The 53,348-nt window shown below is 30.1% G+C and carries 38 protein-coding genes and 1 rRNA gene (1 of these 39 cut by a window edge); 10 read left to right on the top strand and 29 right to left on the bottom strand.

Translation table 11 applies throughout. From position 1 onward, the window contains the following. The 22 genes from lon to I4U89_RS10040 all read right to left on the bottom strand — a co-directional run. Positions 1 to 954: the 5' end (the start) of an endopeptidase La gene (lon, locus tag I4U89_RS09935; RefSeq protein WP_195940217.1), read on the bottom strand. It extends 1,395 nt beyond the left edge of the window; the window shows 954 of its 2,349 coding nt (coding positions 1-954); it begins with the start codon at positions 952 to 954; its stop codon lies off the left edge, out of view. 465 nt (positions 955 to 1,419) lie between these two features. Further along, entirely contained in the window at positions 1,420 to 2,667 is a 1,248-nt protein-coding gene (clpX, locus tag I4U89_RS09940) for an ATP-dependent Clp protease ATP-binding subunit ClpX (protein ID WP_195940218.1), read from the bottom strand. 15 nt (positions 2,668 to 2,682) lie between these two features. Further along, positions 2,683 to 3,273: an ATP-dependent Clp endopeptidase proteolytic subunit ClpP gene (gene clpP, locus I4U89_RS09945; protein ID WP_092922368.1), complete on the bottom strand. Its 591-nt coding sequence runs from the start codon at positions 3,271 to 3,273 to the stop codon at positions 2,683 to 2,685. A gap of 79 nt (positions 3,274 to 3,352) precedes the next feature. Beyond that, complete coding sequence (tig, locus tag I4U89_RS09950; RefSeq protein WP_195940219.1) at positions 3,353 to 4,639, bottom strand: trigger factor; 1,287 nt, start codon at positions 4,637 to 4,639, stop codon at positions 3,353 to 3,355. A gap of 144 nt (positions 4,640 to 4,783) precedes the next feature. Beyond that, positions 4,784 to 5,254, bottom strand: a complete 471-nt coding sequence (locus tag I4U89_RS09955; RefSeq protein ID WP_195940220.1) for a metallophosphoesterase family protein — start codon at positions 5,252 to 5,254, stop codon at positions 4,784 to 4,786. After that, positions 5,254 to 6,603 (bottom strand): ribonuclease PH, encoded by a 1,350-nt coding sequence (gene rph / locus I4U89_RS09960; protein ID WP_195940221.1) that lies wholly within the window; start codon positions 6,601 to 6,603, stop codon positions 5,254 to 5,256. Before rph ends, I4U89_RS09955 begins: the two co-directional genes overlap by 1 nt. Positions 6,604 to 6,734: 131 nt before the next feature. Further along, complete coding sequence (gene ligA, locus I4U89_RS09965; protein ID WP_195940222.1) at positions 6,735 to 8,756, bottom strand: NAD-dependent DNA ligase LigA; 2,022 nt, start codon at positions 8,754 to 8,756, stop codon at positions 6,735 to 6,737. A 321-nt stretch (positions 8,757 to 9,077) separates the two neighbouring features. Beyond that, on the bottom strand, positions 9,078 to 9,236 hold the full coding sequence (locus I4U89_RS09970) for a hypothetical protein (protein ID WP_195940259.1): 159 nt from the start codon (positions 9,234 to 9,236) through the stop codon (positions 9,078 to 9,080). Positions 9,237 to 9,942: 706 nt separating this feature from the next. Beyond that, the gene (locus I4U89_RS09975; RefSeq protein ID WP_195940223.1) at positions 9,943 to 10,794 is read right to left on the bottom strand and encodes a 2-oxo acid dehydrogenase subunit E2; all 852 of its coding nucleotides are present in this window, start codon (positions 10,792 to 10,794) and stop codon (positions 9,943 to 9,945) included. Positions 10,795 to 11,875: 1,081 nt separating this feature from the next. Further along, positions 11,876 to 13,234, bottom strand: coding sequence for a 23S rRNA (uracil(1939)-C(5))-methyltransferase RlmD (gene rlmD / locus I4U89_RS09980; protein ID WP_195940224.1), 1,359 nt, complete (start codon positions 13,232 to 13,234; stop codon positions 11,876 to 11,878). A gap of 75 nt (positions 13,235 to 13,309) precedes the next feature. Beyond that, positions 13,310 to 14,002 carry a hypothetical protein gene (locus tag I4U89_RS09985; protein WP_195940225.1) on the bottom strand — a complete coding sequence of 231 codons (693 nt, stop codon included), beginning with the start codon at positions 14,000 to 14,002 and terminating at the stop codon, positions 13,310 to 13,312. A 232-nt stretch (positions 14,003 to 14,234) separates the two neighbouring features. Next, positions 14,235 to 15,800 (bottom strand): sodium-dependent transporter, encoded by a 1,566-nt coding sequence (locus I4U89_RS09990; RefSeq protein WP_195940226.1) that lies wholly within the window; start codon positions 15,798 to 15,800, stop codon positions 14,235 to 14,237. A gap of 224 nt (positions 15,801 to 16,024) precedes the next feature. Next, entirely contained in the window at positions 16,025 to 17,785 is a 1,761-nt protein-coding gene (gene pyk, locus I4U89_RS09995; protein ID WP_195940227.1) for a pyruvate kinase, read from the bottom strand. An 18-nt stretch (positions 17,786 to 17,803) separates the two neighbouring features. Further along, complete coding sequence (gene pfkA, locus I4U89_RS10000; RefSeq protein WP_195940228.1) at positions 17,804 to 18,763, bottom strand: 6-phosphofructokinase; 960 nt, start codon at positions 18,761 to 18,763, stop codon at positions 17,804 to 17,806. A gap of 295 nt (positions 18,764 to 19,058) precedes the next feature. After that, positions 19,059 to 22,607 (bottom strand): DNA polymerase III subunit alpha, encoded by a 3,549-nt coding sequence (locus tag I4U89_RS10005; protein WP_195940229.1) that lies wholly within the window; start codon positions 22,605 to 22,607, stop codon positions 19,059 to 19,061. Positions 22,608 to 22,797: 190 nt separating this feature from the next. Further along, positions 22,798 to 23,742 carry a DNA-binding protein WhiA gene (gene whiA / locus I4U89_RS10010; RefSeq protein WP_195940230.1) on the bottom strand — a complete coding sequence of 315 codons (945 nt, stop codon included), beginning with the start codon at positions 23,740 to 23,742 and terminating at the stop codon, positions 22,798 to 22,800. A gap of 12 nt (positions 23,743 to 23,754) precedes the next feature. Continuing rightward, positions 23,755 to 24,183, bottom strand: a complete 429-nt coding sequence (locus I4U89_RS10015; RefSeq protein ID WP_092922332.1) for an NUDIX hydrolase — start codon at positions 24,181 to 24,183, stop codon at positions 23,755 to 23,757. Positions 24,184 to 24,248: 65 nt separating this feature from the next. Further along, positions 24,249 to 25,358 (bottom strand): gluconeogenesis factor YvcK family protein, encoded by a 1,110-nt coding sequence (locus I4U89_RS10020; protein WP_195940231.1) that lies wholly within the window; start codon positions 25,356 to 25,358, stop codon positions 24,249 to 24,251. Between the two features lie 13 nt (positions 25,359 to 25,371). After that, a complete protein-coding gene (rapZ, locus tag I4U89_RS10025) occupies positions 25,372 to 26,229 on the bottom strand; it encodes an RNase adapter RapZ (RefSeq protein WP_195940232.1) in 858 nt (285 codons plus the stop codon). Positions 26,230 to 26,250: 21 nt separating this feature from the next. Further along, complete coding sequence (locus I4U89_RS10030) at positions 26,251 to 26,964, bottom strand: PHP domain-containing protein (protein ID WP_195940233.1); 714 nt, start codon at positions 26,962 to 26,964, stop codon at positions 26,251 to 26,253. 3 nt (positions 26,965 to 26,967) lie between these two features. Beyond that, on the bottom strand, positions 26,968 to 27,891 hold the full coding sequence (murB, locus tag I4U89_RS10035; protein ID WP_195940234.1) for a UDP-N-acetylmuramate dehydrogenase: 924 nt from the start codon (positions 27,889 to 27,891) through the stop codon (positions 26,968 to 26,970). Positions 27,892 to 28,076: 185 nt separating this feature from the next. Beyond that, complete coding sequence (locus I4U89_RS10040) at positions 28,077 to 28,865, bottom strand: formate/nitrite transporter family protein (RefSeq protein ID WP_195940235.1); 789 nt, start codon at positions 28,863 to 28,865, stop codon at positions 28,077 to 28,079. Positions 28,866 to 29,168: 303 nt separating this feature from the next. Here I4U89_RS10040 and I4U89_RS10045 point away from each other — a divergent pair, with 303 nt between their 5' ends. The 5 genes from I4U89_RS10045 to I4U89_RS10065 all read left to right on the top strand — a co-directional run bounded on the left by I4U89_RS10045 (position 29,169) and on the right by I4U89_RS10065 (position 36,412). Next, positions 29,169 to 30,035, top strand: a complete 867-nt coding sequence (locus tag I4U89_RS10045; RefSeq protein ID WP_195940236.1) for a formate/nitrite transporter family protein — start codon at positions 29,169 to 29,171, stop codon at positions 30,033 to 30,035. Between the two features lie 201 nt (positions 30,036 to 30,236). Further along, positions 30,237 to 31,721, top strand: a complete 1,485-nt coding sequence (gene cls, locus I4U89_RS10050) for a cardiolipin synthase (protein WP_207744165.1) — start codon at positions 30,237 to 30,239, stop codon at positions 31,719 to 31,721. A 481-nt stretch (positions 31,722 to 32,202) separates the two neighbouring features. Beyond that, positions 32,203 to 32,700 carry an NADH-quinone oxidoreductase subunit NuoE family protein gene (locus I4U89_RS10055; protein WP_195940238.1) on the top strand — a complete coding sequence of 166 codons (498 nt, stop codon included), beginning with the start codon at positions 32,203 to 32,205 and terminating at the stop codon, positions 32,698 to 32,700. 12 nt (positions 32,701 to 32,712) lie between these two features. Next, on the top strand, positions 32,713 to 34,593 hold the full coding sequence (locus I4U89_RS10060) for an NADH-quinone oxidoreductase subunit NuoF (RefSeq protein ID WP_195940239.1): 1,881 nt from the start codon (positions 32,713 to 32,715) through the stop codon (positions 34,591 to 34,593). A gap of 25 nt (positions 34,594 to 34,618) precedes the next feature. Then, positions 34,619 to 36,412, top strand: coding sequence for an NADH-dependent [FeFe] hydrogenase, group A6 (locus I4U89_RS10065; protein ID WP_195940240.1), 1,794 nt, complete (start codon positions 34,619 to 34,621; stop codon positions 36,410 to 36,412). Between the two features lie 157 nt (positions 36,413 to 36,569). On the opposite strand, the gene hprK is transcribed toward I4U89_RS10065, so the two are convergent. The 3 genes from hprK to I4U89_RS10080 form a co-directional block, all read right to left on the bottom strand. After that, complete coding sequence (gene hprK, locus I4U89_RS10070) at positions 36,570 to 37,505, bottom strand: HPr(Ser) kinase/phosphatase (RefSeq protein WP_207744166.1); 936 nt, start codon at positions 37,503 to 37,505, stop codon at positions 36,570 to 36,572. A 4-nt stretch (positions 37,506 to 37,509) separates the two neighbouring features. After that, on the bottom strand, positions 37,510 to 39,321 hold the full coding sequence (gene uvrC / locus I4U89_RS10075; protein WP_195940241.1) for an excinuclease ABC subunit UvrC: 1,812 nt from the start codon (positions 39,319 to 39,321) through the stop codon (positions 37,510 to 37,512). A 218-nt stretch (positions 39,322 to 39,539) separates the two neighbouring features. After that, positions 39,540 to 41,192 (bottom strand): ABC transporter substrate-binding protein, encoded by a 1,653-nt coding sequence (locus tag I4U89_RS10080; RefSeq protein ID WP_195940242.1) that lies wholly within the window; start codon positions 41,190 to 41,192, stop codon positions 39,540 to 39,542. A 215-nt stretch (positions 41,193 to 41,407) separates the two neighbouring features. On the opposite strand from I4U89_RS10080, the gene I4U89_RS10085 reads away from it, so the two are divergent. The 5 genes from I4U89_RS10085 to I4U89_RS10105 all read left to right on the top strand — a co-directional run bounded on the left by I4U89_RS10085 (position 41,408) and on the right by I4U89_RS10105 (position 45,835). After that, a complete protein-coding gene (locus I4U89_RS10085; RefSeq protein WP_195940243.1) occupies positions 41,408 to 41,770 on the top strand; it encodes a DUF3899 domain-containing protein in 363 nt (120 codons plus the stop codon). Between the two features lie 94 nt (positions 41,771 to 41,864). Then, complete coding sequence (locus I4U89_RS10090) at positions 41,865 to 42,806, top strand: ABC transporter permease (protein WP_195940244.1); 942 nt, start codon at positions 41,865 to 41,867, stop codon at positions 42,804 to 42,806. A 1-nt stretch (position 42,807) separates the two neighbouring features. Next, positions 42,808 to 43,839, top strand: a complete 1,032-nt coding sequence (opp3C, locus tag I4U89_RS10095; protein ID WP_195238098.1) for an oligopeptide ABC transporter permease — start codon at positions 42,808 to 42,810, stop codon at positions 43,837 to 43,839. Between the two features lie 21 nt (positions 43,840 to 43,860). Beyond that, complete coding sequence (locus tag I4U89_RS10100) at positions 43,861 to 44,886, top strand: ABC transporter ATP-binding protein (RefSeq protein WP_195940245.1); 1,026 nt, start codon at positions 43,861 to 43,863, stop codon at positions 44,884 to 44,886. Next, positions 44,879 to 45,835 carry an ABC transporter ATP-binding protein gene (locus tag I4U89_RS10105; protein WP_195940246.1) on the top strand — a complete coding sequence of 319 codons (957 nt, stop codon included), beginning with the start codon at positions 44,879 to 44,881 and terminating at the stop codon, positions 45,833 to 45,835. The genes I4U89_RS10100 and I4U89_RS10105 overlap by 8 nt, the downstream gene beginning before the upstream one ends. Positions 45,836 to 46,016: 181 nt before the next feature. On the opposite strand, the gene I4U89_RS10110 is transcribed toward I4U89_RS10105, so the two are convergent. The 4 genes from I4U89_RS10110 to rrf form a co-directional block, all read right to left on the bottom strand. After that, entirely contained in the window at positions 46,017 to 47,546 is a 1,530-nt protein-coding gene (locus I4U89_RS10110; RefSeq protein ID WP_195940247.1) for a YfcC family protein, read from the bottom strand. A gap of 234 nt (positions 47,547 to 47,780) precedes the next feature. Continuing rightward, on the bottom strand, positions 47,781 to 50,606 hold the full coding sequence (uvrA, locus tag I4U89_RS10115; protein ID WP_195940248.1) for an excinuclease ABC subunit UvrA: 2,826 nt from the start codon (positions 50,604 to 50,606) through the stop codon (positions 47,781 to 47,783). After that, entirely contained in the window at positions 50,596 to 52,575 is a 1,980-nt protein-coding gene (gene uvrB, locus I4U89_RS10120) for an excinuclease ABC subunit UvrB (protein WP_207744167.1), read from the bottom strand. The genes uvrA and uvrB overlap by 11 nt, the downstream gene beginning before the upstream one ends. Positions 52,576 to 53,239: 664 nt before the next feature. Further along, a 5S ribosomal RNA gene (rrf, locus tag I4U89_RS10125) occupies positions 53,240 to 53,348 on the bottom strand; the annotation flags it as partial.

The raw sequence follows: 53,348 nt of genomic DNA on the forward strand, positions 1-53,348 counted from the left end.
TTCTATATCAAGCTTGTCTCTAGTTTCATTGTTCCAAGGTAATGAGAATATATTATCTAAATACCCTCTTAAAACCGATACATCTGGAGACATTGGTGATATTCTAGAAAATTTATCTATTTCTTTAGATATCTTTTCCTTTGTTTCTTTGGGAGCTTTTATTTTCTTAAGCTTTGCTCTATACTCGTCAGCTTCAGAATTTATGTCTTCTTCTTCTCCTAATTCTTTTTGTATAGCTTTTAGTTGTTCTCTTAGGTAATATTCCTTTTGAACCTTATTCATTTGCTTTTTAACTCTTAGAGTTATTTTCTTTTCTATTTTAAGTATATCTATCTCTTCTAAAAGAATTTTATATATTAATTCTAACCTTTTCTTAATATCAAACTCTTCTAAAACTTCTTGCTTTTGTTCTGGTTTTAGATAGATATTAGCAGCTATAGTGTCTATAAAACGATCTACATTTTCTATTTCACCTAAAGATATTAATATTTCTGGTGATACTCTATTTCCTATATTTATGTACTCTTCAAATGCATCAAACACATTTCTTACAAATGCTTCTACTTCAATATCTTCTTCTGCATTTTCATCATCGTATTCTATTTCCTCTATTATTGCTTTAAAATACCCTTCTTCATTGCTTACTTCTTTTATCTTACCTCTTGAAATTCCCTCTACTAATACACGTACTGTATCCCCAGGAAGTTTTATCATTTGTTTAACTTTACATATAGTTCCTACATGATAAAAATCATCTTCTGTTGGCTCATCAACTTCTGCTGCTTTCTGAGACGTTAAGAATACTAACTCATCAGCTAACATAGCTTGATCTAAAGCTTTTAAAGATATCTCTCTTCCTATGTCAAAGTTTAGTATCATATATGGGAATATCGCTAATCCCCTTAGTGGAATTAGCGGTAATTCATGTTCTATCTTCGTATAATTTTGTTCCACTAATATCACTCCTTAAAGTGCTAGATTTTATTGCTTTTTATATTATATATTTACAATCCCTAATTTTCAACATTTATAGAAAAATTCACCTTGCTTAAAGAATGTATAAACAAATTTGTTGATTTGGTAAAATCTTTTATCATTTTTCTCTTATTTTATTATGTTGTAATATTGAATGTAATATACTAATGAATAAACTTTATATTTTATATTTTAGGATAATATATATTTATTTATAAATATATATTATATAATTTTTGTGATAAACTTTAAATAAGTTTTATATGAATAGTTTATATGATATTTTAATAATAAACAAGTTTTGACTATTATATGTAGTAATACTCTTTTATCTAATTAATGATATTTTATACTTTTTAAAGTTTATTAGTCTATTAATACCCATTAATTAAAATTATAAAATTCTTACATTTAAAAAGGAGCTTTTAAGGCTCCTCTTTTTTATTATGCACTTTCTTCTTGATCTTTTAATATAAATGTTGGTTGTTCTCCTTTAGTTACACATTCCTTTGTAACTACAATTTTTTTGACGTCATCTCTTGATGGAACTTCAAACATGCTCTCCATCATGATTCCTTCAACTATACTTCTAAGACCTCTTGCACCTGTGTTTCTTTCTATAGCTTTATTAGCTATTGCACGAAGCGCTTCATCTTCAAATTCTAGTTCAACGTCATCTATTTCTAAAAGCTTTTTGTATTGTTTTACTAAAGCATTTTTAGGTTCTTTTAATATTTGAACTAAAGCATTTTCATCTAATAATTCTAGAGTTGCAACAACAGGAATTCTTCCTATAAACTCTGGTATTAAACCAAATTTAAGTAAATCTTCTGGAAGTACTTTGGCATATACCTTTCCTAAATCCATTTCTTTTTTACTTTCAATTTTAGCTCCAAATCCTAAAGTCTTTTCTTTGCCACGGCCTTGTATTATTTTTTCAATGCCATCAAAAGCTCCACCTAATATAAATAATATATTAGTTGTATCTATTTTTAAGAATTCTTGATGTGGATGCTTTCTACCACCTTGTGGTGGAACGTTAGCTGTTGTTCCTTCTAATATTTTTAAAAGAGCTTGTTGAACACCTTCTCCACTAACATCTCTAGTTATAGATGGATTTTCTGATTTTCTAGCTATCTTATCTATCTCATCTATATATATTATTCCTCTCTCAGCCTTTTCTACGTCAAAATCAGCTGCTTGGATAAGCTTTAGTAGTATGTTTTCTACGTCTTCTCCAACGTATCCAGCTTCTGTTAAAGATGTTGCATCAGCCATTGCAAAAGGAACATTTAGAGTTTTTGCTAGTGTTTGAGCTAATAATGTCTTCCCTGAACCTGTAGGCCCAAGTAAAAGTATATTACTCTTTTGTATTTCTACATCTTTATTGCTTGCCTTTTTACTATATATTCTCTTATAATGATTATAAACTGCTACTGATAAAGCTTTTTTAGCTGTTTCTTGACCAATTACATAACCATTTAAGATATCCATCATTTCTTTTGGCTTAGGTAGAGATGTTGTATCCTCTTCAACAGTGTCTTCTATTTCCTCTTGGATTATTTCATCACAAAGTTCAACACACTCATCACATATATAAACACTTGGACCTGCAATTAACCTTCTTACTTGTTCTTGGTTTTTGCCGCAGAATGAACATTTTAACTGTCTTTTGTCTTCATTTTTTGACATATTAAGCACCTCTTCCTATCTACGGTCTTTTTGTGTGATTACTTCATCTATTAAACCATATTCCTTAGCTTCTTGTGCACTCATGAAGTTATCACGTTCAGTATCCATTTGAATAGTTTCTAATGGCTGACCTGTTCTTTCAGATAATATTTTATTTAAAGTGTCTTTCATTTTTAATATTCTTTTTGCGTGTATTTCTATATCAGTTGCTTGCCCTCTAGTCCCACCTAATGGTTGATGTATCATTATCTCACTATTTGGTAATGCAAATCTCTTTCCTTTTTCTCCTGCTGCTAATAAGAATGCTCCCATAGACGCTGCCATACCTATACAGATAGTGCTTACATCTGGTTTGATATATTGCATTGTATCATATATTGCCATTCCAGCAGTTATACTTCCACCTGGTGAATTTATATATAAATGTATATCTTTATCTGGGTCATCTGCTTCTAGGAAAAGTAATTGAGCCACTACAAGTCCTGCTGTAGCATCATTTACTTCGTCTCCTAAGAATATTATTCTATCTTTTAGTAATCTAGAATATATATCGTAAGATCTTTCTCCTCTTCCTGTTTGTTCAACAACTACAGGTACTAATGCCATAGATCATACCCCCTCTATATGTTTATATTTATTTTGTTTATATATAATTTACAGTAGCCTAAAAGGCTACTGTAAAAAATTAAGCTATTACTGCATTATCAACTAATAAATCTATAGTTTTTCTTATCTTTATTTGACCTTTTATATCTTCTATATCAGTTTCTCTTAAAGATGCTTTTATTTTATCAGATTCCATGTTGTACATTTTAGCCATTTTTTCTAATTCTTCGTTCATTTCTTCTTCTGAAACTTCTATAGCTTCAGCTTTAGCTATTGCTTCTAATACTAATGAAGATTTTACTAATCTAGCAGCATCTTCTCTTCTTTCTTCTCTTAACTCTTCTATGCTTCTTCCAGTCATTTGTAATAACTGTTGTAAGTTTAATCCTTGGTATTGTAATTGCATGTTAAGTTCCATTAACATATTGTCTATTTGATGTTGTATCATAGCTTCTGGTATTTCTACTTCTGTGTTTGCAGAAACTTTTTCAACTATAGCATTTCTCATTTCAGCTTCAGCTGAAGCTTTTGCATTTTCTTCTAATTTAGTTCTTAAGTCAGCTTTTAATTCAGCTAATGTATCAAACTCACTTGAGTCTTTAGCAAATTCATCATCTAATTCTGGTAATTCTTTTACCTTAACGTCATTTATTTTAACTTTGAATACTGCAGGCTTTCCAGCTAAGTTTTCAGCATGGTATTCTGCTGGGAACTCAACGTTTACTTCTACTTCTTCTCCAGCTTTCTTTCCTACTAATTGATCTTCAAATCCTGGTATGAAAGTGTTTGATCCTATAACTAAGCTATAGTTTTCACCTTTTCCACCTTCAAATGCTACACCATCAACGAATCCTTCGAAGTCTATTATAGCTGTGAATCCATTTTCTAATGCTTTATCTTCTGCACTTATTAATCTAGCGTGCTTGTTTTGCATTTCTTGTAAGCTTACTTCAACTTCTGCTTCAGTTACATTATTATCAACTTTAGCTATTTCTATACCTTTGTAAGCTCCTAATTCAAACTCTGGTTTAACCTCAACAGTAACAACCATAACTAATCCGTTATCTTTGCTTATTTCTTCTACATCTAAGTCTGGTCTGTCTATTGGATCTATATCTAATTCTTTTATAGCTTCTGGATAAACGTCAGGGAATAATAATTCTATAGCATCGTTGTAGAATACACCCTTACCGTATTGAGATTCTATTACAACTCTTGGAGCTTTACCTTTTCTGAATCCTGGTATATTGAACTTTCCTTTATTTTTATTGTATGCTTTTGTTACTGCTGCTTCAAATTTATCATTATCTACAGTTATTTTTAAAGATACTTTAGTACCTTCTTTTTTTAATAATTCTGCTTTCATTAACTTAATCCTCCTAGTTATTGTTATGTAATTAATTTATATTGATTTTAATTTACAATATTATAGTTTAACTCTTTAATTATATCACATAAGTTTTTTTATTTACAAGTATTCACTTAGTTTATAAAACTTTTGAATACTTGTTTATATCTTAATTTCTGTCATATTTATTTTTCCATTATCTATATCTAATATTACAAAACTTTTATATGCGACTCCCCTTGGAAATGATACACTTCCAGGATTAATATATAAAATTTTACCTTTTTCTTTACATAAAGGTGTATGAGTATGACCAAATACAACTATATCTGCATTTACAGACTTTGCTTTACTTTCTAGTTCATCTAATCCATACTTTACTCCATACTTATCCCCATGACACAAGAATATAGTTTTATCCTCTATATCAAATACCAATTCATCTTCTACATTATCAAAATCACAATTTCCTTTTACAGCCATAATAGGAACATTAGTCATATTATGTATATACTTAGAATCAGAAAAATTATCTCCTGCATGAATTAGTAAATCACAATCTTTTAAGTAGGGTATAGCTTTATCTATAAACTTAGTTATCATGTGTGTATCACTTAATATACCTATTTTCATTATCTCACTACCCTTTTAGAAAACTCACTTTTCATTAATTTTAATGCATTAGCTCTATGGCTTATACTATTCTTTACAGAACTTGGCATTTCTGCAAATGTCTTATTATATCCACTTACTATAAATAATGGGTCATACCCAAATCCATTTTTACCTTTTTCTTCAAATCCTATAGCACCTTCACAAGTTCCTCTAACTACAAATTCTTTTCCATCTGGGAATACTACAGCTATAGCTGATACAAATCTTGCAGTTCTTTGACTTGCAGCTACATTATTTAAAGATTTCATTAACTTTTGTCTATTTTCTTCATCAGTTGCATTTTCTCCTGCGAATCTAGCAGAATAAATTCCTGGTTTTTTTCCTATAGCATCTACCTCTAATCCTGAATCATCAGCTATTGTTATCATCTTTGTTTTCTTTGCTATAGTTCTTGCCTTGATAAGTGCATTATGTTCAAATGTCTTTCCATCTTCAACTATTTCTATTCCGTCTAAATCTACATCTTTTAATGAATATACATTGTATTCAAAGTCTTCTAATATAGCCCCTATTTCTTCTAATTTATGAGCATTATTTGTTGCTATAACAACTTCATTTCCATACTCCATACCTAATATTTCATCTGCTATTTCACCTAAAGCAGCTCTTTGTGCCTTTATTAATTCTTTATTTCCTTTTTCCCCAAGTTCTAATAATTTATTTAAATCATTTCTTGAGAAAGGTCTTTCCTCTCCAGTTCCTTGAACCTCAACAAATTCACCTTTATCAGTCATTATTACATTCATATCTACATGTGCATTTGAGTCTTCTTCATAACATAAGTCAAGCATGTGTTCTTGACCAACTATACCAACACTTATTGCAGATACAAAGTTTGTTATTGGCATTTCTTTTATTGCCTTTGATTTATGTAATTTGTTTAAAGCATCTACCACTGCTACAAATGCCCCTGTTATTGATGCTGTTCTAGTTCCACCATCAGCTTGGATAACATCACAGTCTACCCATATAGTTCTTTCACCTATTTTAGATAAATCTACAACAGATCTTATAGCTCTTCCTATTAATCTTTGTATTTCTTGAGTTCTCCCATCTAGCTTTCCTCTTGATGCTTCTCTTATTTTTCTTTGATGAGTAGATCTTGGTAACATAGAATATTCAGCATTTATCCATCCTGTTCCTGTGTGTCTTAAAAATGGTGGTACTTTATCTTCTATTGAAGCTGTACATATTACTTTTGTTTCTCCCATTTCTATAAGCACAGAACCTTCTGCATATTTAGTATAATTCCTAGTTATTTTTATATCTCTTATTTCATCATTTTTTCTATTATTAATTCTCGCCATATAAATACCTCTCTTAACCTTGTATGCTTAGCTTTCACATATACTAATAATATTAGCATATATTGTTAATAGCTTTCTACATTCGTAATATTGTAGATGAAATATTCTTTCTACAATAATTTATTTATTTATTACTTTAATTCATTTTCTACTTCTTCTTTAGACTGTAAGCCTGTTAGTTGCATAAATTTAGCTTCATCAATTACTTTTACACCTAAATCATTGGCTTTAGTTAATTTTGAGCCTGCCTCTTCTCCAGCTAATACAAATGTTGTAGACTTACTTACACTTGAAGTGGCCTTTCCTCCCCTAGACTCTATCATCTCTTTTGCATCATTTCTTTTAAGAGTTGGTAATGTACCTGTAAGTACGATTTTCATCCCATCAAATATTTTAGCAATATCAGAGCTTTCATCTTGTATTGACTTTGTATTTACACCACAGCTCTTTAATTTTTCTATTAATTTTATATTCTTTTCTTCTTTGAAGAATTTCACAACACTATTTGCCATTATGCCCCCAAATTCTTCTAAGTTAACTAAATCTTCATTTGATGCAGACATTATTAAATCTAAATCCTTAAAGTTGTTAGCTAGTATTTTAGCTCCCTTAGTCCCAACAAATTTTATTCCCAATCCATTTATAAGTCTCCATAAATCATTTGATTTAGACTTTTCTATTGAGTTTAATAAGTTATTTGCTGATTTTTCTCCCATTCTATCTAGTTTTACAACTTCATCTTTATTTAATGTATATAAATCAGCTATATCTTTAATTAATCCTTTATCTAATAAAAGTGTTATTATAGATTCTCCCAATCCATCAATATTCATAGCATCTCTAGATACAAAGTGAATTATCCCTCTTCTAATTTGAGCTGGGCAAGATATATTAATACACTTAACAGCAGACTCCCCTTCTAATCTTACTGTTGGTTCAGAACATACAGGACATTTTTTCGGCATCTCAAAATCTATTTCATCTCCAGTACGCTCTTTTTTTATAACTTCTACAACTTGAGGAATTATATCACCAGCCTTTTGAACCAATACTGTATCATTTATTTTTATATCTTTTTCTCTTATATAATCTTCATTATGAAGCGTAGCTCTGCTTACACTAGTTCCTGCTAGCCTTACAGGCTCTAATACTGCTGTAGGGGTTATTGTTCCAGTTCTACCTACTTCAACTATTATATCTAATATTTTGGTTTTCTTTTGTTCTGCCGGGAATTTATATGCTATTGCCCATCTTGGACTTTTAGCAGTATATCCCATAGCTTCTCTTTGAGCTAAATTATTTACTTTTATAACCATACCATCTATTTCAAATCCTAGCTCACCCCTATTATCTGTCCAATATCTTATATGATCAATTACATCTTGTATATTATTATATACTTTATAATTTGGACTTACCTTAAATCCTAACTCCTTAAGATAATCTAAGGCTTCGCTATGATTCTTAAAATCTGTGTTTTGTACATACTCTAGATTAAATATAAATATATCTAAAGGTCTTTTTGCTGTTAGCTTAGGATCTAATTGTCTTAATGAGCCTGCAGCTAAGTTTCTAGGATTAGCAAATAATTGTAATCCTTGTTTTTCTTGTTGTTCATTAACTTTTTTAAAATCATCTTTAGATATGAATACTTCGCCTCTTACAACAACTTCTTCTACGTCTTTTATTCTTAAAGGTATACTTTTTACTGTTTTAAGATTTTGAGAAATATCTTCTCCTACAATACCATTCCCTCTGGTTGCTCCCTTTTCAAATAATCCATTATTGTATGTAAGTCCTACAGATAAACCATCTATTTTAAACTCTACAACATATTCTACTTCACCTTCTACCATGTCTCTTACTCTTTTGTCAAAATCTCTTAAATCTTGTGCAGAGTATGCATTTGCTAAGCTTAACATTGGTATTTTATGAACCACTTGTTCAAACTTATCTAATGGTTTTCCTCCCACTCTACTCGATGGAGAATCTACTCTTTTTAGCTTAGGGTTTTCTTCTTCTAACTTTATTAGCTCCTTCATTAGATTATCATATTCATAATCAGATATTTCAGGAGTATCTTCATTATAGTATTTATCATTGTGATAATTTATTAAGTCTATTAATTCACTTATTCTATTCTCTACATTCACTATTATCACCTCTTATGTAAAATCTTATTTTTTATTATTGCCATTTTATAACTTTAATATATTTTAGTATATCACTATAACCTCATGATTTGTTTAATTATTTCATATTATAATTTCTCTATAATAAAAAAATAAAAGTCCTTCAATTGCTTGAAGGACCAATCTATTTAAAAATAAATGTATATATGACTGCGATGATAAATTCTGAGGTGCTATATACATTTATTTAATACTATTCTAACCAAATTCCACTATATTTATTTGCATTATTATTTCTTTTCTAATTTTGCTACACATTTTACGTATCTCATTCTTAGTGTGCTAACACTGATCTTTATTACCGTTGTTATCTTTTGAATATGCTTCTAATGGATTCTTATTTATAAATTTATTTCCATCTTGTTTATCATCAAATCCAGTTAATAAAGTTGTTGTTACTGCCGTTGTAATTAAAACCTTTCTTTTTAAATTAAATTTCATTTCAAAATCCTTCCTAAAAAGTCAAACTAAAAAAATAAAATAAATTTATGCTATTTATATATATTGCCTAAAAAGTAACAGTATAGTTATTAAATTCAATAAAATAGTAAAATTTTATGATAATCTTTTTAATTAATGCATTCATATTTAGCAAAATATTAAATATACTTCATTTGTAAAAATTATTGCCTGCTTAAATGTATTCAAATGATATAAGAATTTAAATACTTATTAATATGTTTATTTAGTATGCTTGCTACATAATGAAATAGTGAATACATATAAAAATATAAAAACAAATATAAATACAAAAGAAACTTCATTAATAAATAATTTATTCAAAAGAGATATTACTATATTCGGTGGATTAGCAGGGTTAGTTGAAACAATAAATTAAACAATAGAGGCTGTTGTAGGAATAATAGGATTTATTATATGTTTATGCAATAGCAAATTGTTAAAATTGGATAGCAAGCGGAAAAGGAGTGAGAGTAATTGGCTGTGATAAACCATCTACAGAATGTATTATAGGAGTACAATCTAGATATTAATATATTATATAAAAATAGTAGCTAAATTTTAAAGTTTAACTACTATTTTTATTTTTAGGAGTAAATTATAAAGTCCATAACTTATACTCTTTCTTTAATTCAATTTTATTTTTCTCTAAATATCTTATTACTATGAAAATATCATAATAAGATATTTAAAAACTTTTTAGTATATTTGGATTTTCAAATATACTATCTAATTTTTTTATAAAAGGTATAATTTCTCCAAAATCTAGTGCACGATGGTCAAAAGCTAAACATATTGGTAATACTTTACGAATACCAATAGCCTTTTCTCCATTTTCGTCAATATATACACCTGGTTTTTCTAAAATTGCACCAAAACCTATTACACAAACTTGCGGAGGTATGATATCTAACAAAGCAATAGCACCTCTTTGTTCTCTATATGTAGAGCCAATATTTGATATAGTTATAGTCCCTATTTCTAAAGGTATTTTTGATTTATCTTCATTATTATCTTCAGACATTTTATGTTCTCCACTTATTATACTGTTTATAATATTATAGTTTATTTTATCTGAAAATGATTTAGATAAACACTCTGAATCTATACTTGAAATTTTCTTACCTAAATCTTTAATATATTTATTAATTTCATATAAAGACATTTCTTCAATATTATTTATACTTATTGTCATCATTTTTCCACTTGGCAAAATCCAAGGCATATTTACATTAATATCTTTAATTGTACGAATTTCTCCTTCACCAGTACTTTGATTATACGATATGTGAGCATTTAGCTTTGGTGCAAATTTCAAACCTTCAGAAAATACTTTTAACATTAATGAATTAATTGAAACATTTTTTAATGATTCATCTTCTGCTTTTAATCTTTTAAATTCATCAATAAAATTTGTAATATCAGGTTCATACATATAAGATACATGCGGTATCATTTGCCAAGATTTTGTTGTCATATAAGATATAATTTTTCTTTCAGTTGAAAACTTTTCTATATTAATGGTTGTTAATTTACTCATAATAGACCTCCTATATGTTAAAATATGTATTATTCTTACTATATAAAAATTGCGAACTTTAATTATATTATGCATAATATTTAATTATTTTTTAATATTCTACTAATTTGAAGTAAAATATCCTATTTTAGATAATGCTCCTATATCTGGTTTATTAAACATAGTTAATAATTCATTTGCAAACTTTGATTCAACCATTGAGTGAACTAAATCTATAGCTCAGGATATAATTCCTACCAGTTATTTTTATTGTAAGTATTTTTCATATTTTGTTCCTTATTGTCCTTACAATGCTATTTTATCATTTTTAAGAGAAATCACATATTTATTTATCTTTCATATACATTACAATTTTGTAAGAAAAGCTCTTGACTAGTTATTTTTTATTTAAGATTATTTTTAATTTTTAATATTCTGCTTTATTTAATCCTGTCGATCAAATTATAATATTTATTCCTACATTGGTAATTAAAGTTTTTGATATTTCTAATTTTCCTTCTAAATCACCTTAGATTTCACCTACAATTTTCCCTTTAACTTCAAAATTTTCTAGTGCTTATATTCTGTCATCGATATCCTTTTATCTTAATTAATACTTTTTCATCAAAATATGTTTTTTCATTTTATTTATATTCTATAACCATAATTCAACTTCTTTACTTTTACGAGATGATAATTCAAATAATAAAAATATTGGTATTTATCTAATTTAATTATTAATTTTTTTATTATTTATTACTTTAAGCTATTCTGTAACTGACTTTTAAAAAGTCAGTCACACTAATAAATTTTTATATTACTTTACAATTATTGTACTCCACCCAAAAAGTCACACAAAAATATCCTCTTTAAACTCCGCTTGCCTTGGTACACTCCTCAAATTATTGAACTACTTTTCTCCCTTTTATAAAATAAAAAACCCTCTAAAAGCTCTTTTTCTGCCTTCAAAGGGTTATTCTCTAATATGTTTTATTCTTTTTATTTCCTTTTAATCAATCCTTTGTGAACCTATTTTAGTTAGACTTTCTTTGTTTCGATTGAGCTTTCAAGGTGTTTTTTCGAGTTTAATGCAACTTTACAATTATTTTCTTATTAACTTTGCTACACATTCTACGTGCATAGTATGAGGGAACATATCTACTGGTTGTATTTCAGTACATCTATATCCTCTTTCATCTAGGTAATTTAAATCTCTTGCTAATGTAGATGGATTACAAGATACATATACCACTCTATCCGGTTGCATTGATATTATTGTATCTAATACTTTCTCGTCACATCCTTTTCTAGGAGGGTCTACTACAACTACATCGGCCGTTTTTCCTTCGCTATACATCTTAGGAACAACTTCTTCAGCCTTACCTACATAGAATTCAACATTGTCTAATTTATTTATATGAGCATTTATTTTAGCATCTTTTATAGCATCTTCCACTATTTCTATTCCATAAACCTTTTTTGCCTTTTGAGCTAGGAATAATGAGATAGTCCCTATTCCACAGTATATATCAAATACAGTATCATTTTCTTTTAAATCCGCATATTCTAAAGCTTTATTGTATAAAACCTCTGTTTGAACTGGATTTACTTGGAAGAATGATAATGGAGATATTTCAAATACTAAATTTCCTATATAATCATTTATTTTTCCATTTCCATATATAACTCTATTTTCTTTTCCTAATATAACATTAGTTTTTTCTCTATTTACATTAACCACTAAAGTTTTAAATCCTGGTATATTTTCTTCTAGTACTGATGCTAACTCTTTTAGATATGGTAACTTCTTGCCATTAGCTACTAATACAACCATTACTTCATTAGTCGTAAATCCTATTTTAGTTACTAAATGTCTTAATACTCCAGTGTGTGTTTTTTCATCATAAACACTTACATTATATGCATTTATATAAGTCTTTATTATTTTCACTATTTTATCATTTATGTCATGTTGTATTATACACTTGTCCATTGGAATTATATCATGACTTTTTTTCTTATAAAAACCTATTACTGGATTATTTCCACTCTTTTGTATAGGAAATTGAGCTTTGTTTCTATACCTAAAAGGATTTTCCATTCCTATAGTATTGTGTATTTTTACGTTATCTAATTTTCCGATTCTAGTTATAACTTGTTTTACTTCATTTGTTTTTATATCTAATTGCTTTTGATATTCTAATTCTTGTACCTGACATCCACCGCAATCTTTAAGTGAATCACTACATTTTCTATCAACTCTAAATGGTGATTTTTCTATTATCTCAACTATATCTCCAACTGCATAGTTTTTCTTAGATTTATTTATTTTAACTTTTACCTTGTCTTCTACTAATCCGCCCTCTACAAAGACTGTAAATCCATCATATTTTCCTATTCCTACTCCACCTTGACCTATATCAACTATATCTACAATATATTCTTTATTTTTTGTCAACATCAAAGTATCCTCCGTCCGTATATTTTAAAGCTACAAGAATTTATTTTACCAAAAAAATAGAGCCTTATAAAGCCCTTATATAAATAAATCTCTACTTTTATAACCCCTATACATTTGTAAACAAGCAAATAATAATAATATAAACCCAAATACAGGTCCTATATATACTAATTTTCTTGCTAGACTTTCTGCTACTCCACTATCCACAATAGCCTTTACTGCACCTGTGTAATTCATCTTAGCATTAATGCCATATCTTATCCATGTAAAAGAAGTCATTATAGCTACAGGTACAACACTCATAGTCATATAAAATCCTGTCATGGTTCTTTGTTTAACACCTTTTAGTCCCATGTATATAGGTAAGAAGAATATCACTGGCAATATAAATCCATAAAATTGGGGAGATAGTGCTAAAAATAGTATAGAACTAAATAAAAAACTCGTTATATACTTTCTTAAATAATTTGTCTTACCCTCAAAGTCACATAAAGATGCTTTTAGATATCTTATGTAAACTTCTATACTTCCTTCTATTTTATTTTCATCTTTAGAGCCTCTAATTTCTTTTAAAAGATCTATTCCTTTTGCATTTAGTTGTTGATATTGTTTTTTAAATTTTTCGTTAATTTCTATGCCTTCATACTTTGTATACAATATTTTGAGCTGTTTTATGTATTTTCCCTTTTTATTTTCTTTTACTCTTTTAGATTTCTCAACCTCTATTCTTATTTGATTTATAGTTGTCATAACTAATTTTCCACCCATTAAAATCCCCCCTTAAGTATATATTAGTATATTTAATATATTTTTACCTTATCATATATATTTATTACTCAAAAAACCCTACAGTAAAATTAAGTAGGGTTTTTATATCTTATCTTACTTTTGATCTTTAATTATAGTTTTCATAGATACTCCTATACAAACAAATATTGTAGTCCATATAGTCCCCATAAATACCCATGCAGCGCCTGTCATAAGTTCAACCTCCTTTATTTTATGAAGTTGTTACTTTGTTTGATTCTATTTCATCTTTATACTTAGATTTGATAGATTTGTATGATTGAATAAAGCCAATCAATAATACTCCAAATACAACTGCTCTACCTAAATTCACCCAAATAGCAAACTCTGGTATACCTTCTATATAGCTTGGTGTTATTTTAAAGTTACCAGCTATCCAGTAATCTCTTGTGAAGAATACTAAGAAAGTTATTATTGTTATTGGTGTTAAAAACTGATGGAATAATCTAAAGAACCACTTAGGGACTTTCCATAATCCACCTCTATTCATTTCTTGTAAAGCCTTATCTTTAACACACCAACCTATTACTATTATCTCTATTAACCCAAGAACTATCAGTAAATAATTACCTATCCAGTTATCAATTTCTGTAAAGTAAACTAAATTAGCACTTTGAGTTAGTATTGACTCTAATGCTATTGGTGTACCAACTATTAAATATCCGACAAATACTATCCAAGCACCTTTCTTTCTATCTATACCTGCATCTTCTTCTAGTAACGCAACTAAGTAATTGTACATTGCTATTGCAGATGTTATACCAGCAAAGAATAATAATAAGAACCACATAGCTCCAAATATTCCTCCACCAGTCATAGTGCTAAATACATTTGGTAATACCATAAATGCAAGGCCTATACTTCCTTTTATACCTTCTGGTCCTAAAAATGCATAAGCTATAGGTATAACAGCTGTACCACCTAATATAACTTCTGCAAATTCATTTAATGATACTGTAGCTACAGAAGCTGTTACTATATCTTCATCTGGCTTTAAGTAAGATGCATAATTGTGTATTATACCCATACCTAAAGATAATGTGAAGAATATTTGACCTGCTGCTGCTATTGCAGATGACCATGATAATTGACTAAAGTCTGGATTCCATATAAAGTTAAGACCTGCTAATGAACTCCAATCTGGATTGACTGGCGCCCCTAGTGTTAACGCTCTTATACCTAGTATAATACCAAATACATAAAGTGTAGGCATCATAACCTTGGCCCATGATTCTATACCTTTTTGTATACCTTTCATTACAGCAAATGCTAGACAGAGTATTGAAATAACCCAGAATATTAAATTCTTTGGATCTTGTATATAACCCCCAAAGAATGCTCCTGGATCTGAATTGTACCCTCCTGTTAATGAGTTAAATGCAAATCCTAATGACCATCCTATTATGTGATTGTAGTAAGAATTAACTAATATAGTAACTCCAAAAGCTATCATTCCACATAAAGCTCCAACTATAATTGCTTTTTTAGGAGCCATTGCTTGCTTAGCCTGTAAATACATCATAGGACCTATTGTACCATGCCCATATTTACCTCCATGACGTCCAATACTCCACTCAACTAACATTATAGGTATACCTATAACTATTAGTGCGAAGAAGTATGGTATCATAAATGCTCCTCCACCATTTGAAGCAGCTACATATGGGAATCTCCAGAAGTTCCCTAGCCCAACAGCATTACCTGCCATAGCCAATATAAGGCCAACCTTTGAACCCCAATTTTCTCTATTCTCTGACATTTGTATCCCCCCTTTTTTTATAATTATGCTATAAATAAAGTGTGTATTACTGTTACATATCAATTTGTTACAGAATATAAGTACAAAAAATAGCCACTAAATTTAATATTTAAACTTAGTGGCTAATATATAACTTAAAAATATAGTATAACTAGATTTAGGCATTTTTTAGTTATTATTTTTAAGTTTTTAGAAAATTTTAAATTATTTTTTAATTTCTTTTACTACAGAACTCTACTTGATCCTCTATAGATTACTCCTCTTGATGCATCAACAGTTATAACTTCTCCATCTTTTACTGTACTTAGTATCTCTCTAGCTGAAACTATAACTGGCTTATCTAAGTTTAGCCCAACTATTGCTGCATGTGAAGTCATCCCACCTTCTTCTGTTACTATTGCTCCTGCTTTTTCTATATATGGATTCATTTCTATATCAGTCATAGTTGTAACTAATATATCTCCTTCGTTAAACTCTACACATTCTTCTACATTTCTAACTATACGTACACTACCTTCAGCAGTTTTACTTCCAACACCTATACCATTTGCTATTTCTTCACTTATAACATGAACTTTTATTAAGTTAGTAGTTCCGCTTACTCCAACAGGTACTCCAGCTGTTATAACAACTAACTCTCCGTGGTTTATGTATTTAGCATTTTTAGCTGCTTCTATAGAGTTTTCTATAACTTCATCTGTATTATGAGCATTAGATGCTTTGACACTATACACACCCCAAGTAAGAGCTAATCTTCTCATAACTTTTTCGTCATCAGTAGTAGCTATTATTGGACACTTAGGTCTAAATTTAGATACCATTCTAGCAGTGTATCCTGTAGATGTAGAAGTTATTATAGCTGATGCGTTTAAATCTATTGCAGTTGTACAAGTAGCATGGCTTATTGCGTCTGTTACTGTTGAGTTGTTCTTAGTATTTTGCTTTAATAAGTTATCGTAATCTAATGTTTCTTCAGTTCTTTTAGCTATTGTAGCCATAGTCTTAACAGCTTCAACTGGATATTTACCAGCAGCAGTTTCTCCTGATAGCATTATAGCATCTGTTCCATCATATATAGCATTTGCTACGTCTGTAACTTCCGCTCTTGTTGGTCTTGGATTTCTTATCATAGAATCAAGCATTTGAGTAGCAGTTATTACTGGCTTAGCTAACTCATTACATTTTCTTATTATCATTTTTTGAACTACAGGTATATCTTCTGTTGGTATTTCAACTCCAAGGTCCCCTCTTGCAACCATTATACCATCAGAAACTTTTAGTATCTCATCTATATTATCTACACCTTCTTGATTTTCTATCTTAGATATTATTTGTATATCCGTAGCATTGTTTTTTTCTAATAATTCTCTTATAGCTAATACATCTGATGCCTTTCTTACAAATGAAGCTGCTATATAATCTATACCTTGAGATATACCAAATTCTATATCACTTGCATCTTTTTCAGTTATAGCTGGTAAGTTTATCTTAACACCTGGCACATTTACACCTTTATGATTTTTAACTATCCCAGAGTTTTCAACTACACAAACGATATCATCTCCATTAACTTCTTTAACTCTAAGTCCTACTAATCCATCATCTATTAGTATAGTATCTCCTGAGACAACATCTTTAGCTAAATCTTTGTAACTTACTGTACAAATTTCTTTTGTTCCTATAACATCTTTCATTGTTATAGTAAATATTTGCCCTTCTTCTAATAATACTTCTGGGTCAGCAAAGTTTCCTGTTCTTATTTCTGGTCCCTTAGTATCTAATAAAAGCGCTACCGGCTTTCCTAATTTTTCTCTTACCCCTTTAGCAACATCAAATCTTTCTTTGTGCTCTTCATGAGATCCATGAGAAAAGTTAAATCTACAAACGTTTAACCCATTCTCAACAAGTTGTGTTAATACTTCTTCCGTACTTGATGCCGGCCCTAATGTACAAACTATTTTTGTTCTTTTCATATTATTTAACATATATATGCTCCTCCTAAATTATATAGATAGTATTTTTGCCATCTCATAAGTTTCCTTATCAAAATCCCTAGTCATTGATAAAGCTTCAGTTATATCCATGTCAATTATTTCATTTGCTCTAGTGCCTACAACTCTTCCAGCTTTACCATCTAGAAGCAATTCTACCGCTCTAACGCCCATCTTACTAGCTAATATTCTATCAAATGCTGTTGGACTTCCACCTCTTTGTACATGTCCTAGTATTGTAACTCTTAAATCTGCATTTGTTCTAGCTACTATTTCTTTTCCAAGGTCTTGGGCATTTCCAACACCCTCTGCTAAAATTATTATACTATGTCTTTTACCCCTTTTCTTTGTTGTATCTAACTTATTACATACATCATCTACATTATAGTTAATTTCTGGAACTATTATAGTTTCCGCTCCTCCTGCAAGACCAGCATATAAAGCTAAATCTCCACAGTGCCTTCCCATAACTTCAATTATGTTAACCCTTTCATGAGATGAAGAAGTATCTCTTATTTTACCTATGGCATCTATTATAGTATTAATTGTTGTATCAAATCCTATAGTATAGTCTGTATATGCTAAGTCATTGTCTATAGTTCCTGGTAATCCTATTGCAGGGAAACCTAACTCTGTTAATTTTAATGCACCATTAAATGATCCATCTCCACCTATAACAACCAAACAATCTATACCATACTTCTTTAAAACTTTAACTGCTATTTTTCTTCCTTCTTCAGTTTTAAACTCTTCACATCTAGAAGACTTTAATATTGTTCCACCTCTATGTATAATATCACCCACAGAAGATAAGTTCATTTCTTCTAGGTCTTCTTCTATTAACCCTTTATATCCTCTGTTAATTCCATATACTTTGCATCCGTAATAAATAGCAGATCTGACAACAGCTCTTATAGCTGCGTTCATTCCTGGAGCATCTCCTCCACTTGTTAATATACCTATAGTTTTCATAATGATACCTCCTAGTATATATTACATACAGGGACAATAAGCGTCCCTGTATCTTTTTTTTATCCCATCAAAGTTAAAAAAATTAAACATGCTAATATATTCTTTTCTGATATTATACCATAATATACATTACTTTTTTAATAATATTATTAATATTCTTCTATTTTATTTTTATTCTTTATAGTACATAGGAAATTATATTCCTATTTTTACTTTATAGTAAATATAATCTCCTAAAATGTACTTTTTTAAAATATTTTATTCAAGGTTTTATTATAAAACTTAATTATTATCTTTATTTCTTTACCTTGATACAACTCTTCGGTAGTATTTCTTCCAAACTGTGCATCAAATCCTCACATATATCTACGCTTAAACCATTCCACTTGTACAATTGTTTTGTATCTTCTGCATATAAAAATACATTTTCTTTCCCTAAGTTATTTTTAAATACCTCACCTATACGATTTATAATATCTTGATTTTTATAACTATCTACTTTTAGATATAAACCAAGTTTAGAATTATTGCCTACCTGTGATCTTTGTCTTTGATTATTATCTACTCTATTTTTATATCTAGACTCTTCAAACTTAGAAGTATCACTTATATCTTTTATCTCTCTAGCTATAAGTTTTGCATTTTCATCTTCTTTTATACTTAGAGTACCTTTTACATATATGATATTATCTTCATTTAGTATATGATTGTATTTTTGTAGCAATTGAGGAAATACTATTATCTCTATTGTTCCATACAAATCCTCAAGTTCTATAAATGCCATAATATCATTTCTTTTTGTAGTTTTTATTATTTTATTAACTACCATACCACCCATTATAACTTCTTTTTCATCTAGTGCTAAATAATTTTCAACATCGTCTTTTAAAGCATTTAGTTTTCCATTATCAATAGAAGTTCTTCTACTTATTTCTTTTTCAAATTGTGAAAGTGGATGTCCACTTACATACATTCCTAGGACTTCTTTTTCTAAGTTTAGCTTTTCTCTTTCTTCATATTCTTTTAAACTTGGTAACTTACTAACTTCTTGTAATTGAGTAGAGTCTCCTTGGGATCCAAAGGCATCAAATAAAGATATTTGACCTTGAAGGTTTTTCTTTCTGTCCATAGAGACACTATCGATTAAGCCTTCATACCCTGCCATTAGACTCGCTCTATTTTCAGATATTTCATCAAAAGCTCCACACTTTATTAAGCTCTCTATTACTCTTTTGTTTATATCTTTTGAATCTAATCTTTTTAAAAGATCTGATATATCTGTAAATCTACCATTAGCTTCTCTTTCTCTTATTATATTATTTATAATATTAACACCGACATTTTTGACAGCTGCTAGTCCAAATCTTATGTTAGTTCCCTCAACAGAGAATTTAGAGAAACTACTATTTATATCGGGTCTTAATATTTCAATTCCTAATGCGTTACATTCTCTTATATATTCAACGACTTTGTCAGTATTTCCCATTACACTTGTTATTAAGGCTGCCATAAATTCTACCGGATAGTGTGCTTTTAAATATGCTGTTTCATATGATAGAACACCATATGCAGCAGCATGCGATTTATTAAAAGCATATTTTGCAAAGTCTATCATATCATCAAATATTTTTTCAGCTATTTCTTCTGGCACGCCATTCCTTATACATCCAGCTATTTCTATATTTCCATTTTCATCTTCTTTACCATGGACGAAGTATCTTCTTTCTTCTTCCATTACATCCATCTTCTTTTTACCCATAGCTCTTCTAACTAAGTCACTACGGCCATAAGTATATCCGCCTAAGTCTCTAACTACCTGCATAACCTGCTCTTGATATACTAAACATCCATAAGTAACATCCATTATAGGTCTTAAGGATTCATGTAGGTATTTAACTTTATCTGGATTATTCTTGTTTTCTATATAAGTAGGTATAGAATCCATTGGACCCGGTCTATATAAAGATATTCCTGCCACTATATCCTCGAAATTGTCTGGTCTTAATTGTTTCATGAAACTTCTCATCCCAGCACTTTCTAATTGGAATACACCTAGAGTGTTACCTGATGACAAAAGTTCATATACTTTTTCATCATCATAATCCATTTTAGAAAAGTCTATTTTTACACCATGATTTTTTTCTATCAATTCAAGTGCATCTCTTATTACTGTTAAAGTTCTTAATCCTAGGAAATCCATCTTTAAAAGACCAAGCTCTTCTAATGTGGTCATAGTAAATTGAGTTGTTATAGCATCTTGATGTTTGTATAGCGGTACATATTCATCAACTGGATTTTTAGATATAACTACACCTGCTGCATGGGTAGATGCATGTCTAAGCATCCCTTCTATTTGCTTTGATATATCTATAATTTCTTTTGTTTCTTTATCTTGTTCATATAATGCTCTTAGATTTGGGTTAGTTTCTAGAGCTTTATCTATTGTCATTCCTAAAGCAAATGGAATTTCTTTTGCTATTTTGTCTACTTTGTTATATGGTACATCTAAAACTCTACCAACATCTCTTATAGCAGCTTTAGCTCCCATTGTTCCAAAAGTTATTATCTGTGCAACGTGATCTTCACCATATTTTCTTTTTACATAATCTATAACTTCCTCTCTTCTTTCATAGCAAAAGTCAATATCTATATCAGGCATAGATACACGCTCTGGGTTTAGAAATCTTTCAAATAACAGTGAGTATTTTATAGGGTCTATATCTGTTATTTTAAGTGTATATGCAACAATAGAACCTGCAGCACTACCTCTACCTGGACCTACCATTATATTATTTTCTTTAGAGAAGTTTATAAAATCCCATGTAATTAAGAAATACTCTACGTACCCCATTTTTTCAATGACACTTAATTCATAATTAAGTCTATCTATAACTTCTTGACTTGGAGTACCATATCTTTCTTCTAATCCCTTAAAGCAAAGTTCTCTAAGATAACTATCCGGTGTATAACCTTTTGGAACTTCATATTGTGGTAAATGTATTGTATTAAAGTCAAATTCTACATTACATTGTTCTGCTATCTTTACAGTATTATCTAGTGCCTCTATAACATCTGGAAATACTCTTTCCATTTCTTCTCTTGATTTTAGATAAAATTCATCACTACCAAACCTCATTCTATTTGGATCATTTAAAGTTTTACCCATCTGAATACACATAAGCGCATCATGAATCTTTGCATCTTCTTTATTAACATAATGTACATCATTTGTAGCAACTAATGGGATACCTGTTTCTCTTGAAAGTTTTATTATTTCTTCATTTACAGCCCTTTGTTCTTCTATGTTTTGGTCTTGTATTTCTAAATAATAGTTACCCTTTCCAAATATATTTTCATATTCTAGAGCATATTTTTTTGCCTTTTCATAATTTCTATCCATAAGGGATTGTGCTATATCCCCTGCTAAACATGCTGATAAAGCTATAATTCCCTTACTATATTTTCTAAGCTCATCCATATCTATTCTTGGTTTATAATAAAATCCTTCTACATAAGAAGTAGATACCAGTTTTATAAGATTTTGATATCCTTCCATATCCTTTGCTAATAAAACTAAATGTCCTTGATTTTTATCATAATTAGGATCTTTATCTCTTAATGTACGAGGTGCTGTGTATACCTCACAACCTATTATAGGTTTTATTCCTTCTTTTTTAGCTGTTTTATAAAAATCTATTACTCCAAACATACAACCATGATCTGTTATGGCAATAGAACTCATATTCAATTCTTTTGCTTTACTCACAAGCTTCTTTACTCTTGAAAAACCATCAAGTAAACTATACTCCGTGTGAACATGAAGATGTGCGAAATCTTTGCTCACTAAACCACCTCCTGTCTTATCTTTTTATATTACCATAAAATAAGGTTATAAAACTCTAATTTTAACACTTATCTATTTAGCTCTCATATTTATACTTTAAATTAATATACCTCCTTAAAATAACTAACTATCTATTAAATACAATGTATTTTTGTATATAAAAAGAGGTTATATAAATATAACCCCCATATTACTTATTTCTAAGATTATTAGCTATCTCTTCTATTTTTCTTAATCTATGATTTACACCGGACTTACCTATTGGAGGATTTAGCATTTCTCCTAATTCCTTTAATGTTAAGTCCTCACATTCTAGCCTAACTTTAGCTATTTCTTGCAAGTTTTCAGGTAAACTATTTATTCCGATAGTTTCTTGTATAAACTTAATATTTTCCACCTGTCTAACTGCTGCATTAACAGTTTTTGAAAGATTCGCAGTTTCGCAGTTAACTATACGATTTACATTATTTCTCATTGCTTTTACAATTTTTGTATTCTGAAGACTTAAAAGTGCATTGTGAGCTCCTATTATACTTAATAAATCTGATATTTGTTCACTTTCCTTTAAGTACACTACATAGTTATTCTTTCTAAGAACTATTTTACAATTAAATCCTAATGAATTTATAAGGTTCTGTAGGGATTCTGCAAATTCCTCATTGTTAGTTACAAACTCCATATGATAATTTTTCCCCGGATCACTTATAGATCCTCCTCCAAGAAATGCACCTCTTATAAAAGCTCTTATACATTCATCATCTTTTAAAAGATGACTTGGTACTTTATTTAAAGGATAAAATCCATCTCCTGGCTCTAATATCCCTAAATCTTTTATAAGTGTTTGTGCTCCCATTTCACTAGTAACCATAAGAACATAGCTATTATTTCTTTTTAGCATTTGATTCTTATTTACCGATATAGTTGTGTTTATACCAAAATTTTGTTTTAGTAGTCTAAATACCTTACGAGCTATAGAATTTAGCTCCGTAGTTATCTTTAAATTTAATTTTTTATATCCTACAATTTGTATACTTCCTGACAATCTTACTAGAGCAGCTAATTCAGCTATGTTGCAATCATTATTTTCTGACGTAATTCTTGCTAACTCATTTTTCGTTTCAGCTGAAAAAGACATAATTACCACCTATTAACTGTTCTTTTTTAATCGTTTTTTTATTTCTTGTAAAGCAACTTTGATGATTTCCTTTTCATCATCATATCTAGCCAAGTCTACTACCCTATCTAAATGTATAAACTTAGCATCTATAAACCCTTCTTCTTTTTGAGGTATTGTATCCATATTTCTTGCATGCATTAAATACCAAAATACAGTTTTATGAACCGCTTTGTTTTCATCCCAGTTTTCTTTGAATGTATAATGAATTTCACCTAAATATTTCAGTATTTCAGCTTTTACCCCAGTTTCTTCTAAAACTTCTCGTAACGCTGCCTCTTGCCTATTTTCGCCTTCTTCTACCTTTCCTTTTGGTAAAACCCAATCTCCATTGAATTTTCTAAGTAAAAGTATGGCATTGCCAAATAGTACTACACCTCCGGCACTAACCTCTTCTCTCATAGATGTTCACTCCTTAAAACTAACATAATAATAAGGATTTCTACATAAATACTTAAAATCCTTTTTTACTTCATAGTGTCATTTTTATGACTTAGTGCCAAATCAACTATTATACTAGAAATGCAATCTGCATCATGTCTAATATAATTATTTTTTATCTCAATTAGGTTTTCTTCTATTGATTTTACCCCCATACCTTTAAGGGCACTTTTTTGCTCTTTGTCTAGTAAAACTTGACTAGCACCATCTTTTTGGTATCTTTCATATATATATTCTGGTAGTATTTCATTATTTGATATCACATAATCAATAATATTTTCACTTGAATGCTTTATTATTGCGTTTACATGTTGTAAAACATTGTATTCGTCTGTTTCCCCCGGTTGGGTCATTATGTTAGATATATATACCTTTGGGGCTTTTGATGCTTTAATTGTATCTACCACTCCATCAACTAAAAGATTTGGAATTATACTTGTATATAAACTTCCTGGACCTATAACTATTATATCAGCATTTTCTATAGAGTTAATAACTTCATCCAATGGTTTTGCATTAGAAGGTTCTAAAAATACTTTTTCTATGAACGTATTTTTAGATTTTACTTCCTTTGGAATGTTAGATTCTCCTTTTACTATGCTTTTATCTTTTAGCTTTGCTACAAGATTTATATCTTCTAATGTTACTGGTAATACCTTTCCAGTTATTGCAAATATTTGACTCATTTTATATACGGCAACTTCAAAATTTCCATATAAACCATTCATCGCTGCTAAAAACAGATTGCCAAAACTTTGACCTTTTAAGCCACCTTCTGTGAACCTATACTTCATAACTTCATCCATAGTAGGTTCTATATTGGCAAGAGCTAACAGACAATTTCTTATATCTCCTGGAGGCAACATCCCTAAGTCTTCTCTTAATACTCCGGATCCTCCACCATCATCTGCAACAGTAACTATGGCAGTTATATTTTTAGTGTGGTATTTTAGACCTCTCAAGAAAACTGATTGACCTGTACCTCCCCCTATAACAACAACTTTGGGTTCTACACTTTCCTTGCTTCTAAGATATCTTGGCTTGATTCTTTCATTTACAATTCTTCGATATAAATAAAATGATATTAATAAAGAAACCCACCCTGTTACCCCTACTATAAAAAATATAGTACTCATTTTCTCCTCCAGATTATCTAATCATAGAGTCTCTGTGTTTCTTTACGACCCTATATCCTTTTTTCATCAGCTCATCATATATAAGATTCGCTATAGTTACAGATCTATGTCTACCTCCAGTACAACCTATACCAATAACTAAATGCTGCTTTCCTTCTTCTATATACTGTGGTACTAAAAATTGTATCATATCATTTAACTTGTTAAAAAATTCTTTACTTATCTTAGAATTCATAACATAATCTCTTACATCTTGTTCGTCACCTGTTTTAGGTCTTAATTCTTCTAGATAGTATGGATTTGGTAAGAATCTTACATCAAATACTAAATCGCAATCTGCTGGTATACCATGTTTAAATCCAAATGATAATACAGATATAGTTAATTTATTATTTTCTTCGCCTTGAGAGTATATCTTGCTTATCTCTTCTTTTAAATCCTTTGGCTTCATATTAGTCGTATCTATAATAGAATCAGATACCTCTTTTAAAGGCTCCATTATTTCCCTCTCCATTTTTATACCTTCTGTTAAAGATACATTCATAGAAAGAGGATGATTTCTTCTTGTCATTTTATATCTATTTAATAATACTCTATCTGAACAATCTAAATATAACATTTCATATTTATAGTTTTCTTTTTTTAAATACTCTAAGCTTTCATGAAGTTCTTTAAAAAATCTTCTTCCTCTAATATCTATACCTAAAGCAACTTTATCGATACTTGAATTTTGTTGATAACATAACTCTGCAAATTTTGTTATTAAAGCAGGTGGTAAGTTATCTACACAATAAAATCCCATATCCTCTAAAGCTCTCATAGTTTCACTTTTTCCTGACCCAGAAAGTCCAGTAACTATTACAAATTTCATCTAACTTACCCCCTTAAATTTTTATACTCTTATATTTTCAACAAATGAAAAATCTAATTTAGCTTCTTTGATAGTATTCATAGCTTTTTCGAAATTTCCTACGTTATTAGGTATGTGTGCATCAGACCCTATTATAAATGTATTTCCTAAATGTTTTATTTTTTTTAGCTGTTCTACATTTAAATATCCATGACTGCTATTAATTTCAAGCCTTGTATTAGTCTCTTTTGCCACCTTGGCTATTTCCTCTATATACACATCTCCTTTATCTCCAGGATGAGTTATAATAAAAATATCATTGTTTTTCATAGCATTTATTATACCTTGAGTATTATACTCTTTTGCCTTTTCATTTTTTATAATGTAATTATTAAAATGATTCATCATACTTTTTAATGATGTTGGAGCTGATCCAAAATGATACCCTGCCATTACATAATCGAATAAATGTATAATATTTTCATTTATATCTATGTTACCATTTTTATCTAGTATATTACATTCCATCCCTAAAAGGATATCTATATTAGGGTATTTTTGGTTTAATTTATCAATTTCTTCTCTCATTTTTTGTATATCTTTTAGTTTAACACCATATGTCATATGTCGATATCCATGGTCTGATATTCCGATTTTTTTTATACCCTTGGATATAGCCACTTTAACATTCTCTTCTATTGTGCCTTTTCCATGACTATATATAGTGTGTGTATGATAATCTGCTAATATTTGCATATTTTAGTCCTCTCCAAGTATCTTAACCTCTTCTTCAAGTAAAACATTGAACTTAGCATTAACAGTACTTTTTACTACATACATTAAATCCAGTAAATCTTTAGCTTTAGCATTACCTATATTAACAACAAATCCACTGTGCTTTTCAGAAACTTGTGCTCCACCTAATGTAAGACCTTTTAATCCACAGTCCTCTATTAATTTTCCTGCAAAATGTCCTGCTGGTCTTTTAAAAGTACTTCCCGCACTTGGTAAACTTAAAGGTTGCTTTGTAACTCTTCTTTGAGTAAAGTCTTTCATTGTTTCTTTTATTTCTTCATAATTTCCTTTTTCTAATTCTATTACTGCTGATAATACTATATAGTCTGTTCTAGTTAAAATACTTTTTCTATATTCAAATTCCATTTGTTCATTTGTAAACTCAAATATATTACCATCCGTGTCCATAAGTCTTACAGATTTAACTATATCCTTCATTTCTCCGCCATAAGCACCTGCATTCATAGCTAATGCCCCGCCTAATGTACCTGGTATTCCTGCTGCAAATTCAAAACCTTTTAACTCTTTTCTCATTACAGCCTTTCCAACTACAGAGAGCATTGCTCCTGATTTGATTTTTACAGTAGTTCCTTCTATTTCAAAATCATTAAAGTTATTTGATATTTCAATAACAACTCCTCTTATTCCACCATCTTTAACTAATAAGTTTGAACCATTTCCTATTACAATATATGGAACGTTTTCTTCCTTTAATAGTTTTATAATATCTCTTATTTGTTCTTCTGTATTCGGCTTTACTAATATATCAGCAGGTCCACCAACTCTAAATGATATGTGTTTTTTCATCGGCTCATCTACCATTATATTTCCTTTATTTTCTTCGCCTAATATATCTAATAAACTGCTATATATAAATTCCTTATTCATATATCTATATTTCCTCCTAGTTTATACTAATTATACATATTTATATACTTATTTATATTCATTTACTTGTATTTTATTAATTTCATCTATCTTATATATAATAATGTATTAAAAAAAAAATAACAATATATAAGGTCTAAAGTAAATTAAAAAAGCGTTGATATAACTATATCAACGCAATGTTCCTAATTAGTATTTTTTGATGTTGTTTTTTTAAGGTAACATCTATGATATGCAAAGGGAATAATTATAGCCCCTCCTACAATATTTCCTAATGTTACAAAAACTAAATTTATTAATAATCCTACTATACTAACTTGTGCACCTAATAACATTCCCATAGGTATGAAGAACATATTCGCAATACTATGTTCAAATCCACATAATACAAATAGCATTATTGGGAACCAACATGAAAATATCTTTGATATTATATCTTGAGAAGCTGTAGCCATCCATACTGCTAAAACAACTAAAATATTACACATTATAGCTCTTAAAAACATCTGTAAAATATCAAGATTTGCTTTAGATTCTGCTATAGCCATTGCTTTAGTAGCTGCATCACCAGATAATGTGCCTGAATAAAATACAATTAAAGCTAAAACTACAGATCCTATAAAGTTTGCTAAATATACAAAGCCCCAATTCCTAAACATTTGACCTATAGTTATTTTCTTTTCTAAAACTGCCAAGGTCATTAAATTGTTTCCTGTAAAAAGTTCTGCTCCACATATTACAACTAGCATAAGTCCAACAGGGAACACCATTGCTCCAACAAATCTACCTAGCCCTGGGTCTATATTAGATATAGTTTGACCGAATAGTATGTTCCCTAATCCTCCAAAGCCTATAAAAATACCTGCAAGTATACCTAACTTAATACATGAGCTAGTAGATAAGTTAGCTTTATTTATACCTACATTTACCGTAGCATTTGCTACTTCCCTGGGTGTTAAGAATCTTTTGTCCATAAATCCACCCCCTATTTTTATATAAGCGCTTAAAAAGATTATAGCACCATTGTAATTAATTTATCTACAAATACAAATCATGTATACTAAATATATATTTTTAAACATAGTTACTCACATTATAAAAGACGTTTTTGTAGATTAATTTTACATTTTATTAAGTTAAATGTTTTATGTATACAAAGTTAAATTTTTATTGTATAATTACTACTGTTGTGTTTTTCGACAGAAAAATTAAAATTTCATAACAAGTTTGAAATTTATTATTTAATAATATTTATATATTTTAGAGGAGGACTTTATATGTCAGATAAGAAAATGCTTATGCCAGCTGAAATAGCAGAGTACACTATCAACACTGGTATAAAAAAGGCTACTACGCCAACTAAAAAAGTTTTAGCTTCTGCATTCTTAGCTGGTGCTTACATAGCATTTGGTGCTTTAGGATCAGTTGCAGCTGCTTATAACTTATTAGCAAACCCTGCTACTTACGGATTAGGTAAAATGGTAGCTGGGCTTATGTTCCCTGCTGGACTTATATTTGTTTTAATAGCTGGTGCGGACTTATTCACAGGAAATATACTTGTAGCTTTAGCAGCTTTCAAGAAAAAAGTTACTTGGGGACAAGCTTTCAAGAACTGGGCTTTAGTTTGGATAGGTAACTTATTCGGTGCAGTATTAGTTGCATGGATGGTTAGTATGTCTGGTGTATTCGATTGGAGTAACGGACTATACGGTGGTGTTGTTGTTAAAAATGCTATCGGTAAATTAGGTTTCCCTTGGTTATCTGCTATGATATCAGGTATATTATGTAACTGGATAGTTTGTGTTACTGTATGGATGAGCTATGGAGCTAAAGATATATCTGGTAAGGTTTTAACTGGATTCATAGGAATATTCTTATTTGTTTGTGCTGGATTTGAGCATAGTGTTGCTAACATGGGATACTTATTCGCAGGTTTATTCGCTAAAGGGAATACTGCATTCTTAGAGGCAGCTCACAAAACTGCTGCTGATGCAGCTGCTATAAACATACCAAGCATATTCATGAATAACTTAATACCTGTTACAATAGGTAATATATTAGGTGGAGCAATATTCGTTGCTGGTATATACTTCTTCTTATACGCTAACAAAGAAGATTCTTCAGAAGTTAAGAAAGCAGCTTAATTAATATAGATATTCAAGAGATTATACTATAATCACAGTATAATCTCTTTTTTTATTATTAAGTCACCCTGTTGGCTAATCCTTATTTTTTCTACATTCTTTTGTATTTTCGTTAAATTTATACCTTATTTATTGACTATGTGCTATAAATAGTATTAGAATATATATTTATTCGTACTTATTCTAGAAGGGGGTTTTGTGATGAACTTATCTTTTATTAAAGATTCGGCCTATGAAATGTTTGTGACACTAATATATATATTAAACTTTTCTGCAGTGTTGCATCTTATATTTAGAGAAAAAAGAGATACTCAAACTACAATGGCATGGATTCTTATACTTTTAACTATCCCTGCTGTAGGTTTTGTATTATATATTACTTTTGGACATGGAATCTCTAAAGATAATATGTTTAAGATTAAAGAAGAAGAAGATAGAATTTTAAAGGATAATATAGTTAACACTCACGCTAAATTAGAATGCGACAACAATCTAGATGCTAGCTTAGTAGCTAATAGAGATATTATTTATGCTCTAGCTAATTCTAACTATGCACATTACTCAACTAATAACTCTGTTGATATATATGAAAAACCTAATGAATTTTTTGATTCTCTATTAGATGAATTGAAAAAGGCCAAGGAATATATAAATATACAGTTTTATATATTTAAAGATGATGACATAGGAAATAAAATAATAGATATTCTATTAGAAAAATTAAATGAGGGTGTAGAAGTAAGACTTTTATATGATGCAGTAGGAAGTAGACTATTCTCAGATAGATCTATAGATAAGTTAAAAAAAGCTGGTGTTAAAGTTGGCTGCTTCTTCCCTTCTTTTATGAAAGTAGTAAACTTCAACTTAAACTATAGAAATCATCGTAAAATTGTTGTTATAGATGGCAATGTTGGTTTTGTTGGTGGGAATAATGTTGGTGATGAATATTTAGGTAAAGACCCTAAATTTGGTTACTGGAGAGATACTCACCTTAAACTTACAGGAGAATGTGTAAGAGATTTAAATATTAGATTTATGCTTGATTGGAGATTTACAACTCAAGAAAATTTAGATATGGATAAATATTTCATTCAAAAAAATACTATGATTCCAACTGAGACTTCTTGTGACAACGTCGGTGTTCAAATTGTATCTAGTGGACCTGATATAACAGAATTAGATGAAATAAAATATGGATATATGAAAATGATTCAAGGAGCTAAAAAGTACCTTTATATACAAAGTCCTTATTTTATTTTAGATAAAACTTTAGTAGATATACTAAGAGTGGCATGTTTATCTGGTGTTGATGTTAGAATAATGATACCATCTAAACCTGATCACCCATTTGTGTATTGGGCGTCTTACTCTTATGCAGGTGAGTTATTAAAATTTGGTGCAAAACTGTATACTTATGATGAGAATGCATTTTTACATGCTAAGACCATAGTTATTGATGATACTATCTGCTCTATTGGTACAGCTAATATGGATATAAGAAGTTTCGAGTTAAACTTTGAAGTTAATGCATTTATGTACTCTCCTGAAGTTGCTAGAAAACAAAAGAAAATATTTGAAAATGATATTTTAAAATCTAAAGAAATTACCTTAGATATATATAATTCAAGATCAAATATAGTGAGAATAAAACAGTCTATTTCTAGACTTTTATCTCCTGTATTGTAATAAATAAAAGTATGTATTGAGTTGTAACTTAATTCATACTTTTTTATTTTATCTATATTGATAATATGCTTATTTATTAATATAGATATTTTAAAATGTATAATCTAATTTAAATAAAGTATTGATAATATTAATTATATATTTACTACTTTTTTGCTTCACTATATATTTTTAGATTATTCAAAATATTCTAGCATTAATTCTCTAATTTTTAACTTTTTAACTATTTTATATATTATAATATAATTATCACATCTTTACTAACATCGTAATACCCATCTAATTTTTCACTTTAGATTTACTGATTTAACATATTTCCAAGGGGTATATTTTAACTTTAGTTAACTTTTTTGCATAAAATAATATAAAATCTACTATTATAAGATAAGTATTATTTTATGAAGTTAATTTTTTAATAAAACTCTTATTATGGCTTAAGGTTTTATTAATTTAAATTTTTTATACGATAAGGGGGATTTGTATGTGTGACTTTTATTCACGTAACAAGCATTTATTCGATCAATTAGACAATTTCATTGATTCTCTTGATACTAGAAAAGGCGCTTTAATCCAAGTACTACACCATGCTCAAGGTATATTTGGGTTCTTGCCTAAAGAAGTACAGCTTTATATAGCTAAAGCTTTAAATATTGCTCCATCTAAAGTATACGGTGTCGTTAGTTTTTATTCTTACTTTACCACTGAGCTAAGAGGTGAATATAAAATAAGTGTCTGTTTAGGTACTGTTTGCTTCGTTAAAGGTGCAGATAAAATTTTAGCACAATTTGAAAAAGAACTTGGTATAAAATCTGGAGAAACTACAAAGGATCTGAAGTTCTCTCTTGAAGGATTAAGATGTGTTGGTGCATGTGGCCTTGCTCCAGTTGTTGTGGTAAATGGTAAAGTTTATGGACAAGTTAAACCTGAAGATGTTACTAGTATCTTAGACAATTATAGAGAGACAGAAGTAAATTGCTAAGGGGGAAAATAAATGAATAAGATAAAATCTTTTGAAGAATTAAAAAGTCTGGTTGCAAAGTATAAACCAGCCCTTGATATGAGAGAAAATCATTCTAAAGAGAACTTAACAAAAAGAGAATTATTAGTCTGTGGAGGTACTGGATGTACTTCCGCAGATAGTAATCTTATAATAGAAAATTTGAGAAATGAAATAAAAAATGCAGGTCTTGAGGATCAAGCTGAAGTTCACCTTACAGGATGTTTTGGATTCTGTGCTAAGGGTCCAATAGTTAAGGTATTCCCTGATAATGTTTTCTATGTTCAAGTAACTCCAGACGATGCCAAAGAGATAGTTGATACACATCTAGTTAAAGATGAAATTGTTGAAAGATTATTATTTGAAGAACCAGCCCTTGGCCATAGAAAGGTTGAAAAACATGATGATATGTCTTTCTATAAAAAACAATCTCGTGTTGCCCTTAGAAATTGTGGTCATATAAATCCTGAGAATATAAATGAATATCTAGGATGTCAAGGATACGTTGCACTTGGTAAATGTATAAATGAATTAACACCAGAACAAGTTATCGAAGAAATGAAAGCTTCTGGTCTTAGAGGTAGAGGTGGTGCCGGTTTCCCTACAGGAATTAAATGGGAGTCTACTGCTCAAACTCCTCCAGGCCAAAAGTATGTTGTATGTAATGCCGACGAAGGTGACCCAGGTGCATTCATGGATAGATCTATACTTGAAGGTGACCCTCACAGTGTATTAGAAGCTATGGCTATATGTGGCTATGCTGTAGGTGCTGATACAGGTCATATATACATAAGAGCTGAGTACCCTCTTGCAATAGAAAGGTTAAAAGTTGCTATATCTCAAGCTCAAGAAGTTGGTCTTCTTGGAGATAACATATTAGGTACAGATTTTAACTTTAATATAGACTTAAAGTATGGTGCTGGAGCATTCGTTTGTGGTGAAGGTACTGCCCTCATTAATTCAATAGAAGGTAAACGTGGAGAGCCTAGAATGAAGACTTATAGTTCTTCTAAGCGCGGTTTATGGGATAAACCAACTTGCTTAAACAACGTTGAAACTTTTGCTAATATCCCTGCAATAATAAATGAAGGTGCTGAGTGGTTTACTAAATACGGTACTGAAAACTCTCCCGGAACTAAAGTTTTCGCACTTGGTGGAAAAATAAATAACGTAGGTCTTGTTGAAGTTCCTATGGGAACTACCTTAAGAGAAATAGTATATGAAATAGGTGGTGGTATACCTAACGAAAGAGAGTTTAAAGCAGTTCAAACTGGAGGTCCATCTGGTGGATGTATTGCATCTAACAACCTTGATACTCCTATAGATTTTAAATCATTAAGCTCTATAGGTTCTATGATGGGGTCAGGTGGTATGCTTGTTCTTGATGACTCTGATTGTATGGTAGATATATGTAAATTCTTCTTAGAATTTACTGTGGAAGAATCTTGTGGTAAATGTACTCCTTGCCGTATAGGTAATAAGAGATTACTTGAAATGCTTACAAAAATAACGGAAGGTAAAGGTACTTTACAAGATTTAGCTGATTTAAAAGAATTGGCAACAACTATAAAGACTACTTCTCTATGTGGCCTTGGTAAATGTGCTCCTAACCCAGTTTTAAGTACACTTGATAACTTCTATGATGAATATGTTGCTCACGTTGTAGATAAGAAATGTCCATCTGGAAAATGCCAAGCACTTCTTGATTACATCATAACTGATGACTGTAAAGGATGTACTAAGTGTTCTAGAATTTGCCCTGCTGGATGTATATCTGGTAAACCTAAAGAAAAACATGTAATAGATGTTTCTAAGTGCTTAAAGTGTGGTGCTTGTATGGATAGCTGTAAATTTAATGCTATCATAAAGCAATAAATTTAGTTTTGTTGGGGGGATAAAAATGAGTTTAGTTAACTTAACTATAAATGGCAAGTCTGTTTCAGTTCCTAAAGGCAGTACTATTTTGGACGCTGCAAAAGAAGTAAATGTTCAAATACCTAACCTTTGTCACCTAAAAATGAAAGAAATAAATATGGTTAACCAATGCGCATCTTGCCGTGTATGTATGGTTAGTACCGGAAGAGGTTTGGTTCCTGCTTGCGGTACTTTAGTTAAAGAGGGTATGGATGTTCAAACCAATACTAAAGAAGCTTTAAAGGCTCGTAAAAATGTTGTTGAATTATTATTATCAGACCATCCTCAAGATTGTTTAGTTTGTGAAAAAAACGGAAATTGCGAACTACAAAGTATAGCTGCTGATTTAGGTATAAGAAAAATCAGATATAAAGGTGAACAATCAACATCTCCAAAAGACACTTCGACAGAATCAATAGTAAAAGACCACGACAAATGCATCTTATGTAGAAGATGCGAAACAATGTGTAATGATATACAAAGCGTAGGAGTTTTATCTGGCATAAATCGTGGATTTGGCACAGAAGTTAGTACTTTCTTCAATTCTGATTTATGCGAAACTGAATGTACTTTCTGTGGCCAATGTATAGCAGTATGCCCAACAGGAGCTTTAACAGAAGTAAATAATATACCTACTGTATGGAATGCCTTAAATCAAAAAGAAAAAACTGTAGCAGTTCAAGTTGCTCCTGCTGTAAGAGTTGCTTTAGGAGAAGAATTTGGATTAGAGCCGGGTACTATAACTACAGGAAAAATGGTATCTGCATTAAAAGCCCTTGGCTTTAAATATGTATTTGATACTAACTTCTCTGCCGACCTTACTATATTAGAAGAAGCTTCTGAGTTCTTACACAGACTTAAAGAAGGTAAAAACCTTCCTATATTAACAAGTTGCTGTCCTGCTTGGATAAACTTTGTTGAGAAAAACTATCCAGAATTTCTAAATCTTCCTTCAAGCTGTAAATCACCACAAGAAATGTTTGGAGCTATAGCTAAAAATTATTTTGCTCCTAAAATTATAAATACAGAACCAAAAGATATGTATATTGTTTCAGTAATGCCTTGTGTAGCTAAGAAATATGAATGTTCTAGAACTGAATTAGGTCAAGAAGAGGTTCTTGATGTTGATGTTTCTATAACTACAAGAGAACTTTCTAAAATGATAAAAGAAGCAGGTATAGATTTCTTAACATTAGATGAAAAAGATTTTGATAACCCACTAGGTGAATCTTCTGGTGCTGCTGATATATTCGGGGCTACTGGTGGTGTTTTAGAGGCTGCTCTTCGTACTGCTTATGAATGGGTAACTGATAAAGAACTTGATGATGTAAACTTCACTCAAGTTAGAGGTATGGAAGGTATAAAAGAAGCTAGTATAGATATAGATGGTATTATTGTAAATGTATGCATAGCTAGTAGCCTTGGAAATGCTAGAAAAGTTATGGATGAAGTAAAAAATGGAAATTCTAAGTATCATATAATAGAGGTAATGGCTTGTCCTGGTGGATGTGTTGCTGGTGCTGGTCAACCATATCATCATGGTGATTATGATGTAGTTAAGAAAAGAGCGTTAGGTTTATATAATATAGATAGAAATAAAAAGCTTCGTAAATCTCATGAAAATCCTGCTATAGTTGCATTATATGATGAGTTCTTAGGAGAACCTTATGGAAAAATTGCTCATAGGTTCCTTCATACTCATTATTTTGATAAGAGCTTAGTTTATAATGTAGATAATGGAGAATGTACTTGCATGAAGGAAGCTGATGCAACAATTTAATCTAAATTAGTAAATTTTTAATATAAGTGAATTGAGCTAATTAAATAATATTACTCAATTCACTTTTTTATTTACATGCTATAATATTTTACAAATAAAAAGTGTAGATAAGCTTATTATATATTCCTACCTACACCATATTTTTAAATATTTTTACTTAGCACTTCTTAGCATCTATAAGTTGAGATAATTTCTTGGTAAACTCTTGTGCTGCATCGTATCCCATTCCCTTTTGTCTAAAGTTCATGGCTGCAACTTCTATTATCATAGCTGTATTTCTACCAGGTTTAACTGGTACAACTAACTTCTCGACACTTACTTCTAAAATTTCTTCAAATTCCTTGTCTAATCCTAATCTATCATAGTATTTATCTTCATCCCAAGCCTCTAAGTGTACTACTAAATCAATAGTTTTACTATTTTTTACAGCGCCAGCACCATACAGGCTTCTCACGTCTATTATACCAATCCCTCTTATTTCTAAAAAATGTCTAAGTAACTCTGGGGATTGCCCTAAAAGTACACTTTCATCTAATCTTCTTATTTCTACTGCATCATCGGCAACTAATCTGTGACCTCTTTGAACTAATTCTAAAGCTGTCTCTGATTTACCAATGCTACTTTCTCCCTTTATTAATACTCCTATACCATATACATCCACTAATACACCATGTAATGTAGTATGAGGTGCCATTCTATCATCTAAATAATTTGATAATCTGTTTATAAATCTAGTTGTATTTCTCTTTGTGCTTAAAATTATTCTTCCATACTTCTTAGCATATTTTATGACATCAGAATTAACTTCCAATCCTCTTGTTACTATAAGTGCAGGAATTTCATAAGAAAATAATTTATCTAGTACATTTTCTCTTCTTTCTGCATCTAAATAACTAAAGTAATTATATTCTGCTCTTCCTATTATTTGAATTCTATCATAAGCAAAATGTTCAAAATATCCAGCATATTGTAATCCTGGCCTATTTACATCCTGAGAATATACATAGTACTCTTTATTATCAGGCATATATACTACTTCTAATTCTAAATCCTTTATAATTTCTTTGATTGAAACCTTATCGATGAAATTCATATTATTATCCCTTTCTGAAATAATTGTAAACATTCTCACAGGCTGCTCTATTCATTCCTTCCACTTCTAATAATTCTTCAATGCTAGCTTTTTTTATAGATTCTATATCTTTAAAGTGATTTAATAGAGCTTTTTTTCTTTTTTCCCCTATTCCTTGTATATCATCTAGAACTGATTTTGTCAAAGATTTATTTCGTAAACTTCTGTGATATGTTATAGCATAATTATGAACTTCTTCCTGAATACTTGCGACAAATCTATACAAGTTAGATGTTTTATCTAGTTCAATCTCTTTTTCCTGGGAAATAAGTCCCTTTGTTCTATGTTTATCGTCTTTATACATTCCCCAAAGAGGTATTTCTACATTATGTCTTTCCAAAACTTTTTTTACTGCACTAACTTGTCCTTTTCCTCCATCTAAAAGAATTAAATCTGGTAAATCTCCATACTTCAATCTTCTTTCTACTATTTCTGCCATAGAATCAAAATCATTGGGACCTATGACTGTTTTTATTTTATATCTACGATATTCCTTTTTATCTTTTTTCCCATCAGTAAATACTACCATAGAACCAATAGAATCTACACCTTGTATGTTTGATATATCAAAGGACTCTATTCTTTTTGGTCTCTTATCTAATCCTAGTATATTCTTTAACTCGTCTAAAGCCCCAATACTTTTTTCGTATTTTCTCTTATTCATATCAGAGAATTTTTCAAGATATTCTACAGCATTTTTTCTTACCATTTCTACTAAATTTTTCTTTTCTCCTTTTTGAGGAACTCTTATAGTAACCTTTTGCCCCTTTTTAGCAGATAACCATTCTTCTAGTATAAAACTGTCTTCTATTTCATCTTCTATTATTAATTCCTTTGGTATATACTCTTGTTCCATGTAAAACTGCTTAACAAAGGATGATAATATAGATGCTCTTTCGCTTTCCATAACCCCTTCTAGTATAAAATGTTCTCTACCTACTATTTTACCATTTCTAATAAAGAATACTTGGACACAAGCTTCATCATGTGCTCTTGCCATTGCTATAACATCTTGATTTAAATCTGATGTAGTAGCATCTATCTTTTGCTTTTGCATCATTTCCTCTAAACTTCTAATTTTATCTCTATACATAGCTGCATCTTCAAAATTAAATTCCTTAGCACATTTATTCATTTTTTCGGTTAATATTTCGATTAATTTTTCTTCTTTACCTGATAAGAAAAGTATTATTTCTTCTATCATTTTATTGTATTCTTCCTTACTTACATTTCCTGTACATGGGCCTACACATTTTTTAATATGTAAGTTTAAGCAAGGTCTAACATTATTTCTTATAGCCTTTTCTATGTCTATATTACAAGTTCTTATTGGATAAGTATTTCTTATTATCTCTAATGTGTCATTCACTGCTGTTGTATTAGTATATGGACCAAAATACCTTGCCTTATCCTTGAGTACTCTTCTAACTTTTAATACTCTAGGGAAATCTTCATTAGTTGTTACCTTAATATATGGGTATGTTTTATCATCCCTTAATAAAACATTATATTTGGGTCTATATTGCTTAATTAAATTACATTCTAATATAAGTGCTTCTAATTCTGAATCTGTAATAATGTACTCAAATTTATATATATTCTTAACCATAGACTTTACTTTTGAAGGATGATTTTTCGATGACTGAAAGTATTGTCTTACTCTATTTTTTAAAGATACGGCCTTTCCTACATATATAATATTATCAAACTTATCTTTCATTAAATATACACCAGGTTGTGCTGGAAGCTTCTTTAAATGATCCTGTATATCAAACAATTTATTACCTCCACATTTATAATTTTCATATTAGAATTATACCCTAAAAAAATAAATTATTCCCATAGATTATTTTATTAAAATTAAAAGCGTAGATATAAAACAGTTAAAAACAATTTATATCTACGCTTTAGCAAAATCAATATATTTACTTTTAAATTTTTTAAATTATTTATTAATAAAGTATTTAAGTTACATTATAAAGCTTTTAATTTATTTTATTTAGAAGCTCCTCTTCCACCATTTACTTGTAAGAAGAATGTAGACGCTTGACCGTAGTTGTGAACTTCCTTACTATCTTTATATTTATCAACAAAGTCAGAATCTAATAGACATCTATCTATTTGACCATCTTCATATAAGTTAACTGAAGCACTAGTTTCTTTAACTACTTTAGTATTTATAGTATCTAATTTGATTATATCTTTATTCCAATAGTTAGGATTTTTCTCCATAGTATATTGGTCTTCTACTTTCCAATTTGTTAAAGTAAATGGCCCATTATATATTTGGGTATCTGCTGTAGTACCATATTTATCTCCCTGAGCTTCAACAAATTTTTGATTTTGTGGGAAGAATACTTGGAATGATACTAATTCAGGGAAGTAAGAAACTTTTCTGTTTAACTTAACTTCTAATGTATAATCATCAACAGCTTTAACTCCTACATTTTCTGAACCTTTATCAGCCGCTTCTGCTGCCCCTACTATATCATTCATTATGTATCCGTACTCAGATGCTGTATCAGGGTTTAAAGTTCTTTTCCAAGAATACTCAAAATCTTTAGCTGTTACAGGGTCTCCATTTGACCATTTAGAATCTTTTCTTAACTTGAAAGTCCAAGTTAATCCATCTTCAGAAACTTCCCAAGACTGCGCCACACCTGGCTCAACTTTACCATCTTTATCTATTCTAGTTAATCCTTCCATAGTGTTATTCATAACTGTGAAAGATGAAACGTCTGTTGCTTTACTTGGATCCATTGTAGGTATATCTGAAGTTATATCTATATTAAGAACTTTTTCTGGTTTATCTACATCTGCATATCTATAGTCATAGTCAGCTCCCCAAGAATAATTTATTATTCCTGAAACATAAGGCTTCTCTAAATAAGTTCTTCCTTTTTGTTGAATTGGAGCTAAGAATCCATCAGATAACATTAATTCTTCTGCTTGTGCGTATTTTTCATATGCTTCAGTTGTAGTTTCTGCTTTTGTAGCTTCATCTACTAATTTATTAAATTCATCACTATTATATCCAGTTTGCTTAGAGAATTGGTTTCCAGTTTGCATTGTTTGTAGGAACGTTAATGGGTCTGGATAGTCAGCTCCCCATCCTGAGTAAGCTAAGTCAAAGTTTCCAGCTGTCTCCTCTGCTAACTTTTGCTTGAAAGGAAGATTTTTAACTTCTACATTTAATCCTTCTAATGCATCAGATAATTCTGCTTGGATAAATTCACCTGTTCTTTTTCCTGAGTCATGGTCGAAAGTTAATAACTCAAGTGTAACAGTATCAAATCCAACTTCTTCTTTAGCTTTTGCCCATGCTTCTTTAGCTTTTTCTTCATCATAAGTTACACCTTTACCTTTTGTATACTCTGCGTAATCTTTTCCGTTGTCAAATGCTAAGTTAGATGGTGTAAATGTATCAGATGCAATTGATCCATTATTTAATATAACATCACATAAGGCTTGCTTATCTATAGCCATAGCTATAGCATTTCTTGCATTTTTATTTGCAAGAACTTCTTCTGAAGTAACTTCTCCTCCACCATTAGAACTAGAACCTCCTGTGCTACTGCATCCAACAAGTAAACTTGAACTTATTAATGCTATTGTTGCTAATACTGATATTTTTCTTTTTAAAAACATAATAAACATCCTCCCCTATATCCAATTTATAAATAAACTCATATATTTAAAGTTTATTGTATAACATATTTTAATAAAAATCATTTGTTTTTTTAAATTTTCTGATTTTTTAATCAAAAAAAATTTTTTATATGAAAATATTAATTTTAACTTGAAAATACTTTATTATGCTACTACAATTAAAATAATAAACAAGCTCGAAAGGCGGTTCCAATATGAAAAATACTTTTCAACTTCTTGCAATTAATGCTATTATCAGTTTATTATATTCAATTATCAACAAATTTAGTGCATATTCATTTCTAAATTGTGCATTTATTGTTGGTATGTTTTATTTCCTTTTCGGATTATTATGTTTCGTTTGGGAAAAAGGATTTTTTAATATAACACTTTTCTCTTTTAATAAATTAAGTCAAGAATTCCAAAAAAGAAAAGGTGTATTAACAGAAGATATTAACATGACAATTGAAGACTACGTTAATAGAGAAAATAGCTTTTATCTTACAAATAGTTTATTAATATCTGGTTTACTAATATCAGCAACTACTATTGGTATAAGTTTTCTGTTTATATCATAATTATATAAAACTAAATTAATTATTATTCTTAGATTTTATATCACTTAAAGCTAGTGATTTTAATTAAAAATATAAAAAAAAAGGGGGGGTAGCGATGTTTCGCTATGTATTAAAACGTATTGCATATATGTTTATAACTTTATTTATAGTCATATCAGTTACATTTTTCTTGGTAAGACTTCTTCCAGGCAGTCCATTTAATGAACAAAAGTTAAATCCTCAACAAATTGCTAGACTGGAAGCTACTTATGGATTAGATGACCCTGTTCCAGTTCAATATGTAAGATATCTTACAGGAGTATTCAAAGGTGACCTTGGCATTTCATTTAAACAATCTAATAAGAAAGTTGAAGATATCATTGCCAGTCGTATAGGCCCTTCTGCTATGTTAGGTGCTCAATCTTTAGTTTTAGGTACCTTCATAGGTTTAGTACTTGGAATTGTCGCTGCACTTAAGAGAAATACTATTTGGGACTATACTTGTACTATACTTTCAGTAATAGGAGTTTCGGTTCCATCGTTTGTATTTGCAGCTTCACTCCAATTGTATATTGCAAGTAAACTAAAAATACTACCTATAGCTTGGGGGGTTCCTTTAGGTTCAGATTTTAGATATGTTTGGACTATTCTTCCATCAATTGCACTTTCATTTTTTACAATATCAAATGTTGCCCGTTTTACTAGAACAGAACTTGTTGAAGTTCTAAACTCTGATTATATAATTACTGCTAAAGCGAAAGGTTTAAAAAAATCTACAGTTATCTTAAAACATGCTCTTAGAAATGCATTAATTCCTGTTATAACTATATTAGGCCCTTTAGCTGCAGGACTTCTTACAGGTTCTTTAGTTGTAGAAAAAGTTTTTGCTGTCCCTGGTATAGGCGACTTATTAGTTAATGCTATATCTATAAATGACTTATTCATAATTTCAGGGGTTGCTATACTTTATAGTGCATTCTACATAGCAGTTATATTAATAGTAGATATACTTTACGGTGTAATAGATCCAAGAATCCGTTTGGCAGGAGGTAAATAAAATGGTTGATAAAGTAATAATTGATGGTCAAGAAGTAGAGTTAACAGCGGATTTATTTGAGCCTACTCCTATACAGTCAGGAGATAATGAAGCTATTACTAGAGAAAGTCTGACTTTTTGGCAAGATGCTCGAAAAAGATTATTTAAAAATAAAGGGGCTGTAGTTGGATTAATAATACTTTTTACTATAGTGTTAATGGCTATATTCGCACCTATTTTTTCTAAATATGATTATAAATCTCAAAACATAAGAAACGTTAAGATTCCACCTAAAATGCCTATAGTATCTTCTTTAGGTATAATGGATGGTAAAGATTCAAATGGCGTTGACGTTTATGCTGAAAAAAATATAAAGGAAAATTATTTATTTGGTACAGATGCACTTGGACGTGATATCTGGACTCGTACGTGGACTGGTGCTAGGGTTTCTTTATTCATAGCAGTCTTAGCAGCTGTTTTCGATTTACTTATAGGTGTTGCTTATGGTGGTATATCTGCTTACTATGGAGGGAAAGTAGACCTTGTAATGCAACGTATAATAGAAATAATTACAGGTATTCCTCAGTTGGTTATTGTTACACTTTTCATAATGGTATTTAATCCAGGTATATTATCAATTTCTCTAGCAATGGCCGTATCTGGATGGACTGGTATGGCTAGAGTTGTTCGTTCTCATGTACTTAGACTTAAAAATCAAGAGTTTGTATTAGCTTCTAAAACTTTAGGTTCTTCTGATTTTAGAGTTATTTTTAAGCATCTTTTCCCTAATGTTATTGGTCCTATTGTGGTAATGATCATGTTCTCACTACCTCAAGCAATATTTTATGAAGCATTTTTAAGTTTTATAGGGTTAGGTCTTCAACCACCTCAAGCATCACTTGGTGTATTAATAAATGAAGGATTTAAATCATTACAAAGCTACCCATATATGATGTTTATCCCATCAATAGTAGTTTGTTCTTTGATATTTGCTCTTAATTTATTAGCTGATGGTCTAAGAGATGCTGTTGACCCTAAAATGCGTAATCAATAATTAGTAAGGGAGATGAGTTGATTGGAAAAATTATTAGAAGTTAAAAACCTGTGCGTCAGTTTCAATACCTATGGTGGAGAAGTTCAAGCTGTTAGGGGAGTTACATTTGACTTACATAAAGGTGAAACACTTGCTATAGTTGGGGAGTCTGGATCTGGTAAATCTGTTGCTTGTAAAACTATAATGAGAATACTATCTGCAAATGGTTACATAAAAGATGGTGAAATATTATTTAACGGTAAAGATTTAACTAAACTTAGCGAACCTGAGATGGAGAAATTAAGAGGTAAGGATATTGCAATGATATTCCAAGATCCTATGACTTCTTTAAATCCTACTATGACTATAGGAAAACAAATAATGGAAGGTATTATTAAGCACCAAGGTCTTAGCAAAGAAGAAGCTAAGGGTAAAGCTATAGAGCTTATAGATTTAGTTGGTATATCTGAGCCTGAAAAAAGGTTTAAACAATATCCTCATCAATTTTCTGGTGGTATGAGACAACGTATAGTAATAGCTATATCTTTAGCTTGTAATCCTAAGGTTCTAATAGCAGATGAACCAACAACTGCATTAGACGTTACTATACAAGCTCAAATATTAGAGCTTATGAAAGATCTTCAGGAAAAAACCGGGGCTGCCCTTATTTTTATAACTCATGACCTTGGAGTTGTTGCTAATATGGCTGATAGAGTTGCAGTTATGTATGCTGGTAAAATCATAGAGCATGGAACAACTAACGATATATTCTATAATCCTCAGCACCCGTATACATGGGGACTTTTAGGCTCTATGCCGACTTTAGATATAGGAGATAATGATTTATATAATATACCTGGAACTCCTCCAGATTTAATGCACCCTCCTAAAGGAGATGCATTTGCTCTTCGTAGCGATTATGCTCTTAAAATAGATCACTTAGCTGAGCCCCCTATGTTTAAAGTTAGTGATACACACTATGCAGCTACATGGCTATTACATCCATTAGCTCCAAAGATTGAAAGACCTGATAACGTAGGTAGAAAGAAGGTGAAAGCAGATGAGTAAAAAAGTTTTGTTAAAAGTTAAAAACTTAAAGCAACACTTTAAAATAGATAGAAATACTACTGTTAAAGCTGTTGATGATGTTTCTTTTGAAATATATGAAGGGGAAACATTTGGTTTGGTTGGGGAGTCTGGATCTGGTAAATCTACTACTGGTAGAGCTATAATAAGACTTTATGATCCAACCAGTGGGGAAATAGAATTTGATGGAAAAAATATATCTTCTAAAAAATTAAAAAAAGATGAGAAAAATCATGTAAATAAAAATATGCAAATGATATTCCAAGATCCTATGGCCTGTCTAAATCCTCGTATGACTGTTACTGATATAATTGCCGAAGGTTTAGATGTACATGGCCTATGTAAAACTAAAGAAGAAAGAAGAGATAAAGTTTATGAGCTATTAAAAACTGTAGGACTTAATGAACAACACGCTAGTAGATATCCTCATGAATTTTCTGGTGGGCAAAGACAACGTATAGGTATTGCTCGTGCTCTAGCTATACAACCTAAATTTATAATCGCGGATGAGCCTATATCTGCACTAGATGTTTCTATTCAAGCACAAGTTGTTAACTTACTTAGAAAACTTCAAAAAGAAAATGGCTTAACTTATCTATTTATCGCTCATGACCTTTCAATGGTTAAATATATAAGTGATAGAATAGGGGTTATGCATAAAGGCAAGTTAGTTGAACTTACTACTGCTGATGAATTGTATGAAAATCCACTTCATCCTTATACTAAGTCTTTACTATCTGCTATACCTTTACCAGACCCTGATTATGAGAAAAACAGAGTCCGTATAAAATACGATCCGAGTATTCATGACTATTCTACTGAAAGTCCTGAATGGGTAGAAATAAGACCTGGACATTTTATATATGCATCAAAGTCTGAAATAGCAGATTACGAAAAAGAACTTTCTGCAAAAGAAAGTACTAGTAATTAATTCCTCTTTTTCATATAGAGCTATCTCCTTTGTAGATAGCTCATTTTGCTGTTTTTAAACTATATAATTCATATTATACAATCTACTATTTTACTAAATTTGATTTTTAGAATTTATTTTAAAAAGGAGTGTTTTAAAATAAATTCTAAAAATTATTTTAAAACATTCCTTTAGTATTAATCTATATAATTACACCTATACCAAGTACTACTATTGCAAGTACTGATATCATTATTATTAATGGCGTTACAAATTTTAGCCATTTATCATAAGTTACATTTACCATAGCAAGCGATGCAAGTATTAATCCTGTAGGAGTTATAAAACTTATAAGTCCTTGTCCAAATTGATATGCACTTACTATTACGTCTCTGTTTACTCCAACAACATCTGCAAGAGGTGCCATTATAGGCATTGATAAAACTGCAAGTCCTGAAGATGAAGATATAAAGAATCCTAGTAATATATAAACAAAGAACATTACTGTTGAGAATACTATACCACTCATATTTGATACTACATTACTTAATCCATATAGTATAGTGTCACTTATCATACCACCATCCATTATTATAGTGATACCACGCGCAAGACCAATTATTAGTGCAACTCCTAGTAAATCCGCTGCCCCTGCAACAAATTCAGAAACAAATTCTTTTTCACTAAGTTTTGCAAATATAGCTAGTATGAATGTTACAAATAAGAATAATGATGTCATTTCTTTAAATGACCATTTTAATTCTTTTACACCATATACCATTACAACAAATGATAATGCAAATATTAATAACATTAATTTTCTTCCCCATGTAAACTCAGGTACATTTTCTTCATTATGACCTTTTAGGAAGTGATCTTCTAATTCTTTCTTTTGTGAATATATTAATGATTGACTTGGGTCTTTTTTTACTTTTTCTGCATATTTAACTGTGTAGAATATACATACTGCAAGACCTGCAACTAACATAAATATTCTTAAAGGCATTCCACTTGTAAAATCAATCCCTGCTGTATTTGATGCTATAACTGTAGAGAAAGGATTTACTGTTGATGCCATTGTTCCCATACAAGAACCAAGGTATATTGCTGCAATTGCTACTAATGCATCATATCCTGCTGCCAAGAATATCGGCACTACTATTGGATAAAATGCTATTGTTTCTTCTGCTAATCCAAAGCTTGTTCCACCTATTCCTATTATTACTGTTATTATTACTATTAACCAAGCTTCTTTTCCTTTTAAATTTCTTGATAAAGCACTTATACCTGCTGTAAATGCTCCTGTTTTATTTATTACTCCTACTATACCACCTATTACAAGAACGAAAGCAATTATATCTATTGAATCATATAAGCCTTGTATAGGTGCATTTAAAAATGTTGTTAATGCTTTAAATACTGTTGGTTTTTCTTTTGGTAGTTGTTCATAAGTCCCTGGTATTGCCACTGGTTTACTTATAGAACCATCTGTAAATTTACTTAGATTAGTTTTTACCCCTAGTTCATCCAGTGTTTTTTGAGTTGCTTCTTTTTCTGATACTTTACCTGTTGGTGATTCTATTACGAATACGTTTGCTTCAGCATCATAAAGTAATTTTGAATACTTTCCTGAAGGTATTACATAAGTAAGCCCTAATACTAATAGCATTACTATAAGTATTACAGTGTAGGCTGTTGGAAATGAGAATTTAGATTTCTTTTTTGCTGACATATAAATCATCTCCTTTTTTGTCTAAGTTTCTCATTTATTATTTTAACATATTTTTACATATATGTTAAATTTCCCACAATTCTAAATATTGCTTATATAGTTTTAGCCAATATTGCAATTAAAATTACAATATTGGCTAAATAAATAATTAATTTTATTAAAATTACTATATATTCTTTTGAATTCACTCATCCACGTCTGTTACTTAAAATTCACTGAGTTCATTTCGTTTATTTATTCAAAATATTTCTTTAAGAACATACCTGTGTAAGAACCTTCAACTTTAGATACTTCTTTTGGTGTCCCTGTGGCAACTATTTGACCACCTTTATCTCCACCTTCAGGTCCTAAATCTATTATGTAGTCACAAGTTTTTATAACATCTAAGTTATGCTCTATAACTACTATTGAATTACCTGTGTCTGCTAATCTTTGAAGTACTTGTATTAACTTGTCTACATCTGCCATATGAAGTCCTGTTGTAGGTTCATCTAATATATATAAAGTTTTACCTGTTGGTCTTTTACTTAATTCTGTAGCAAGTTTTATTCTTTGAGCTTCTCCACCCGATAATTGTGTAGATGGTTGTCCTAATTTTATATATGAAAGCCCAACATCCATTAATGTTTCTAGTTTTCTTTTTATATTAGGTATGTTTTCAAAGAATTGTAAAGCTTCCTCAACATTCATGTCTAATACATCAGCTATTGTCTTATCTTTGTATTTAACTTGTAATGTCTCTCTATTGTATCTTTCACCCTTACATACTTCACAAGGTACATATACATCTGGTAAGAAGTGCATCTCTATTTTTATAATACCGTCACCTTTACAAGCTTCACATCTTCCACCTTTTACATTGAAACTAAATCTGCCTTTTTGATATCCTCTAGCTTTAGCTTCATTAGTTGATGCGAATAAATCTCTTATCATGTCAAATACACCTGTATAAGTTGCTGGATTTGAACGAGGTGTCCTTCCTATTGGACTTTGGTCTATATTTATTATTTTATCTATATTTTCTATTCCTTTTATTTCTTTATGTTTTCCTGGTCTTTCTCTTAATCTATTTATCTTTCCAGCTATTCCTTTGTAAAGTATATCATTGATTAATGTACTTTTCCCAGAACCTGAAACTCCTGTTATACAAGTAAATTTACCTAGAGGGAACTTTACATTTATATTTTTTAAGTTATTTTCAGTAGCTTTAACTATTTCTAAGTATTTACCATTTCCTTCTCTAGTCTCTTCTGGTATAGTAATTTGCTTTTTGCCGCTTAAATATTGTCCTGTTATAGAATCTTCATTTGCTAATATTTCATCTAATGTCCCTTGAGCAACTATATTACCTCCATGTACTCCAGCTCCTGGACCAATATCTACTATATAATCACTTTCTCTCATTGTATCTTCATCATGTTCTACTACTATAAGAGTATTACCTATATCTGTAAGATGTCTTAATGTTCCTATCAATCTATCGTTATCTCTTTGATGAAGTCCTATACTTGGTTCGTCTAGTACGTATAAAACTCCAACTAAAGCTGAACCTATTTGAGTAGCAAGTCTTATACGTTGTGCTTCTCCCCCTGATAAAGTTCCTGCTTTTCTTGATAGGTTTAAGTAGTCTAATCCAACATCTCTTAAGAAAGATGCTCTTCCTCTTATTTCTTTTAGTATTTCATTTGCTATAAACTTTTGCTTTTCACTTAAATTGATATTTTCTATATAGTCTATAAGCTCATTTACCGAAAAGTTAGTTACATCCATTATATTTTTATTATCTACTAATACTGATAATACTTCTTTTTTAAGTCTTGCTCCTTTACATTTTGGACAAGGAGTTTCAGCCATAAATTCTTCTATTTTTTCTCTTGAGTATTCTGAATTAGTTTCTCTATATCTTCTTTCTAGATTAACTATTACTCCTTCAAATGGAGCTCTATATTCTCTTCTTCCTCCAAACTTTGACTCAAATATAAATTCAACTATTACATTATCTTTTCCATAAAGTAATTCTTGAACAAAGTCTTCAGGCAAATCTTTAAATGGTGTATCAAGTGATACGTTAAAGTGTTCTGCTAAACTCCTAACCATTTTACTGTAATATGTATCATCACTTGTGCTTACAGAACCCCAAGCAGCTATTGCACCTTGTTTTATAGATAAATCTTTATTAGGTATAACTAAATCTGGGTCTACTTCTCTACTTTCTCCTAAACCATTACAAGCATCGCAAGCTCCAAATGGACTGTTAAATGAGAACATTCTTGGAGATAATTCTTCTATACCTACTCCATGTTCTGGACAAGCAAATTTAGTTGAGTAAAGTATTTCATCTCCACCTATTATTTGAGCAATAACAAGACCATCAGATAATTTTATAGCTGTTTCTATTGAATCTGCTAGTCTAGCCTCTATCCCATCTTTTATAACTATTCTATCAACTACAACTTCTATATTATGTTTTTGATTTTTATTTAATTCTATATCATCTGTAACTTCATAGTTTTCTCCGTCAACTCTAACTCTGACAAATCCTTCTTTTTTTATATTCTCTAGTATCTTTTTATGAGTTCCCTTTTGACCTCTTACTACTGGTGATAATATTTGAAGTTTAGTTCTTTCTTCAAATTCCATCATTTTATCAACAATTTCTTGGACTGTCATTTGGCTAATTAATTTACCACAAGTAGGACAATGTACTTCTCCTACTCTAGCAAATAATAATCTTAAATAATCATATATTTCTGTTACTGTACCCACAGTAGAACGAGGATTTTTAGATGTTGTTTTTTGATCTATAGATATAGCTGGTGATAATCCTTCTATATATTCTACATTTGGTTTTTCCATTTGACCTAAGAATTGTCTAGCATAAGCTGACAAACTCTCAACGTATCTTCTTTGACCTTCTGCATATATAGTATCAAAAGCTAAAGAAGATTTACCAGATCCTGATAATCCAGTAAATACTATAAATTTATTTCTAGGAAGTTCTATATTAACATTTTTTAAGTTATGCTCTTTTGCGCCTTTTATTATGATTTTATCTTCCATTAATTTCTATCCTTTCCTCTAATTCTTTTACCTTATCCCTAAGCTCTGCCGCTCTTTCAAATTGTAAATTTTGAGCTGCTTCCATCATCTCTGATTGTAATTTAGCTATATTAGCTTTTATTTCATCTATATCATCAGTTTCTTTAACTCCGTATATAACCTCTTCATCAGCAACTTTAGTAGCTTCTATAGAATCTCTAATACTCTTTTTAATAGTTGTAGGGGTTATATTATTTTCTTTATTATATAATGATTGTATTTCTCTTCTTCTTTTTGTTTCTTCTATAGCACTTTGCATAGATCTAGTTATTTTATCTGCATACATTATAACCTTACCTTCTGAGTTTCTAGCCGCACGTCCTATGGTTTGGATTAATGATGTTTCAGAACGCAAAAATCCTTCTTTATCTGCATCTAATATTGCTACAAGAGAAACTTCTGGAATATCCAACCCTTCTCTAAGTAGGTTTATACCAACTAATACATCAAACTTACCTAATCTTAGATCCCTTATAATCTCTACTCTTTCAAGAGTATCTATATCCGAATGCAAATACTTAACCTTTATACCAATTTCTTTAAGGTAGTTGGTTAAATCTTCACTCATTTTCTTAGTAAGAGTTGTTATTAAGACTCTTTCATTCTTTTCAATTACATTATTTATTTCACCTACTAAATTATCTATCTGATTGTCTATAGGTCTAACTTCTATTATAGGATCAAGTAAACCTGTTGGTCTTATTATTTGCTCTGCTATAGTTGTTGAATGTTGTATCTCATATGGTCCTGGTGTTGCAGTTACAAATAATATTTGATTAATATTTTCTTCAAACTCTTCAAAATTTAAAGGCCTATTATCATAAGCCGATGGTAATCTAAATCCATTATCTATAAGTGAGCCTTTTCTAGATCTATCTCCAGCATACATACCTCTTACTTGAGGTACTGTAACATGAGACTCATCAACTATTATTAAATAATCGTCTGGGAAGAAATCCATTAATGTATATGGTTTCTCTCCTGGCTTTCTACCTGTTATATGTCTTGAATAGTTTTCTATACCTTGGCAGAATCCTATTTCTTTTAACATTTCTATATCATATCTAGTTCTTTGGTCAATTCTTTGAGCCTCTAGTAATTTATCATTGTCTTTAAATTCATTTATTCTTTCTTCAAGCTCTTTTTCTATTTCAACTATAGCTTTTTCTATTCTTTCTGGTGTTGTTACATAGTGAGATGCCGGAAATATTACTACATGATTTCTCACCCCTACCATTTTACCTGTAACATAATCTATCTCTGTTATTCTATCAATTTCATCACCAAAAAATTCTATTCTTATAGCCTTTTCATCATTGCTTGCAGGGAATATTTCTAAAATATCTCCTCTAACTCTAAAAGTACCCCTAACAAAGTTAATATCATTTCTTTCATACTGTATGTCTATTAATCTTTTTATAACTTCATCTCTATCTTTTTCCATTCCTGGTCTTAGAGATACCATAAGTTGTCTATAATCTTCTGGATCCCCTAATCCATATATACATGATACAGATGAAATTATTATAACGTCTTTTCTTTCTAATATTGCTGCTGTTGCAGAGTGTCTAAGCTTATCTATTTCATCATTTATACTTGCATCTTTTTCTATATATGTATCACTATGAGCTACATACGCTTCTGGTTGATAGTAATCATAGTAACTTACAAAGTATTCTACTGCATTCTCTGGAAAAAACTCTTTAAATTCACTGTATAATTGAGCTGCTAATGTTTTATTATGAGCTAATATCAATGTTGGCTTATTTACGTTTTTTATAATATTAGCCATAGTAAAGGTTTTACCAGATCCCGTTACCCCTAGAAGAGTAGAAAACTTTTCATTGTTATTTATAGCATCTACAATAGACTTTATAGCCTCAGGCTGATCTCCCGTAGGCTTAAATTCCGATTTTAATTTAAATTCCAACAATATCACTCCTTTCTTACGAACATTCGTTCCTTGCTATTTAATTATAACATATATCTATATATATCTTGTGTTTTATTTATTAAAATTTACATAAATTATCTATTTATCGTAATATATTCTTTATATATTACCCACTATCCTACGATTTCAACCTTATTTACATATAAGTCTTTTAATGATATGAAATTTAACTTTTATTAAATGAATAATTATACAGTAGTGATGCTAATTTGAATCTGCTTATTTAAACTATTTATGGTATTGTTAAGGAGTGTGTATGTAATATACTTTAATTAACTATATATTGTAAAAAAATAAAGGTCTCTATGGGGGATAGAGACCTTTTTAAAATGGGGGAGATTGAGTAATTTATTTATATTAAGTTTTACATTATAATTATCTCCTGTCTTACAAAAAAGTATTCAAAAATACTTAGATATTTTTATAAATATTTTTCATGTAGTAAAAGGGGGTAAGATAATTGACTTTATTTACTCTTATAAATCCCAAATCTTAAATCATTTACTATTTTTATTGAATCTATTTTTTAATTACAACTATAATAATCATCATTTATAATTTCGTTATAAATAAAGAGAGATATGAATTTAATTCATATCTCTCTTTATATTTTTGTGTGTCTTTATCAATAAAAAAGATTACGTGGCTACGTCTTACTCTCCCAGGAGGTCGCCCCCCAAGTACCATCAGCGCTAAAGAGCTTAACTTCTGTGTTCGGTATGGGAACAGGTGTATCCTCTTTGCTATAA

This window comes from Romboutsia sp. 1001713B170131_170501_G6 (assembly GCF_015668195.1).
Lineage (GTDB): Bacteria > Bacillota > Clostridia > Peptostreptococcales > Peptostreptococcaceae > Romboutsia_C.

Coding starts and splice junctions, on each gene's coding strand:
- whiA (WP_195940230.1), bottom strand. CDS start 23,742: ATGTCTTTTTCAGCTGAAACGAAAAATGAGTTAGCAAGAATTACGTCA.
- I4U89_RS10105 (WP_195940246.1), top strand. CDS start 44,879: ATGAGTAAAAAAGTTTTGTTAAAAGTTAAAAACTTAAAGCAACACTTT.
- I4U89_RS09990 (WP_195940226.1), bottom strand. CDS start 15,800: ATGTCAGAGAATAGAGAAAATTGGGGTTCAAAGGTTGGCCTTATATTG.
- I4U89_RS10030 (WP_195940233.1), bottom strand. CDS start 26,964: ATGCAAATATTAGCAGATTATCATACACACACTATATATAGTCATGGA.
- rph (WP_195940221.1), bottom strand. CDS start 6,603: ATGGCGAGAATTAATAATAGAAAAAATGATGAAATAAGAGATATAAAA.
- I4U89_RS10020 (WP_195940231.1), bottom strand. CDS start 25,358: ATGAGTACTATATTTTTTATAGTAGGGGTAACAGGGTGGGTTTCTTTA.
- I4U89_RS10065 (WP_195940240.1), top strand. CDS start 34,619: ATGAGTTTAGTTAACTTAACTATAAATGGCAAGTCTGTTTCAGTTCCT.
- I4U89_RS10060 (WP_195940239.1), top strand. CDS start 32,713: ATGAATAAGATAAAATCTTTTGAAGAATTAAAAAGTCTGGTTGCAAAG.
- pyk (WP_195940227.1), bottom strand. CDS start 17,785: ATGTTAAATAATATGAAAAGAACAAAAATAGTTTGTACATTAGGGCCG.
- I4U89_RS09955 (WP_195940220.1), bottom strand. CDS start 5,254: ATGAAAATAGGTATATTAAGTGATACACACATGATAACTAAGTTTATA.
- murB (WP_195940234.1), bottom strand. CDS start 27,891: ATGAATAAGGAATTTATATATAGCAGTTTATTAGATATATTAGGCGAA.
- I4U89_RS10090 (WP_195940244.1), top strand. CDS start 41,865: ATGTTTCGCTATGTATTAAAACGTATTGCATATATGTTTATAACTTTA.
- I4U89_RS10045 (WP_195940236.1), top strand. CDS start 29,169: ATGTCAGATAAGAAAATGCTTATGCCAGCTGAAATAGCAGAGTACACT.
- I4U89_RS09975 (WP_195940223.1), bottom strand. CDS start 10,794: ATGAGTAAATTAACAACCATTAATATAGAAAAGTTTTCAACTGAAAGA.
- pfkA (WP_195940228.1), bottom strand. CDS start 18,763: ATGAAAACTATAGGTATATTAACAAGTGGAGGAGATGCTCCAGGAATG.
- hprK (WP_207744166.1), bottom strand. CDS start 37,505: ATGAATTTCATCGATAAGGTTTCAATCAAAGAAATTATAAAGGATTTA.
- I4U89_RS10040 (WP_195940235.1), bottom strand. CDS start 28,865: ATGGACAAAAGATTCTTAACACCCAGGGAAGTAGCAAATGCTACGGTA.
- clpX (WP_195940218.1), bottom strand. CDS start 2,667: ATGTCAAAAAATGAAGACAAAAGACAGTTAAAATGTTCATTCTGCGGC.
- I4U89_RS09970 (WP_195940259.1), bottom strand. CDS start 9,236: ATGAAATTTAATTTAAAAAGAAAGGTTTTAATTACAACGGCAGTAACA.
- opp3C (WP_195238098.1), top strand. CDS start 42,808: ATGGTTGATAAAGTAATAATTGATGGTCAAGAAGTAGAGTTAACAGCG.
- clpP (WP_092922368.1), bottom strand. CDS start 3,273: ATGGCATTAGTACCTGTAGTTGTTGAACAAACAGGAAGAGGAGAAAGA.
- rapZ (WP_195940232.1), bottom strand. CDS start 26,229: ATGAAATTTGTAATAGTTACTGGACTTTCTGGGTCAGGAAAAAGTGAA.
- I4U89_RS09985 (WP_195940225.1), bottom strand. CDS start 14,002: ATGGGTGGAAAATTAGTTATGACAACTATAAATCAAATAAGAATAGAG.
- tig (WP_195940219.1), bottom strand. CDS start 4,639: ATGAAAGCAGAATTATTAAAAAAAGAAGGTACTAAAGTATCTTTAAAA.
- I4U89_RS10015 (WP_092922332.1), bottom strand. CDS start 24,183: ATGAGAGAAGAGGTTAGTGCCGGAGGTGTAGTACTATTTGGCAATGCC.
- cls (WP_207744165.1), top strand. CDS start 30,237: ATGAACTTATCTTTTATTAAAGATTCGGCCTATGAAATGTTTGTGACA.
- I4U89_RS10080 (WP_195940242.1), bottom strand. CDS start 41,192: ATGTTTTTAAAAAGAAAAATATCAGTATTAGCAACAATAGCATTAATA.
- I4U89_RS10110 (WP_195940247.1), bottom strand. CDS start 47,546: ATGTCAGCAAAAAAGAAATCTAAATTCTCATTTCCAACAGCCTACACT.
- I4U89_RS10085 (WP_195940243.1), top strand. CDS start 41,408: ATGAAAAATACTTTTCAACTTCTTGCAATTAATGCTATTATCAGTTTA.
- I4U89_RS10055 (WP_195940238.1), top strand. CDS start 32,203: ATGTGTGACTTTTATTCACGTAACAAGCATTTATTCGATCAATTAGAC.
- rlmD (WP_195940224.1), bottom strand. CDS start 13,234: ATGTTGACAAAAAATAAAGAATATATTGTAGATATAGTTGATATAGGT.
- uvrA (WP_195940248.1), bottom strand. CDS start 50,606: ATGGAAGATAAAATCATAATAAAAGGCGCAAAAGAGCATAACTTAAAA.